The organism is Iodobacter sp. (assembly GCF_025352645.1).
In the GTDB taxonomy this organism is placed as follows: Bacteria; Pseudomonadota; Gammaproteobacteria; order Burkholderiales; family Chitinibacteraceae; genus Iodobacter.
Map to the genome: position 1 here is coordinate 1 of NZ_JANXSO010000126.1, position 57,671 is coordinate 57,671.

At 47.5% G+C, this 57,671-nt stretch carries 52 protein-coding genes (1 of these 52 running past the window's edge); 24 read left to right on the plus strand and 28 right to left on the minus strand.

What is annotated here, in order from left to right; genetic code table 11:
* Positions 1–191: 191 nt before the first annotated feature.
* From Q0R17_RS13910 to Q0R17_RS13920, 3 genes are all read right to left on the minus strand, one after another.
* On the minus strand, positions 192–989 hold the full coding sequence (locus Q0R17_RS13910; protein WP_293935893.1) for a DUF4123 domain-containing protein: 798 nt from the start codon (positions 987–989) through the stop codon (positions 192–194).
* Positions 986–3,631, minus strand: coding sequence for a type VI secretion system Vgr family protein (locus Q0R17_RS13915; protein ID WP_293935894.1), 2,646 nt, complete (start codon positions 3,629–3,631; stop codon positions 986–988). The genes Q0R17_RS13910 and Q0R17_RS13915 overlap by 4 nt, the downstream gene beginning before the upstream one ends.
* Before the next feature lie 185 nt (positions 3,632–3,816).
* Complete coding sequence (locus tag Q0R17_RS13920) at positions 3,817–4,140, minus strand: DUF2325 domain-containing protein (protein WP_046351268.1); 324 nt, start codon at positions 4,138–4,140, stop codon at positions 3,817–3,819.
* Between the two features lie 469 nt (positions 4,141–4,609).
* On the opposite strand from Q0R17_RS13920, the gene Q0R17_RS13925 reads away from it, so the two are divergent.
* The 3 genes from Q0R17_RS13925 (at position 4,610) to Q0R17_RS13935 (ending at position 7,588) form a co-directional block, all read left to right on the plus strand.
* Positions 4,610–5,773 (plus strand): Re/Si-specific NAD(P)(+) transhydrogenase subunit alpha, encoded by a 1,164-nt coding sequence (locus Q0R17_RS13925; protein WP_293935895.1) that lies wholly within the window; start codon positions 4,610–4,612, stop codon positions 5,771–5,773.
* Between the two features lie 97 nt (positions 5,774–5,870).
* The gene (locus tag Q0R17_RS13930; protein ID WP_293935896.1) at positions 5,871–6,221 is read left to right on the plus strand and encodes a proton-translocating transhydrogenase family protein; all 351 of its coding nucleotides are present in this window, start codon (positions 5,871–5,873) and stop codon (positions 6,219–6,221) included.
* Positions 6,221–7,588, plus strand: coding sequence for an NAD(P)(+) transhydrogenase (Re/Si-specific) subunit beta (locus Q0R17_RS13935; RefSeq protein WP_293935897.1), 1,368 nt, complete (start codon positions 6,221–6,223; stop codon positions 7,586–7,588). Before Q0R17_RS13930 ends, Q0R17_RS13935 begins: the two co-directional genes overlap by 1 nt.
* Positions 7,589–7,701: 113 nt before the next feature.
* Here Q0R17_RS13935 and Q0R17_RS13940 read toward each other — a convergent pair whose 3' ends face one another.
* Positions 7,702–9,012 (minus strand): dicarboxylate/amino acid:cation symporter, encoded by a 1,311-nt coding sequence (locus Q0R17_RS13940; protein ID WP_293935898.1) that lies wholly within the window; start codon positions 9,010–9,012, stop codon positions 7,702–7,704.
* Between the two features lie 507 nt (positions 9,013–9,519).
* Positions 9,520–10,791, minus strand: coding sequence for a multidrug efflux MFS transporter MdtH (gene mdtH / locus Q0R17_RS13945; RefSeq protein ID WP_293935899.1), 1,272 nt, complete (start codon positions 10,789–10,791; stop codon positions 9,520–9,522).
* A 31-nt stretch (positions 10,792–10,822) separates the two neighbouring features.
* Here mdtH and Q0R17_RS13950 point away from each other — a divergent pair, with 31 nt between their 5' ends.
* Positions 10,823–11,710, plus strand: a complete 888-nt coding sequence (locus tag Q0R17_RS13950) for a LysR family transcriptional regulator (protein WP_293935900.1) — start codon at positions 10,823–10,825, stop codon at positions 11,708–11,710.
* 102 nt (positions 11,711–11,812) lie between these two features.
* Here Q0R17_RS13950 and murI read toward each other — a convergent pair whose 3' ends face one another.
* From murI to glgB, 16 genes are all read right to left on the minus strand, one after another.
* On the minus strand, positions 11,813–12,625 hold the full coding sequence (gene murI, locus Q0R17_RS13955) for a glutamate racemase (RefSeq protein WP_293935979.1): 813 nt from the start codon (positions 12,623–12,625) through the stop codon (positions 11,813–11,815).
* Positions 12,626–12,872: 247 nt separating this feature from the next.
* Positions 12,873–14,255: a peptide MFS transporter gene (locus tag Q0R17_RS13960; RefSeq protein WP_293935901.1), complete on the minus strand. Its 1,383-nt coding sequence runs from the start codon at positions 14,253–14,255 to the stop codon at positions 12,873–12,875.
* 621 nt (positions 14,256–14,876) lie between these two features.
* Entirely contained in the window at positions 14,877–15,347 is a 471-nt protein-coding gene (locus tag Q0R17_RS13965) for a copper chaperone PCu(A)C (RefSeq protein WP_293935902.1), read from the minus strand.
* Positions 15,348–15,545: 198 nt separating this feature from the next.
* The gene (locus tag Q0R17_RS13970) at positions 15,546–16,673 is read right to left on the minus strand and encodes a hypothetical protein (RefSeq protein ID WP_293935903.1); all 1,128 of its coding nucleotides are present in this window, start codon (positions 16,671–16,673) and stop codon (positions 15,546–15,548) included.
* Positions 16,621–17,763: a methanobactin export MATE transporter MbnM gene (locus tag Q0R17_RS13975; protein WP_293935904.1), complete on the minus strand. Its 1,143-nt coding sequence runs from the start codon at positions 17,761–17,763 to the stop codon at positions 16,621–16,623. The genes Q0R17_RS13970 and Q0R17_RS13975 overlap by 53 nt, the downstream gene beginning before the upstream one ends.
* Complete coding sequence (locus Q0R17_RS13980) at positions 17,760–18,698, minus strand: MbnP family copper-binding protein (RefSeq protein ID WP_293935905.1); 939 nt, start codon at positions 18,696–18,698, stop codon at positions 17,760–17,762. Before Q0R17_RS13980 ends, Q0R17_RS13975 begins: the two co-directional genes overlap by 4 nt.
* A 249-nt stretch (positions 18,699–18,947) precedes the next feature.
* Positions 18,948–19,334, minus strand: coding sequence for a hypothetical protein (locus Q0R17_RS13985; RefSeq protein ID WP_293935906.1), 387 nt, complete (start codon positions 19,332–19,334; stop codon positions 18,948–18,950).
* A 211-nt stretch (positions 19,335–19,545) separates the two neighbouring features.
* Positions 19,546–20,010: a DUF2846 domain-containing protein gene (locus Q0R17_RS13990; RefSeq protein ID WP_293935907.1), complete on the minus strand. Its 465-nt coding sequence runs from the start codon at positions 20,008–20,010 to the stop codon at positions 19,546–19,548.
* A 667-nt stretch (positions 20,011–20,677) separates the two neighbouring features.
* The gene (locus Q0R17_RS13995) at positions 20,678–21,226 is read right to left on the minus strand and encodes an NUDIX domain-containing protein (protein WP_293935908.1); all 549 of its coding nucleotides are present in this window, start codon (positions 21,224–21,226) and stop codon (positions 20,678–20,680) included.
* Positions 21,227–21,323: 97 nt separating this feature from the next.
* Complete coding sequence (locus tag Q0R17_RS14000) at positions 21,324–23,771, minus strand: glycogen/starch/alpha-glucan phosphorylase (RefSeq protein WP_293935909.1); 2,448 nt, start codon at positions 23,769–23,771, stop codon at positions 21,324–21,326.
* 70 nt (positions 23,772–23,841) lie between these two features.
* Positions 23,842–24,504, minus strand: a complete 663-nt coding sequence (locus Q0R17_RS14005) for an HAD family hydrolase (RefSeq protein WP_293935910.1) — start codon at positions 24,502–24,504, stop codon at positions 23,842–23,844.
* 179 nt (positions 24,505–24,683) lie between these two features.
* Complete coding sequence (gene glgA / locus Q0R17_RS14010) at positions 24,684–26,120, minus strand: glycogen synthase GlgA (RefSeq protein WP_293935911.1); 1,437 nt, start codon at positions 26,118–26,120, stop codon at positions 24,684–24,686.
* A 286-nt stretch (positions 26,121–26,406) separates the two neighbouring features.
* Complete coding sequence (gene glgC, locus Q0R17_RS14015) at positions 26,407–27,678, minus strand: glucose-1-phosphate adenylyltransferase (protein WP_293935912.1); 1,272 nt, start codon at positions 27,676–27,678, stop codon at positions 26,407–26,409.
* Positions 27,679–27,871: 193 nt separating this feature from the next.
* Positions 27,872–29,497 carry an alpha-D-glucose phosphate-specific phosphoglucomutase gene (locus tag Q0R17_RS14020; protein WP_293935913.1) on the minus strand — a complete coding sequence of 542 codons (1,626 nt, stop codon included), beginning with the start codon at positions 29,495–29,497 and terminating at the stop codon, positions 27,872–27,874.
* A gap of 120 nt (positions 29,498–29,617) precedes the next feature.
* Complete coding sequence (glgX, locus tag Q0R17_RS14025; RefSeq protein ID WP_293935914.1) at positions 29,618–31,645, minus strand: glycogen debranching protein GlgX; 2,028 nt, start codon at positions 31,643–31,645, stop codon at positions 29,618–29,620.
* A gap of 507 nt (positions 31,646–32,152) precedes the next feature.
* The gene (gene glgB / locus Q0R17_RS14030; RefSeq protein WP_293935915.1) at positions 32,153–34,324 is read right to left on the minus strand and encodes a 1,4-alpha-glucan branching protein GlgB; all 2,172 of its coding nucleotides are present in this window, start codon (positions 34,322–34,324) and stop codon (positions 32,153–32,155) included.
* Between the two features lie 169 nt (positions 34,325–34,493).
* Between glgB and cysE the strand changes: the two genes are divergently transcribed.
* The 9 genes from cysE (at position 34,494) to iscX (ending at position 41,492) form a co-directional block, all read left to right on the plus strand.
* Positions 34,494–35,243 carry a serine O-acetyltransferase gene (gene cysE, locus Q0R17_RS14035; protein WP_293935916.1) on the plus strand — a complete coding sequence of 250 codons (750 nt, stop codon included), beginning with the start codon at positions 34,494–34,496 and terminating at the stop codon, positions 35,241–35,243.
* Between the two features lie 95 nt (positions 35,244–35,338).
* Positions 35,339–35,824, plus strand: a complete 486-nt coding sequence (gene iscR / locus Q0R17_RS14040; protein WP_293935917.1) for a Fe-S cluster assembly transcriptional regulator IscR — start codon at positions 35,339–35,341, stop codon at positions 35,822–35,824.
* Positions 35,821–37,035, plus strand: a complete 1,215-nt coding sequence (locus Q0R17_RS14045) for an IscS subfamily cysteine desulfurase (RefSeq protein WP_293935918.1) — start codon at positions 35,821–35,823, stop codon at positions 37,033–37,035. Before iscR ends, Q0R17_RS14045 begins: the two co-directional genes overlap by 4 nt.
* A 191-nt stretch (positions 37,036–37,226) precedes the next feature.
* Positions 37,227–37,607 carry a Fe-S cluster assembly scaffold IscU gene (iscU, locus tag Q0R17_RS14050; protein ID WP_293935919.1) on the plus strand — a complete coding sequence of 127 codons (381 nt, stop codon included), beginning with the start codon at positions 37,227–37,229 and terminating at the stop codon, positions 37,605–37,607.
* 148 nt (positions 37,608–37,755) lie between these two features.
* Positions 37,756–38,079 carry an iron-sulfur cluster assembly protein IscA gene (gene iscA, locus Q0R17_RS14055; protein WP_293935920.1) on the plus strand — a complete coding sequence of 108 codons (324 nt, stop codon included), beginning with the start codon at positions 37,756–37,758 and terminating at the stop codon, positions 38,077–38,079.
* Positions 38,080–38,272: 193 nt separating this feature from the next.
* Positions 38,273–38,821, plus strand: coding sequence for a Fe-S protein assembly co-chaperone HscB (gene hscB / locus Q0R17_RS14060; protein WP_293935921.1), 549 nt, complete (start codon positions 38,273–38,275; stop codon positions 38,819–38,821).
* 75 nt (positions 38,822–38,896) lie between these two features.
* The gene (hscA, locus tag Q0R17_RS14065; protein ID WP_293935922.1) at positions 38,897–40,759 is read left to right on the plus strand and encodes a Fe-S protein assembly chaperone HscA; all 1,863 of its coding nucleotides are present in this window, start codon (positions 38,897–38,899) and stop codon (positions 40,757–40,759) included.
* Between the two features lie 2 nt (positions 40,760–40,761).
* A complete protein-coding gene (gene fdx, locus Q0R17_RS14070; protein WP_293935923.1) occupies positions 40,762–41,100 on the plus strand; it encodes an ISC system 2Fe-2S type ferredoxin in 339 nt (112 codons plus the stop codon).
* 197 nt (positions 41,101–41,297) lie between these two features.
* Positions 41,298–41,492, plus strand: coding sequence for a Fe-S cluster assembly protein IscX (iscX, locus tag Q0R17_RS14075; protein ID WP_293935924.1), 195 nt, complete (start codon positions 41,298–41,300; stop codon positions 41,490–41,492).
* On the opposite strand, the gene Q0R17_RS14080 is transcribed toward iscX, so the two are convergent.
* A complete protein-coding gene (locus Q0R17_RS14080; protein WP_293935925.1) occupies positions 41,489–43,024 on the minus strand; it encodes a methyl-accepting chemotaxis protein in 1,536 nt (511 codons plus the stop codon). The two genes, iscX and Q0R17_RS14080, sit on opposite strands and share 4 nt — an antisense overlap.
* A 192-nt stretch (positions 43,025–43,216) precedes the next feature.
* Positions 43,217–43,672: a cache domain-containing protein gene (locus Q0R17_RS14085; RefSeq protein ID WP_293935926.1), complete on the minus strand. Its 456-nt coding sequence runs from the start codon at positions 43,670–43,672 to the stop codon at positions 43,217–43,219.
* Between the two features lie 528 nt (positions 43,673–44,200).
* On the opposite strand from Q0R17_RS14085, the gene Q0R17_RS14090 reads away from it, so the two are divergent.
* From Q0R17_RS14090 to Q0R17_RS14105, 4 genes are all read left to right on the plus strand, one after another.
* Positions 44,201–45,172, plus strand: coding sequence for an HD-GYP domain-containing protein (locus Q0R17_RS14090; RefSeq protein ID WP_293935927.1), 972 nt, complete (start codon positions 44,201–44,203; stop codon positions 45,170–45,172).
* Positions 45,173–45,244: 72 nt separating this feature from the next.
* Entirely contained in the window at positions 45,245–46,513 is a 1,269-nt protein-coding gene (locus tag Q0R17_RS14095) for an aspartate carbamoyltransferase (RefSeq protein ID WP_293935928.1), read from the plus strand.
* Between the two features lie 27 nt (positions 46,514–46,540).
* Positions 46,541–46,855 carry a DUF2322 family protein gene (locus tag Q0R17_RS14100; protein WP_293935929.1) on the plus strand — a complete coding sequence of 105 codons (315 nt, stop codon included), beginning with the start codon at positions 46,541–46,543 and terminating at the stop codon, positions 46,853–46,855.
* A gap of 54 nt (positions 46,856–46,909) precedes the next feature.
* Positions 46,910–47,521, plus strand: coding sequence for a lytic transglycosylase domain-containing protein (locus tag Q0R17_RS14105; protein ID WP_293935930.1), 612 nt, complete (start codon positions 46,910–46,912; stop codon positions 47,519–47,521).
* On the opposite strand, the gene Q0R17_RS14110 is transcribed toward Q0R17_RS14105, so the two are convergent.
* Both Q0R17_RS14110 and xth read right to left on the minus strand, forming a co-directional pair.
* Positions 47,522–48,193 carry a Crp/Fnr family transcriptional regulator gene (locus Q0R17_RS14110; RefSeq protein ID WP_293935931.1) on the minus strand — a complete coding sequence of 224 codons (672 nt, stop codon included), beginning with the start codon at positions 48,191–48,193 and terminating at the stop codon, positions 47,522–47,524. It abuts the gene before it with no gap.
* 114 nt (positions 48,194–48,307) lie between these two features.
* Positions 48,308–49,078 carry an exodeoxyribonuclease III gene (xth, locus tag Q0R17_RS14115; RefSeq protein WP_293935980.1) on the minus strand — a complete coding sequence of 257 codons (771 nt, stop codon included), beginning with the start codon at positions 49,076–49,078 and terminating at the stop codon, positions 48,308–48,310.
* 426 nt (positions 49,079–49,504) lie between these two features.
* Here xth and Q0R17_RS14120 point away from each other — a divergent pair, with 426 nt between their 5' ends.
* The gene (locus Q0R17_RS14120) at positions 49,505–49,768 is read left to right on the plus strand and encodes a hypothetical protein (RefSeq protein WP_293935932.1); all 264 of its coding nucleotides are present in this window, start codon (positions 49,505–49,507) and stop codon (positions 49,766–49,768) included.
* A 127-nt stretch (positions 49,769–49,895) separates the two neighbouring features.
* On the opposite strand, the gene Q0R17_RS14125 is transcribed toward Q0R17_RS14120, so the two are convergent.
* The 3 genes from Q0R17_RS14125 to Q0R17_RS14135 form a co-directional block, all read right to left on the minus strand.
* On the minus strand, positions 49,896–50,435 hold the full coding sequence (locus tag Q0R17_RS14125) for a DUF4337 domain-containing protein (RefSeq protein ID WP_293935933.1): 540 nt from the start codon (positions 50,433–50,435) through the stop codon (positions 49,896–49,898).
* A 236-nt stretch (positions 50,436–50,671) separates the two neighbouring features.
* On the minus strand, positions 50,672–51,100 hold the full coding sequence (locus Q0R17_RS14130; protein WP_293935934.1) for a hypothetical protein: 429 nt from the start codon (positions 51,098–51,100) through the stop codon (positions 50,672–50,674).
* 160 nt (positions 51,101–51,260) lie between these two features.
* Positions 51,261–51,716 (minus strand): DUF4124 domain-containing protein, encoded by a 456-nt coding sequence (locus Q0R17_RS14135; RefSeq protein WP_293935935.1) that lies wholly within the window; start codon positions 51,714–51,716, stop codon positions 51,261–51,263.
* Positions 51,717–52,132: 416 nt separating this feature from the next.
* On the opposite strand from Q0R17_RS14135, the gene Q0R17_RS14140 reads away from it, so the two are divergent.
* The 6 genes from Q0R17_RS14140 to Q0R17_RS14165 all read left to right on the plus strand — a co-directional run.
* Positions 52,133–53,128 (plus strand): sugar ABC transporter substrate-binding protein, encoded by a 996-nt coding sequence (locus Q0R17_RS14140; protein ID WP_293935936.1) that lies wholly within the window; start codon positions 52,133–52,135, stop codon positions 53,126–53,128.
* Between the two features lie 94 nt (positions 53,129–53,222).
* Positions 53,223–54,182, plus strand: coding sequence for an ABC transporter permease (locus tag Q0R17_RS14145; protein ID WP_293935937.1), 960 nt, complete (start codon positions 53,223–53,225; stop codon positions 54,180–54,182).
* Complete coding sequence (locus Q0R17_RS14150; protein ID WP_293935938.1) at positions 54,182–54,988, plus strand: ATP-binding cassette domain-containing protein; 807 nt, start codon at positions 54,182–54,184, stop codon at positions 54,986–54,988. The genes Q0R17_RS14145 and Q0R17_RS14150 overlap by 1 nt, the downstream gene beginning before the upstream one ends.
* 23 nt (positions 54,989–55,011) lie before the next feature.
* Entirely contained in the window at positions 55,012–55,467 is a 456-nt protein-coding gene (locus Q0R17_RS14155) for an RbsD/FucU family protein (RefSeq protein WP_293935939.1), read from the plus strand.
* Positions 55,448–56,683 (plus strand): ROK family transcriptional regulator, encoded by a 1,236-nt coding sequence (locus Q0R17_RS14160; protein ID WP_293935940.1) that lies wholly within the window; start codon positions 55,448–55,450, stop codon positions 56,681–56,683. Before Q0R17_RS14155 ends, Q0R17_RS14160 begins: the two co-directional genes overlap by 20 nt.
* A 287-nt stretch (positions 56,684–56,970) precedes the next feature.
* Positions 56,971–57,671 carry the 5' portion of a carbohydrate kinase gene (locus tag Q0R17_RS14165; protein WP_293935941.1) on the plus strand. Its footprint extends 220 nt past the window's final position, so only the first 701 of its 921 coding nucleotides appear in the window; the start codon lies at positions 56,971–56,973; its stop codon lies off the right edge, out of view.

A 57,671-nucleotide genomic window follows, 5' to 3' on the forward strand; every position in this document is an offset into this window, starting at 1 on the left:
ATCATGCGTTTTTCGTAGGGTGCAAAACGCCGTAGGCGTTACGCACCAAAGGCTGGTGCGCAAGAAAGGTACTTGCACACCCTACGAAAATCACCTGTTTTTTCCTTTAAAAATGCGTGATAACTTATGTCGAACTACTTAACGTTCTCTTTTATTTAAAATCGAATAATCAATCATTTAAATGCTGTAATTTATTTCAAGCCCACTTGCTGCTGTAAAAAAGGTTGGCGCTCTGTCTCTGACCATAAACCAGCTTGATCCGCCGCTAATTGAGCCGTCACCAATTTTTTCATCATATTTTCCTGTGAATCTAAACCCAATAACTCTGGATACAGCATATCATTCTGCCGCCAAAGCTCTGCCTGATGCCACGCTGAAAGCAGATCCACCTGCTTTTGCTCCAGCACCATTCCAGGATGCGGCCACACTAGGCTATTTTCTGCATAAAACGGCATGCTATTGTCGAAATACTGAGCATTGCTATCTCTATCTTGCCAATACCAAAATGGTGCCGCACTTAAAAGAAAAGCTTGCGCTTCTGAATTAAGCGCATCTGCAATCACTGCAAACAAACGAGAATCTGAAAATCGTAGAATGCCATTCTGACGCGCATCATCCCACTCCACCAAGGTGCATCGCTGTATATGCTCCGCAATAGATTCAAACGCCAAGCCGCCCAATAAAAATACCGGTTTTGTTTTATTGAAAAGAGTGATTAATGCTTTATTAAGTAATGCCCCTGATGAAGCTAAAGGAAAACGCAACAATCTTGGGCCAATTTCTGCCGAATCAGCATGCTGAGTTCCAGCAAGCACCATAAAATCATTGCTTGCATGATACTGGCGTTTTATTTTTTGTATTTCTCTCTCAGAAAAAAGAGCTTGCTCAAAAAGAACATCAAAATACGCATAGCGATGATTTTCTGCTTGAAGTAAATCTGCCCATTGCGTTGGTGTGGCAGCAGTTAGTATTTGCTCGGCTTTTATCATTTTGCGGTGACCAATGGATTACCTTGTTTAATGGCCGAAGCCAAACATTCTTTACAAACCGAATTAGGAAACTGCGGCAAAGGCGGGTTCATTTGCGCTGGCCCGCTCACATCATGAGTCGCGCCTTTTATCGTGACCGTACCTGGGCAATGAATCTCGATATCGCCGCCCTTTAGCCGGATATAGCCGCCCCCAGCGGTGACCAGAATTTCGTCTTTGGCAACGACGTGGATGCTTTCCTTACAGGCGGTGATTTTTAAATCTTTATCGCCGGTAATTTCAATATCGTCACTTTGCGCTTGCAGCTGGATTTTACCTTTGGCGGCGATCAGTTTTAGCGCAACTTTATCTTTCACCCCCGCAACAAACAGGCTGATGTGTGATCCCACGTTATGAATCCAGCGACGGCCGGAGGTTTGATTGCTGTCGCGCTGGGCGACCAGATCAAGGTTGGTACCGGCAGCAATCGTCTGGCTTTGCGGGCTGGTGATGGCTACGCCGTCTTCCCCGTGCAGTAGGATGATTTTTTGCTGGCCTGCTTGATCTTTGGATTTGCTTTTGCCGTCTTTATCGGTGTTGCTGCCCGCTTCAAAGCTTTTGCTAGCGTGCACATGGTGGTGCAGATGGCCGGTAGCGGCTTTGCTGCCTGCGCTGTTGTCTGGTTTAACCGTTTGATCGTCTTCGCCGGTTTCGATGGTATCGGCAAGTTGATTGGTGGCCGTTTCGCCTAGGCTTTGGGCCAACGCTAAGGCCGATTCTAGCTGGCTTTGCGCGGTGCTGTGATCGAGTTGCTTGCCGCTAGCGCCGCTTTTAACTTCGGTGCTGATCAGCAGGCCATTGGCGCGAATTGCACCTTGCATATCACTGCGCAGCTCGAAACCTTCGCCGCGTGGCTCACCTTTTCCGTCGCTGCGGGGGTGGATCAGATAGCCAAGGTTGAGCTGGGTTTTGCCGTGCTCGCTGGATAATTTGGTGCGGACTTCGCTTTTTGTATCGTCAAACAGCAGCTCGCCGTATTGACCACCTTCATGCTCTTTGGTTTTGATACCGGATAATGTTTTGTTAGCAGGTAGAGCACCTGCGCCGCTGAATGCCGGCACAGGGTGGCTGCCGTTATAGACCACGCCAGTGATAATCGGGCGGTCAATATCGCCTTCGATAAAGCTCACCGTTACTTCTTGGCCGATGCGCGGGATAAATTGATGCCCAAAGCCTGCACCCGCCGATGGATAGGCGACGCGTATCCAGCAGGAGGATTTATCGTCTAGGTTTGCACCAAACTCAGGATGTTCTGCGGGGCGTTGCCAGTGGAACTGCACCTTAATTCGGCCTTGCTCGTCGGTATGCACTTCTGATCCGGCAGGGCCGACCACGGTGGCGGTTTGCAGGCCTCGGCTTTTGGGCCTGCTGTGCTCTGCATGGGCAAAATCGGGGATTATCGGCTGGCCGCGTCTTTGGGCGGTGAAATCGGCTTGATAGGGTTTGGCGGCAGTAGCGGCTAGCAGGCTGGGGGCAACTAGGCCTAGTTGCTGTGTTAAATCTGCTGGCAAATTATTATTGGCGGTGAATTTTAGTTCGGTCACGGCAAATTCGCGCTGCTCGGCAGCATCCCATTCGTGGGCGGGATGCTCTTCTAGCCGAAACCACTGCCCAGCTTGCAAGCTGCGCAATGCCCCAGAGCCAGCGAAGGACTTCTTTCGCCCGTCATGCGCTTGCTGGCGCAATTGTGCGTAGTGGCTTAAGCCCTCTGCATCACTGGCGTAATACAGTGCTTGTGGATCGTAATCTTCAAGGCTGGCTTGCAGCTGTTGCCCGCCATCGCCTTGGTCAATATGACTTTCATCAAAACTTTGGTTAGTTGTGGTGGCTTTGTAATCAAAGCTAGCCAAAGATACCGAGCTGCTGCCCACTTGCCGCTGAGTTGTCCATTCGGTAAGAGAATCTGACTCCTCCGTAGCGTCTTCCCTATGAAAGCGAACTTGCATTTCCTGCGCTTCTGGAAGCGCAAAGGCATCATCAAAGATCACCAGTTGTACTTGCGGGCTATCTCCAGCCAGATGCTCAAATCGCCACGAAAGCCCTTCCTCCGCCAATAAGCGGGTCATAAAATCGAAATCTGATTCTCGGTATTGTAAACAGTAAGATCGAGGCGCGTGCGTGCCAGAGAGTTTGAAATCTAGCGTTTGCACGGCGGCAAACACGGGGTTTTTGGTTTGATGCTCGGCTAAAACTTGTTTGATAATGTCGGAAACAGATAAATCCTGAAAAACACGTGAAGTGCGGCGGTAGCGGAGTAAGGCAAACGGGGATTCTACCGTCAGCGCATATTTAGCAAAGCCCCCATCAGAGCCAAGCAATTGTGCTTGGGAGATAACCCCGCAGCGCTCAATCTCTGCGCCATTGGCATCAGCCACAGATAAAACAATGGGTAAGCCAAGTAAGGATTTAAGCTCTAGAGCGCCATCGGGTGACAGGCAATCTATTTGGTAGCAGTAAGCTTGGTTAATCCCTTCGTGCCCCTCCACTCGCTGTGGCAGCAGCTGCTCTCCCCATACCCCCCCATCGCCAAGTTGCAGGGAAATAAGCCGTTGATTTTGTGAGAAAGCAGCGGCAAAGGAGGCGAGCAAATCTGTAGCGCTCATACGGGGTAATCCACTACTAAACTAAAATGCAACATTACATCAAACTTTACAATATCGCACTACATCATTATTCTCAGGGCATATCACTGCAAGGTAAACTACCTATAGGCCATTTGACTAATCAGCATTGCATTGCTGCACTCAAAATAACTGGCCCAGCACTTCTAGCCCGAACACACACATCGTCAGTGCGTCTTTCTATTTGGGCATGCATCGCACACCTTCGTACACTCTATTTTGTCTAACGATTGGCTCAAGGCACAGACCGAGCGGCGGCAAGCTACAAAGCGTACGTTCTCTTCATGCGCTAAATCGCGATAAGCGCGCATCACATTGTGGCTTAGAAAATCAGTAAATAAGATTAATAGATCTGCGCCTTTTAAGCTGGCAGGCTTGCGCTGGTGCGCTGCATTACGCCCTGAAACATGCTTATGCACCTTAATACCGTAGCTGGATAAAAGATCAGGAATATTGCCCAGTACATCTGCGCCAACCAAATATGCATTCATGCTATTGCCTCGATAGAGTGGATGAATTGATTCTCCTATAAATGATAATGATTATCAATAGCATTTTTATTACAAGCCACATGTAAGCTTTAACTGCCAGCCGTGCAATAAGCAGCCCAATCACCCACAAAAAATAGATCCAAGATAAAAAAATGCAATAAATCATCTAAATACACGGTGTTTTTTTCATACATTCATTTGAAAATAAGCCTACAGCGGCCGCTAAAATCAAGTTACATCGTGCTATTTTCACCCCAGTAATAAGGTAAACACATTATAAAAATAGATGCTCTATGGGGTGGATTCACACGAAATACAACACCTTCAAAGTAATTGAACACTTCACACGGCAAATTAATGTTGCACTGCGATAAGATCAAACTCGGTCTTATTTGACTCAGGCCAATATTCAAACTGACATAAACCTCCATTGTTTGCCCATTGCACTGATAACCATGAGGAAACAGATATGTTGATTGCCATTCCCGCCGAAGTGCTGCCCGGGGAGTTCCGGGTTGCTGCGACGCCGGAGACAATAAAAAAACTGATTAAAGCAGGGCATACGGTCAGAGTAGAGAGTAAGGCTGGCATCCATGCCGCCATCAGCGACGCCGCCTATACCGAGGCAGGTGCTGAAATAGCCAACAATACGGACGCGCTTTATCAGGGCGCGCAACTTATTTTAAAAGTCCGTGCGCCAGAAGCGCATGAACTGGCCCAGCTTCCTTTGCATGCTGCCCTTGTGGCCCTGTTTGATATTCATCGCTACCCCTACTTAGAAGCCCTCAGTAATAAACAAATCAGTGCTTACGCGCTGGAGCTGGTGCCACGGATTACCCGTGCCCAATCGATGGACGTTTTATCTTCGCAAGCCAATATTGCGGGCTATCGTGCAGTATTACTGGCAACGCAATACTATCCCCGCTTTATGCCGATGTTGATGACCGCTGCAGGGACGGTTAAACCAGCAAGGGTGTTGATTCTGGGTGCGGGCGTGGCTGGCTTACAAGCCATCGCTACCGCCAAGCGGCTCGGCGCAATTGTTGAGGTGTTTGACGTGCGCCCCGCCACGCGTGAGCAGGTAGAGTCCTTGGGCGGCAAGTTTATTGAAGTTGCACTTAGCGATGCTGAAAAAGCTGCGGCAGAAACCGCCGGTGGCTATGCACGTGAGATGTCGGATGATTACAAGCTACGCCAAAGCGCATTAATTGATCAACAAGCCCGCCTTGCCGATATTATTATTAGTACGGCACAAATCCCAGGCAAAGCCGCGCCGGTGTTGATCCCTGAGGCCACGATTAAGGCCATGAAAGCAGGCTCGGTGATAATTGATCTAGCGGTAGATAGCGGCGGCAATTGCCCGCTATCCAAAGCCGGTGAAGTGGTGCATAGCAATAATGGCGTGATTATTGTCGGCCATGGCAATTTAGCTAGCCTGCTGGCTGCCGATGCATCCGCGCTTTATGCGCGCAATATGCTGACTTTCTTAAGCCTACTTCAAGATACCGAGGCTAAATACGCCCCGCATTTTGAGGATGAGATCATTAAAGCCACGCTTGTCTGCCATAAGGGCGATGCCTTGTTTGGCAAAAAAACCGAAGCAGCCCCAAGCCGCGCAGCAACCGTTATATAGGGTAATTTTGTGCCCACACGTGGCAAAGCAGCCTATGCCGCGTGGGCACAAAGACGTACCCACCCTACATAACCTCAAAACATATATGGAGTAAGCAATGTCGCTATCTTTAGCCGCCTCTGCCGTGGCAGAAGTCAGCAGCCATACGCTAAGCACGGATCCCTTTATTGGCAGCCTGACTATTTTTATTCTGGCAATTTTTGTTGGCTATCACGTGGTATGGAATGTCACCCCAGCCCTACACACACCACTGATGGCGGTAACTAACGCTATCAGCGGCATCATTATTGTTGGGGCGATGCTGCAAGTCGTGGATATCAACGCACAAGAAATCAGTATCACCAGCGTCTTAGGTGCCGTGGCTATTTTCCTTGCCAGTATTAATATCTTTGGTGGATTTTTAGTCACACAACGCATGTTGGCGATGTTTAAAAGGAAGGCAAAATAATGCAGAACTTTACTTCCATTCTTTATCTGGTTTCTGCCGTGCTGTTTATCTTATCGCTCAAAGGGCTTTCATCGCCTTTATCTGCCAGACGCGGTAATTTCTTTGGCATGATTGGGATGGCGATTGCCATTGCCACTTCGTTTTTTGTTGCCGATAAACCCGTAGTCTGGCTGATTTTAGCCGCCATGAGCGCAGGCGCTGTGGTTGGCGCTTACAGAGCGCGCACCGTAGCAATGACCTCCATGCCCGAGCTGGTTGCCGCCATGCATTCTTTGGTGGGTTTATCAGCAGTGCTGATTGCCATTGCCGCTATTTTTCATACTGGCGTGACCCACGGCAGTATGCAAAAAACCGAGCTATTTATCGGCGCTTTTATTGGTGCAATCACTTTTAGTGCATCGGTCATTGCCTACGGCAAGCTCTCTGGCAAATTTGGCGCAAGAGCCATTAATTTTAGAGGCCAACACGGTTTAAATTTAGTGCTGGCGCTGGCCATGCTGGGCTTTGGCGCTATTTATGTAGTGAGCGATAGCCAATCTTCTTTCTTGATTATGACGGCGATTGCGCTAGCGCTGGGTGTGCTGCTGATTATCCCCATTGGCGGAGCCGATATGCCGGTGGTGGTGTCTATGCTTAACTCTTACTCGGGCTGGGCAGCGGCGGGGATTGGTTTTACGCTGAATAACCCTGTGCTGATTATTGCTGGCGCTTGCGTTGGCGCATCAGGGGCGATTCTTTCCTACATTATGTGCAAAGCCATGAATCGCTCGATTCTTTCGGTGCTGCTCGGTGGCTTTGGGGCTGCAGTTGCCATTGCAGGCCCTGCTGGCTCGGCGCAAAAAAACTACCGTACGGGCAGTGCCGATGATGCAGCGTTTTTGATGGAAAACGCAGAAAGAGTGATTATTGTGCCGGGCTACGGCCTTGCCGTTTCCCGCGCTCAGCACGCACTGCAAGAGCTAAGCGATCTACTCACCGCCCGCGGCGTGGACGTGCGCTACGCCATTCACCCCGTAGCGGGCCGCATGCCAGGGCATATGAATGTGCTACTGGCTGAAGCCGAAGTACCTTACGATAAAGTGGTGGAGATGGAAGAAATCAATAGCGAATTCTCCACCGCCGACGTAGTACTAATTATTGGTGCCAACGACGTGGTCAACCCTGCCGCCAAAAACGACCCTAGCAGCCCCATTTACGGCATGCCAATTTTAGAAGCCTATAAGGCCAAAACCGTGATGGTGGTTAAACGCTCGATGAGTGCAGGTTATGCGGGGCTAGATAATGATTTGTTCTATATGGATAGAACCATGATGGTATTTGGCGACGCTAAAAAGGTGGTGGAGAAGATGTTGCAGGCGGTGCATTAAAATATGTAGGGTGGGCACGCCTTTGTGCCCACGCAGCATAATCAAGCTAATTACCCCAGCAAAAAAATGGCCCAAAAATCATCTGGGCCATTTTTATTACAACCATCAAACCATCAAACGGTCACTGGTTTATCCAAAATTGGCGCGGGCTGCGCCTCTACTTTGGGCTCTAGCTCATCAGGCAACACATCACGCTCTTCGCCCAGCTCGTTTTCCCACTTACAAACCACCCCTGTCGCCACGGCATTGCCAAGTACATTGGTGGCAGAGCGGCCCATATCTAAGAAATGATCCACGCCTAAAATCAGCAATAGCCCTGCTTCTGGAATATTAAACTGCGATAGCGTAGCGGCAATTACCACTAAAGATGCACGTGGTACGCCCGCCATACCTTTTGATGTCAGCATCAAAATCAGCAGCATCATGATTTTTTGCATCAAGGTCAACTCAATGCCGTAAGCCTGCGCAATAAACAAGGTGGCAAATGTGCAATACATCATCGAGCCATCAAGGTTAAACGAGTAACCAATTGGCAATACAAAGCTGGAAATCTTCTTATTGCAGCCAAACTTCTCTAGCTGCTCTAAGGTTTGCGGATAAGCCGCCTCGCTGCTGGCCGTGGTAAAGGCCAGCAATACCGCCCCACGAATCCGGCGCAGCAAAGAAAACACCCGCGTTCTTAAAAATATAAAACCCAGCAAGGTAATCACACACCACAGCATAAAGATGCTGAGATAAAAGCTCGCCACAAACTTGCCATACACCGCCAGTACGTCAATCCCTTCTTTAGCAATCACCGCCGCCATCGCAGCAAACACGGCAACTGGCGCAAAATTCATAATGTAGGTGGTGATTTTCAGCATGACATGGGCCACCATATCAATCACATCCACCAAAGGGGCAACCCGTTTACCCAGCGCCGCACCTGCCACGCCAAAGAAAATCGAAAACACCACAATCTGTAGAATCTCATTCTTAGCCATCGCATCAAAAATGCTACTTGGGAATGCGTGGTGCAAAAAGTCTTTCAGATTCATCGCGGTTTTAACCACACCGCTGTCTGTACCCACGGCGGGTAATGGCAGATTTAAACCCACACCCGGCTCAAGAATGGTCACCATCACCAAGCCCAATACGAGGGACGTGAGCGACATAAACATAAACCAGCCCATGGTTTTAAGACCAATCCGGCCAATTGCGCCGCTATCCCCCATTCTGGCGATCCCTACCACTAAGGTAGAGAAAACCAGCGGTGCAATAATCATTTTGATTAAACGTAAGAAAATATCGCTGAGTAGCGATATATAAGAAGCAAAAGAAGCCAGCGAAGCAGAGTTATCTGCATATTGGTTCACGGCATAGCCACAGATAATACCCAGCACCATAGCTAGGATAATATATAAAGTTAAATTTTTAGACTGCATTACAATTCTCTGTATTCTTACCAAGCAATTCAGTACGGCAATAGAAAAACACAACCACCAAAAAATGCTAGCGAATAAGCTAGATTTAAAGATAAATAAATGATATCTATTTCGACTTAAAACTTACTTAATATTCTATTTTTAATTAATGAAATATTCTTATTCCAAAAACAATAAGCAAGCCAAACGCGGATATTGCTAAGCGGGGACGCAAGCAATACAGCGGTGAGGCCTCACAAACGCAGCCCGCAATGTATCGTTTTTAAATGAAATTCGAATCATCATGCACTCTTACATCACCCTATTACACCGCAAGTCTTACTTGTTCGCATGTGCATTATTTACATCCAAACGAGCAAAGCCTGCCCCAGAGTCTCCAGAGCAGGCAAGGCGTAAGAAAAAAACAATTAACAAACGCTATTTATAAAGGATAAACCAAGTTTTTCAGCAGCTTAGGCTTACAAGGAGGCTGGTGAAATTATTTTCAAAGCCGACACAATACTGTAATCAACCAAACCTCAAATGATACTTAAAACCCTTAAAGTAAGGAAAAAACTGCCTGTGTAAAGCGATAAAAGTAAGGCTACCAATCAGGCCCAGCGTTAACCAAGGCAGGCTTGGCGTATTCAAGCTACGCGCGTTATCGAGTAAAAACCCTCCGCCGGTATAACCAAACAAGCCGCCCAAAGCCAAGCCCATTCGCCCCATTCCCATATAGCTGGCCCTTGCCTCTGGTTGGGCAAAACGGGCCAATAGCGCTTCTCTAGCTGGCTCGGTAATTAATGTGCCCAAATAAAAGAACGTCAGCACCACAAAGGCCGCCACAATCCCACTCACCAAAGCCATCGCGGTCATGCTGATGCTCATTAAAGCAATCCCCGCCAAAACCCGTGTTTCTAAGCTGAAATAACGCTCGCCTAATCTTGCCAAAGGATAAAGTAAGCACAATGCCAGCATGGCATCCAAGCTATACATCCAGCCCACCGCCTGTGCCGTGCCTGCCAATTGTTTTATCACCACAGGCATCAACAGCATGATTTGCACACAGAGCACGTAATAGCCGCTGAGCGTCAGCACAAACACCAAAAAAGGCTTATCAGCCAGCACCGTACGAATTGCTGCCATTGCCGAAGTCCGTTTTGCGGCTACTTTATAAGCAGGCAAGAAAATAGCGTTGACCAAGGCCGTTAATATAAAGGCCGCGCAGCCGCCCATCGCCACCCAATAAAAATCAAAAATCAGCAACCATGAGCCAATCAAAGCCCCCAACATGGCGGCGGCGCTCTCTTGCATCATGAGCAGCGAATAAAAACGATTACGCTCTGCTGGGCGAGTCAGCTTAATAATTAAAGCGCTACGGGGCGGATCAAATAACATGCCACCTAAGCCAGATAGCACGCAGGAAAAAACCAAAATACTGGGGTGACTGGCCCATGCCATCACGGCAAAACCTGCCGCCCGCAGCAGCATCCCAGCCACAATCAAAGGTTTTGCCCCAAAGCGATCCGCCAAAGAGCCACCAATTAAACCCAACCCCTGCTGCGATAACTGCCGCACACCCAAGGCCAAACCCACAGCGGCGGCAGCCCAGCCTAGTTGGTCTACAAAATGCAGACTGATCAGTGGAAACACCAAAAAGAACCCACACACCACCAGCATATTATCCAACATAATAAAACGCCGCCCCAAGCGCCTTGCCCGCTCTGCCCCTGCCATTTTCTTGCCCCTATGAATGATTAATGCATATTCTGGGCCGATGACAGTTATTATAGAAGTCATTAACTGGCAATATTTAATATAGGTTTTTCTTATGTCTCTTAGCCTTGATGATTTGCAATTACTGCTGGATATCGTGGCCTGTGGCAGTTTTAGCCAAGCAGCGGCTAGGCGGGGCTGGTCACAGCCTCAGGTTAGCCAACGCGTCAGCCTGCTAGAGGCCGATTTAGGCGCACAGTTATTTCAGCGCCATCGCCGAGGAGCCATTGCCACGGCAGCTTGCCTCGCCTTTTTACCTTCAGTCAAAGAAGCCTTAGCCGCGCTAGAAACCGGCCGCCAAACGCTACAAGGCGCACCGGCCCTCCCTAGAATGCAGTTAGCCTGTATGCCCTCTTTAGCCTCGGTGATTTTTGGGCCTATTTTGGTGGCGCTCGCCAAAGCACCACTCGAAATCCGCTGCAATAGCGATCATTCGCCCAATATCATGGAGCAGCTATTAAGCGGCAAAGCCCAGCTTGGCTTTATCTTAAAATGTCCGCCCATGGCCGGCATTCAGATGGAGCGCATTTGGCGCTCCCCTATTGTGGCGGTGGTGCACAAACGCCACCCTCTTGCCCGTTCTGGGGTTTTAAGCTTGGCTGAAATTGCCAACCAGCAACTCGCCCCACAATTTTGGGGAGATGGCTGTGACCAGCTCATCAATCAGCTACGCAGTTATCGCACCGCTAGCGGGCCTATTCACGCCATTCAACCCGCCAGCGCAGCCCGCGAAATGGCCATGGAGCATGGCTTTTTAACCTTTATGCCTGAAGTTGCCGTTAAACGAGATTTGCGCGAAGGGCGGCTAATCAAACTAGAGATCAGCGATTTACCTGTTTGGGAATGGGAAGTCATGATGGCGTGGCGCAGCGGCAAGCGCCGCGACAGCAGCAAGCAGCTCGTAATTGATACCGTGAGGGCGATGGCAGCGGACTGGGCTTAAAAAAGTAAGAATGATTCCCAACAAAAAACACGAAGAAACAAGCTTAAGCGCCCGTGTTTTTTCGTGCTTTTTGTGGATTAACCATTTTTAGCCTAAGCGTGATTACAGATTCACCCGCTCAATCTTATTTAAACTGCGCCCCAAAAAGCGCTCGCCCACACTTTGGAATTTAACCGGCACGTCGGTCACGTAAAAGCGGTATTCCGGCGCCTGGTGGCTTGGGTTGGCCATGCCAGAAGACTGCAATAAATCAGCCGCTTGGTCGGCAATGGATAAGGCCGAATCAACTAGTTTCATTCTCCCCCCCACCACGTCTAAAAGCAGCGGCTTAATCAGCGGATAGTGGGTACAGCCCAGAACCAGTGTGTCGATTTTTTCTACAAAGACCGGTTTTAAGTATTCCTGCGCCGTCAGTTTAGTCACCGGATGATCTAGCCAGCCCTCTTCTACCAGCGGCACAAACAGCGGGCAAGCCTGTGAATACACACGATAGCTCGGTTTAATTTGATGAATGGCACGGGCATAGGCGTTAGAGTTGATGGTGGCTGGCGTGCCAATCACGCCAATTCCTCCCGTCCAACTCACCTCTACAGCACTTTTAGCGCCCGCCTCAATCACGTCCAATACCGGCACATTGGCATTGGCTCGCACCAAATCCGCCGCCACCGCCGCCATGGTATTACAGGCAATGATCAGCATTTTTACCTGCTGATTTTGCAAAAACAGGGCAATTTCTTGAGTAAAGTGGGCAATGGTATCCACCGATTTCACCCCGTAAGGCACACGGGCGGTATCACCAAAATAAATAATATTTTCAAACGGCAGTCTGTCCATCAAGGCGCGCACTACGGTTAAACCGCCAACGCCAGAATCAAACACGCCAATAGGATGGGAAGGAAGAGATGGATTTTGCATGGAATGGTATTTTACGCTGGAGTACCGATCTGGGCGAGCTGGATATTTCGGTAATTCGGGCATATAGCGCATATTTTTAGTGATAAAACCGAAAAACCCTTAAACATAATTTTTTTTGCTTAGCGCATATGGGGGTTCAGCCTCCCTAGGATGCTTTGCTCCCAATGAGAGTGCAGAATTGCGCCAATAAAAAATGGCCCGTTCCATTGAAACGGGCCACCACTTAAACATCAGAACTTAAAAGAATTTAAGCCGTTACGCCTTGATGCATCATTTTTTGCAGTTTCTTGGTCGACAAGAGCAAGAGCGCCGCAGCGGCCATCGCCATCCCTACAAATAGCATGAAGAATTCATAGATGCCGTTAATTTGGTAGCCCATAAAGCTTGGGATAGCTTGGCCCGCTTCTGGATAGAAACCCGCCAAGATACCGGCAAACCAGTTGGCCGCCGCGCTGGCGGTAAACCAAACCGCCATCAAAAGCGATGCAAAGCGGGCTGGAGCGAGCTTATTCACCAAGGACAAACCAATCGGAGAAAGACATAACTCACCCATGGTGTGCAGCCAGTACATCGTCACCAACCACATGATCGATACTTTTACGCCTGGCTCGATATGCTTTACTGCCATCGCAATCACGATATAACCAAAACCTAGGAACAGCAGGCCCCAAGCCATCTTGGTTGGTGAGCTTGGCTCTGCGCCGCGCTTAGAAAGAAAAGTCCATACTGACGCCAATACTGGTGCAAAAATCAGCACAAACACTGGGTTTAAAGACTGAAACCATGAAGTTGGCACGGTAAAGCCCAGCACTTCACGATCAAGCGATTCGGCAGCAAAGAAAGTCAGCGAGACGCCCGCTTGCTCAAATGCAGACCAAAAGAAAATCACGAAAAATGACAATACGCCAATCACGATAATGCGTTCGATATCCACTTGAGTCAGCGGTGTATCGCGGATAGCACGCTCTTCTGCACTGATTTTACCTGGTGCCAAGCCGATCAATTTTCCTGCCGGATCAACCAGATACTTGTCACGAAAGCTAATAAAGATCACTAAGGAAATCAGCATACCCACGCCAGCAGTCAAGAATCCCCAACGAAAATCTGCAGGGTTACCCGTATCGCCCAAAGCGCCACAAATCAGTGGTGCCATAAACGAGCCTAAGTTAATCCCCATATAAAAAATGGTATAGGCAGTGTCTTTACGGCTGTCGTTTGGCTCGTAAAGCTGGCCAACCATGGTTGAGATATTGGGTTTAAAAAAGCCATTTCCCGCAATAATAAAACCTAGGCCACTGTAGAACAGCGGGATCGCAATTTTAGCTTCTTGAAACCAAGTACCTGCAAAAAAGAGCAAAAACTGGCCCAAGGCCATCAATAAACCACCCACAACAATAGAGCGGCGATTGCCCCAGAAACGATCGGCGACGTAGCCGCCAACCAGCGGAGCCAGATACACCAAGCCCGTGTATTGCCCATACAGCGCCGAGGTAAAGTGCTTGTCAAAAGACAATGCAGAAATCATAAACAGCGCTAATAAAGCACGGTTACCGTAGTAAGAAAAGCGCTCCCACATTTCAGTGGCGAATAAAAGGTAGAGGCCTTTAGGGTGGCTAGGCTGATTTGCCATCTGGGCATCCTTTGTAAGTATCAAGTGTTGTATTGCTACTATTAATACCTTACAAACGTAGCGGTGCGTTACTTAAAAATCCCACTTTTACAGAGGTAATTTTCACAACTACGGAACTAACAACGCAAAAATTGAACTAAGGCGACGTAAATAGTATTGTTTTTAAACGTGCAAAATGCCCGCTACACCGCGTAAATACTTACTTTCAGCAGAGATCGATTTTCTATATTAAGCAATTTAGGCCAATGCAGAGTTAAAGCAGCCAGAGCATCGCTCTTTATGCCGTAATCGTGCTTGATTTAGCGCATATATTGGCATTTTATGCTGATGACAATAGCATAAAATATTGTGGATTTAGAATAACGGGGAATGGGAGGTGAAAAAATTGCTAATATCATCAGCTTGCTCAAAGCCAAAACAAGCAATCAATTACTTACGAAATAAGAAATGTATCTAGCTTTACGAAAGCCATCTTGCAACACGCAAAGCGCCGCTCACAAAAAGCATAAATGTAGTAAGCACACGACTGGCCGTACCCTAGTTAAATATCAGGCGTAACCAGCCGTGCCCCCTAGCCGCAGAGTGAGTTTGAAGCAAAGTAAGGCTTTTTAAGCGCTGCAATTAATGGAAATGCCCTTCTGCCGCTTTAGCGCCCACTTCACGCTCTTGCACCATTACCGACACCTCAACCGCGCCTGATTTTTTAAACTGTAATTTCAGCGGAAATTTATCCCCCGCCTTTAAGGGTTGCTTTAGGCCAAACATCATGAGGTGATAGCCCATACCCGGCTTCATCTTAATGGTTTCACCCGCCTTCACTTCCAGCTCATTAATCTGGCGCATTTTCATGACGTCCCCTTCCATGCTCATGGTATGCAGCTCAACCCTCTCGGCACGCTCTGTGCTGGCAGTAAGCAGCACATCGGCTTCGCCTTTATTTTCAAGCCCGATATAGGCCGCGCCAACGTCCTTACCAGGCAGTGTTGGCACCGAAAAAGGATGAACCACTCGAATATCACCCGCCTTGTATTCATGGGCAAACGCCGAAACAGACAAAATGGAAGAAGCGAGTAATACGGCGATTTTTTTCATTTTTAGAATCCCTGATTTAATAAAAGTAGAACATGGTTTTAAAAAGTTGCTGCGAAGCAATAAATCAGTCACGTAGGGCGGGTGCAAGCCAATCCTATCAACTTAAGGGCACTGTTGATCGTTAAACCTTAAGCCGATAACCTTTTTCTTCTACAGAAATTGTGCAGATACTTACGCCCAACATGAAATACTTAACCATCAATACACCCGCACACTCATCTGCCATTGCAACATCGCCAAATGATTAGATTCACCACTACGCTGGGTTTGGTAAAGCTCTAACGCCAGCAAATGCGCGGGATGCGCTTGCCATGCTAGGCGTAGCCCAGTTTGGTACGGCTGCTCATCACTATTGGCGATGCCGTTTTTACTGGCGATTTGCGCAGCGTTAAAACCCACTAACTGATGGCTGATCCCCATCCATTCATGGCGCAGCGCCAGCTTGATGGTTTCGGTGATCTTGATCCCACCCTCAAACGCTAAGCTGTTTAGCTCCCCTTTATAAGCAACGCGACCCAGCGTGCTTTCAAGCTGACCGTCCTGCTGCTGCCAGCTCCACGCTGATTGCAGCCAGTATTGATTCCCCTGCCAGCCAGCCTTTGCGCGCAGCAACGTGGATTTGCCAGCCAAGCAATCTGTGAGCCTACCGCAGCCCACCGCCTGCCCAGCATGACTATGCCCGCTATGCGCGTCAGTGACTAAGGAACGATTTACCTCAGATAAATACGCAGCATGGCCTGCCACAAACCAAGGGCCATCCTGCCATACTAAGCCTGCAGTCCACATCGCACTTTCTGCCCCTGGATAGCCGTGGCCATTAAAAACACCCGCGTGCGCCGTCAGATTACCCATGGTATAGCGCAGAGCTAAGCCATCTTCGTGCCAGTGATCATCAGCTAATACCGTATAAAGCCATAAATCAGGTAGCGCCCATGGGCTTAATCCGGCATCGGCAAACACGGGGGACTGCCGCCCCAAGGCCATCTGAGCCGTTGCTACCTGATAACGAATCACCGCATGATCCAGCACCATGCTCTGCTCGTGTTCGTCGTAAGCAGCCACCAATAGCGTATCCACTTCTGGCGTCCAGCGTTGCCGCCATTCCAAGCCAGAGCCCCCATACCACGCGCCGCGCCGGTCATCCCTGTTGCTACCCAATACGGGCAGGGTGCTGGGCCATGCAGAATCGCCGCTCAGATAACGGATATCAGCCAGCAGATTAATTTGCGTATCACCAGCACTTTGATCATGTGGCCCATCGTGAGCGATGGCGTTATTTGCTGCGGCGAGGATCAGCGAAGCGCTGATCATTAATAAATTTTTCATCAGTGAGTGTCTTTAAAAAGGCGACGATATTGGCTTTGTCTTGCTCGTTTAGCTGAATACGAACAATCAAATCGCTTTTAAACGGATTAAGACGGCCATCCCCGCTATGCGGGCCAGTCTTGATTTCACGCCCACCTGCGGCATAAAAATCCAGGGCTTCTTCCAGCGTAGCGATACTGCCATCGTGCATATAGGGTGCGGTGAGCGCCACATTGCGTAAGCTTGGCGCACGAAACATGCCCATATCACCTGCCACACCGCTCAGCTCAAACAAGCCTCGGTTAGGCTCGGGAAAGCCCCCTTTGCCATCGATATTGTAAAGACCGGTGTTATGAAACAGCGTCTCTGCCGTGTTAGAGCCGGCGTGACGTACCTGATCATTAAAATTAAAGCTGCCGTGGCAGTGAAAGCACTCCGCCTGCTCACCAAAAAACAGATCTTTACCACGCAGCTCGGCAGAAGATAGCGTGGCCCTGCCCTGCAAATACTGATCATATTTAGAAGAAGCAGAAATCAGCCCACGCTGAAAAGTGGCAATGGCTTTAATGATCTGGCTAAAGCCGATCGGCTCACTAGGAAAAACCTCTGCAAAGCGCTGCACAGACTCACGATCAGCCTGAAAACGCGCCAGCACCGTGGCTTTATTCTGGTCATTGATGCCCATTTCCACCGGATGCTCGGCAAACAAGGGCACTTCCATTTGGCGCTCTAGCGTAACCAACGCAGGATTAGCCCAAGTGTAAGTGCTGTGCCAAGCCACATTGGCCAGATTCTGCGCATTACGCGGCGTGTGTTCACCGGTAGAGCCTGTCGCCACAGCGCGGCCATCTGTAAACGCTTTGCCCTGCTCATGACAGGAAGCACAGCTTTGCTGGCCGTTACCAGACAGCCTTACGTCATAAAACAAGGCGCGGCCCAGCTGAAACTTGGCCTCGCTCATCGGGTTATCGGCTGGCACCTTGGGGGTGGGAAAATAAAATGGCAGCTCCCATGACCAACTCGCACTCTGGCGAGCCGGATCATCGGTAGCAGTGCCCGACTGCACGCAGCCGCCGAGCACTAACGCTGCCAGCAGGCAGCGTAAAATCATCTCAATTCAACCTTAAATACTTTAGAGAAACTGCCATCGCCCTTAGCTAGGCCCGCATCCTGCTTGCCTGCTGCGGATTCATTCAGATTAAGATCAAGATTATTAAAGATTTGCCCACATTCAGGATCGGTCGGCCCGCTCATGCACCCCATCGCCCCACCGGCATCTTGGCTAATATCTACCCCTTGCAAGAGGCTGGCTAAATCTAACACCACCCGCTGCTTGGCCACATCAAAGCTGGCAAAGCGCAGTGGCAAAATATTAGGGTTGCTACAGCTAAATAGATTGGCATTCACCGCATCCGCCTTGCAGCCAGTTGCGCCTAAGTGAAAAAACCAATTCACTATTTTGCCATTCACCGCGGGCACATCCGGATTAAGCTCTAGCTGCACAAAGCGACGCCCCGCCTGCCAGCTCCAACCCAGCGCCATATTATTTAATGGCGAAGGTACGGCCATCGTGTCGCTGTGATTCAGAATCACCTCTTTGCCCGCCGCATCTTTGGCGGTATCAGGCACACCCACTTTAAAACTAAGCCCTACATACTGGCCGCCTGGCGCAGTACCCGTCACCTGCTGGTTTAGCTCTGAGCTACCAACGCAATTACCGGTTTTGTTTTCAAAATCCAGCATCGCCACATTCAGGTATTGCGAGGCATTTTGCGTTAGCGCCAGCGGTACTTCCTGCCCTAGGGCATTAATCAGTTTGATATCGTGCACATAAAGACGAGCATCGCGCAGCTTGGCCGGTGTGGCGCGGCTGCCCAACGCTGGCAGTGTGGTATTACATTCCGCCGTTTGCCCTCCGGCTTTCAGTGCAAACTGCACGGCAAGCGCCTGATCAGGTAAAGGGCTAAGCGGCGTGGCCGTGGCGTTATCACCACTAGAATTGCAGGCAGACAAAATAAGACAAGCAAGAATTGCATATAAACGCATGGTTTTCTCCAAACAGCATAAAAAAGCACGCCAGATAAGCTAGGTGCAAAAAGGCTGAACAGATCCATGAATGACGCGCGAGTATTTAAGCAAAAAGACTGAAAAACCTCAGATCTGTAAGCGCAGAGATTGGTGAGAACACAAAACACACAGACAAGCCTTAGATTTTCTCCGTGTGCTCTGTGTTCTCATTTGACTCTGTGTCTACAGAACTTAGCTTTTTAGCAAAACGCGCATATCAAGAATCTGTTAGGAAAAAACAGGAGGGGCGTGGCCAGGGGGAGGGAGGGATAAATTGCGGTGCAGGCGCAATGGTGGCGCTGCTGGCATGCCAAAACTATGCGGCAACATAGCCACCGCCGCTACCATCACCGGTATATCTAAGACCGGAGCCTGAGTCTGATCGGCATGAGCGCAAAGCACGCAGGCAGGAGCAGCCTTCGCTAATAACGATTCAGGCTTACTACCTGGAAGTTGGCTGAGCTGATATTCAACAATCGGCGTCATCGTGCCGCAAAAAACGCTGCTTCTTAAAGCAGACTGCGGCAAAGTCGCGTGCAGCAAGGGCATCAGGACGTGCAGCATGATCGCCAAGAAGGCAATACGTAGGCTGAGCTGATAGCGGCGTGCTGTCATAAACCAGAAAGTGCGGGGAAAGATCAGATTATATTGGCATAGGCCACTGGCATCCAAGCAAAATCAGCAACACACACAAAATAACTAGCTAAGCGTAAAAGCACAGGCTTGATCTAACTCCCCAGCCGTCAGCAAAATGGTGGATAGCCAGAGCAGTTCTGCACTTCTACGCATAAGGGTTAAAAATCCCTTATTTGGCGGGTATTGCTGATTATTTTGCTGCGCTGCACTTACCCGATTTTGCCAGACTGAGCTTAGCAACATCATTTTTGCCTTGCTCTTCAGGTACTTGCTCTACACCAGCACCACCTACAAACACACCCATCTTAATATATTGACGAATGAAGTGATTTTTACCTTCTTCAAGCATCACTTCTAAAGTGTTTGGAGAGAATTCAGATTCGGTATCAATCTTATGGGTTTTTCCGCCTTCAACTTCTGTAAAGAAAAACACATCTGGAGCGCTTTCGCCGACACACTTGCCATCCACCCAAATATCTTTCTTGAGGGCTTTACCAACAAAGCTATTACGATAAACATAAACACCAGCCTTGCCTTGCCTTGGTGCATTAAATTCTTTTGCTTTTGCAGAATCAGCTTTAGAAGCCATATCGACAGATGCACAACCGGAAATGAACAGCGTTGCAGCTAGGGTAATAACGGAAAAAATCTTCATTAATGGTAAACCTATTGAGAATGCTAAATTAAGCAAAAGTTTATATACCCACACGATGCTTTTTTGCCAACAGTTAAGATGGTGGTGAGCACTTAGTGATGATAAGAGCCTCGAAAAACCAATATAAAAACAGAGCCATTATGCAGTTGACCTATAACGATATTTTTTAATCCACATCGCAATACAATGACGAAAAATGGTTTCTCTAACCATATCAACAGTATGGGATAAGTGTTAATTAATCTATTTAGTACATCGTTAATTGCCACAATTAACTTAAAAACCATCAGCTAGTAGCAATACAATTAACAAAAATGCCATAAGCATATATGGAAAATAAAGCAATAACAAGTGAAATTTAATTCATTATCAGGTACGAGTTCCATTCGGTTGAATCGAAGATAAGCCGAGAATAACAAGTTTTGATGCTTGAATTTTAAGTAGGGAACAGAATATCATCCTCGAATTTTTATCGATGATCCGACAGCGTAGCGGAGCTCCGAGAATGACACTGCTGATTTTCCTAATATCCAATCAAAGGTATTTGAAAATTAATTCTAAGTTATTAATATTTCTAGAACTTTTTGTTTATTTTAATAACACTACGTCATAAATATTTAACATAAAACATGTAATTAGCAAAGAATCAATCCCATTTAGAGAACTTCTATCTACTCAGTATTTTTTCTGCCCAAAAGATCCCCGCTACGGTTTTGCCATCGGTTATCGAGCCATCTAGCACGCCTGCAATCAGATCATCTAGGCTCACCGCCAGGCATTCCACAAACTCACCTTCATCCAGCTGAGCCTTGCCTGCAGTTAGGTTTTGCGCCAAGTAAAAATGGATTTCTTCATTGGTGTAGCTAATAATCGGGTGATGAACGCCTAGTTTTTGCCACTCTAGTGCGGTGTAGCCGGTTTCCTCCAGCAGCTCACGCTTGCCACAAGTCAGAGCATCTTCACCAGCATCCAGCTTGCCTGCGGGAAACTCCAAATACACGCGGTGCATAGGGTAGCGATACTGCCGCTCCATCAGCAGCCTGCCATCGGGCAAGATGGGGATAATCATCACCGCACCGGGGTGCAGCACATATTCCCGCGTGGCTTCACTCCCATCAGGCAGGCGCACAATATCGCGATTAATATGTAATAAAGCCCCATCAAATACCCGCTCGCTACTGATTTTTTCTTCAATTAAGTGCTGATCTTTTTGCATTATTTTCCACTATAAAAATATACTTTCAGTATTAAACACGAGGCAGATGACATTAAACCACTGAGCTTATTTCAGCACGAGCATCATCAACCTTGGCCTATAATTTAACACTGCTGCTATGCCATATTTTACGCGCATATTCGCTAATACTGCGATCTGAAGAAAAACGCCCCATCCCGGCCACATTCAGCAACGCTTTTTTATGCCATTCCAATGGTTTTAAATACAGGGCATCGACTTTCCCTTGCACTTTGACATAATCAGCAAAATCTGCCAGCAATTGATAATGGTCCCCCCAATTGACCAATAAATCAAATAACACCCGATACCGCTCCGGCTCATCTGGGCTAAATAATCCCGATGCAATGCTATTTAATACCTCGTGCAAAATCGGGTCAGCCTCATAAATCGCCCGTGGGTTATAGGATTCTTGCCGCAGCCGCTGCACCTCCTCACTATTATTGCCAAAGATAAAGATGTTTTCTGCTCCTACCGCTTGGCCAATTTCAATATTGGCACCATCTAAAGTGCCAATCGTTAATGCCCCATTTAATGCAAATTTCATATTCCCTGTACCCGATGCCTCGGTGCCCGCCGTGGATATTTGCTCAGATAGATCTGCGGCGGGGATAATGATTTCTGCCAAGCTCACGCTATAATTGGGAATAAACACCACTTTAAGCTTATCACCGACCCTAGGGTCATGATTTATCTTTGTTCCGACATCATTAATTAAATGAATTAATAATTTAGCTGTTTTATATGCCGATGCTGCCTTACCTGAAAAAATCACCACCCTGGGTACAATGACGGCATCTGGATTTTTTAAAATATACTGATAACGCGCAACCACATGCAATACATTTAATAACTGGCGCTTATATTCATGGATACGTTTTACTTGCACATCAAATAGTGCATCAGGGGATACCACCCCACCCAAATGCGTAGCAATATAACGAACCAAACGTTCTTTATTTTGCCGTTTAGCCACCATAAAACGATTTATAAAATCTTCATCCTCGGCCCAAGGTTTTAACTCGGCCAATTCATCTAAATTCACTCGCCAAGTTTTGCCAATTTTATCGTCTATCAACGCAGCCAGCGGCCGATTCGCCTGTGCTAACCAGCGCCTAGGGGTAATACCATTAGTTACATTGGTAAAGCGTTCTGGATAAATACGGGCGAAATCGGCAAAGATGGTTGATTTCATCAATTGCGAGTGTAGCGTCGAAACGCCATTAACCTTATGGCTAGCCACTACGGCAATATAGGCCATTCTGATTTTACGCTCACCTGATTCATCCACTAATGAAACACGGCTAATTAAGGCATCATCACCAGCAAAACGCTGTTTCACCTCAGCTAAAAACCGCTCATTAATATCAAAAATTATTTTTAAATGCCGGGGCAATAAATGAGCAAACATCTCTACCGGCCATGTTTCTAGCGCTTCGCTCATCAGGGTGTGATTGGTATAAGAAAAAATCTTTTGCGTGTATCCCCAAGCAGTATCCCAATCCAGATGAAAATCATCCATTAATAAGCGCATTAATTCTGGAACAGCCAATACTGGATGTGTGTCATTTAAGTGAATAGCTGTTTTATCACTTAATTGATTAAAATCTTCGTGGGTGAAGAGATAGCGATGCAAAATATCTTGTAAAGAGGCCGAAACAAAAAAGTATTCTTGCCGCAGCCGCAGTTCTTTACCGTGCAGCGTTGAATCATCAGGATATAAAACGCGGGATACGTTTTCACTATGGTTTTTTTCTTCTACCGCAGCTAAATAATCACCCTGATTAAATTTAGATAAATTAATCCCGCGTGAGGCTTTAGCCGACCAAAGTCTTAAAGTATTTGTGGCCGTGGTTTGATAGCCTGGAATAATATAATCATAAGCCATCGCCAATACATTTTGCGTATCTAGCCAATGCACGGTAGCGCCTTCAGTTTCTATTCGCCCCCCAAATTGCACCACATATTGAATTTCATCACGGGGGAACTCCCATACATTTAAAGCAGATAGCCACGTATCGGGTGCTTCTATTTGCTGGCCATCAATAATGCGTTGTTTAAACATTCCAAAATCATAGCGAATCCCATAAGCAAAGCCAGGCACGCCCATGGTAGCCATTGAATCTAAAAAACAAGCAGCTAAGCGCCCCAAGCCCCCATTACCTAAGGCGGCATCAGGCTCGTAATCTAGAATCTCATTTAGATCCACCCCCATTTCATCTAGCGCGGCTTTAACCGGCTCAAATAATTCTAATGCTAATAAGGCATTAGATAGGGCACGGCCAATTAAAAACTCCATCGATAAATAATAAACCCGCTTTAAATCCTGAGAATACTGCGCCCTTGTGGTGCGCATCCAGCGCTCTACCAATCTATCCCGCACCGCCAGAAAAGTGGCATTCAACCAGTCTTTAGGCTGCGCCACGATAGGATCTTTACCAATAAAAAATACCAGCTTATTCGCAATAGCATGCTTTAAAGCCTCGGTATCATTACCAGGGGAATCATATTCAAAAGATACCGTCATCGGGTGCTCCTTTTTATTACAATTTAAAGCGCTGCGTAGGCCAGTCACAGCAGATAAGCCAGAAAATTAATTAGCAATTAACTAAGCCGTAACTCTCTAGTGCAGCGACTAAATTTTTACTCGTGCTATAGGGCTCCACATGAAAGGTATGCATACCCAAGGCGTGCGCGGGTTGAATATCCCGAATCATGCAATCGCCAATCATTAAGGTCTGCTCGGCGGCCACGCCAAGCTGAGCTAAGGCATATTTAAAAATGCCATACGCAGGTTTAAAGCATCCGCAATCAATAGGCGTAATAACGATCTGAATATGCGCATCTAAACCCATAGCGGTGATTTTTTGTAACTGCTGTTCCCTATCTCCATTGCTAATAATGGCTTTGGGAATATCTTTGCTTAGCACTAAAAAATCGGCCACTTCTGGCAAGACTTGCCATGACGCTTGATAGACTTTTAAATAAGCAGAAATAATGGCATCCGCCGCTGAATCAGCTAATGGCTCTGCTAAAAAAGCCCTTAGCCGCTGGCGACGCATATTTTGAAACGAGATTTCACCCTGCTCGAATTGCAACCAGTATTTTTGCGATAATGTTCGCCATTGATTAAATAGATCTTGTTGATCTTGCGCCGCAAAGCGTGAACTATTTTCAGCAATAAAGGATAAAAAGGCTTGCCGTGAAGCATTTTTTTCATCAATTAAGGTATCGTCTAAATCCAACAAAATAGCCTGCATATTCTTCCAATTTAAATTTATGCCAATTGCTTACGATTATATATTGAGCTGCATAACTTAATTTGAATATGGACATCTCTTGTAGGTTGGCGCTGAGCATGCGAAGCCCAACATTCTTAATCGCATTGTTGGGCATGAGCACTTATATTGGTTTTATCTTTCATACGCATACTTAATTTTTATCCAAGCAACATTTTTTGATATAGCGCCGCATACTGCCCCGCTGCGGCTGCCCAGCCAAAATCAACCTGCATGGCGGTGCGTCTTACTGTTTTCCAATCTTTAGTACGCTGCCACAGAATAAAAGCACGGCGTAGGCCTTGGGATAGCCCTGCAACGCTAAAGTCATCAAACACAAAGCCCGTAGCGCTTTCGTCGGCCAAGTTTTCTAAGCTGCAATCAACAACCGTATCGGCTAGCCCTCCCACTCTGCGTACTAGCGGCAGTACGCCGTATTTTAAGGCATACAGCTGGGTGAGGCCGCATGGCTCAAAACGGCTGGGCACCAGTAAGACATCAGCAGCGGCCATTAAGCGGTGCGAGCACGCTTCGTCATAACCAATTTGCACCGCAATTTGCTCAGGATTTACGGCGGCGGCAGCTTTAAAAGCGTCTTCAAGCTGGGTGTCGCCCCCACCCAGCAGCACAAACTGCCCTCCCCGAGACGTGATTTCATCTAAAGCTGCCAGCACCAGATGCAGGCCTTTTTGTTCGGTGAGGCGGCTCACCACGGCGAATAAAGGCTGATCAGTAACTTGCGCCAGCCCCATGCGCAGCTGCACATCCTGCTTACATTTAGCTTTGCCTTGGGTTTTATCTACGCTGTAATGGGCGGCGATCAAAGGATCAGTATGCGGGTGCCACACTTGCTCATCCACACCATTCAAAATGCCGCTTAAATCAGCAGAACGGGTGCGTAGCAAGCCGTCTAGGCCGCAGCCCTGCTCATCATGGGTAATTTCTTGCGCGTAGCGTGGTGAAACGGTGCTGATTTGATCGCAAAAATACAACCCCGCCTTCATAAAAGAAATCTTGCCGTGAAACTCTAGCCCCTCCACTGAGAAATATTCTGGCGGCAGCGCTAGGCTGGCAAAAGCCGCAAGGGGAAACAAGCCTTGATAGGCAAGATTATGCACGGTAAATACACTTTTAGCTGGCCGGCCCGCCGCCACTAAATACGCCGGAACCAAGCCCGCATGCCAATCGTGCGCATGCACCAGCTCGGCCTGCCAAAAAGGATCTGCGCCACTGGCTAGCTGTGCGGCCACCCAGCCCAATAATGCAAATCGCAGATGATTATCGCTGTAAGGCTGCTGCCCAACATCCAAATAAGGGCTACCTGGCCGATCAAAGCAGTGCGGGGAATCGATCACATAGGCGGCAATACCGGTGGAAGTGTGGCCAAACAAGAGTTTGATTGGCCCTGCCATGCTATTGAGCGTGGCCACTTCGCCCTGAATATCTAAGCCATTCAAAATAGCAGGGAACCCCGGCAAGAGCACACGCACGTCGCACCCCTGCTGCGCCAAAGCCAGCGGCAAAGCCCCAGTGACATCCGCCAAGCCACCGGTTTTTAGCAAAGGAAATAGCTCGGCACAAACGTGTAAAACGCGCATAGATTGCTACCATTGGGTTTGAAAAATTGATCGGCAAAAACACGCCGCAAGATCAAAAAATACGTCATCCACGAAAAACACATCAAGCACGAACAAATAAGATTGGGTATCTCCACCATTTTATTTACATATCGATCAAAATCAATCTCTTATAAAAAACATAACAATGAGTGCAAGCTCAATCAAACCAATCTGTATTCTTGGCTTTTTTCGTGTATTTAGTATTTTTCGTGGGCGAAAACCTTAGCGCGTCACATCCCCTCTGTGGTTCAATATTTGGGTTAAATCATAACTTCGCCAACATTTCTCTGGTCACCAGCACCACGCCGCCTTCTGAGCAGTAAAAGCGGCGCTCGTCTTCGCTGCGGTCTTCGCCGATCACCGTGCCCTCTGGGATTTGGCAGCCGCGATCAATCACGCAGCGGCGCAGGCGGCTAGACCTACCTACCGTGACCGATGGCAAAATCACCGCAGAATCAATGGCGCAAAATGAGTGCAAGCGCACTTTAGAAAATAGCACCGAGTTATTTACAAACGAGCCAGAAACAATGCAGCCGCCCGATACCAATGAATTAAGCGTCATACCGTGGCTGCCATTAATATCTTGCACAAATTTAGCAGGAGAAAGCTGCTCTTGATGTGTCCAAATCGGCCAATCTTTATCGTAAATATCTAAATCAGGCAGCACCGAGGCCAAATCTAAATTGGCCTCCCAATATGCATCCACCGTCCCCACATCACGCCAATAGGGCGGCGCATTCGTATCACTAGAGACGCAAGAGGCTGAAAACGGATGCGCCAATGCACGGCCCTCCGCCACAATGCGCGGAATAATGTCTTTGCCAAAATCATGGCTGGAGGCATCGTCGGCTAAATCTTCGGCCAACATACGGTTAATATAATCAGCGTTAAAAACGTACACGCCCATTGATGCTAGGGCCTTATCATTTTTATTGGGCATAGCGGGCGGATCGAGTGGTTTTTCAATAAAGGCGGTTATTTTTCTATTTTCATCCACCGCCATTACCCCAAAAGCCGAGGCGGCCGTTTTATCGACTTCAATACAGGCAATAGTACACGCCGCATTATTTTCGACGTGATCGAGTAGCATGCGGGAGTAATCCATTTTATAAATATGATCCCCCGCCAATATCACTACATATTGCGCTTTGTAGCTACGGATAATATCTAGGTTTTGAAATACCGCATCGGCGGTACCCCGATACCAATGTTCCTCGTCCACTCTTTGCTGGGCGGGGAGTAAATCGACAAATTCATTCATTTCATTACGCAAAAACGACCAGCCGCGCTGCAAATGCCTGAGCAAGCTATGCGACTTATATTGCGTAATCACACCGATGCGACGAATCCCTGAATTAAGGCAATTTGATAAGGCAAAATCAATAATTCGATATTTACCTCCAAAATGCACCGCAGGCTTAGCACGGTGATTGGTTAAATCCTTTAAACGCGAGCCACGCCCACCCGCTAAAACCAAAGCCACCGCCTGATTAGGTAGTTGCCGTGCCAACACCAGTTTATCAATCGCTTCCATCATATCGCTCCCTGCATCAGATCATATTAAGCAAAGCTGGCGTGTATTTCCGGAAAATAATGAAAGAGCTAGCTATTTAATGCAAAAAAAATAGCGGCTGCCATTCTATGCATCCGCCATTTAAAATAAAAAATATGCAGCTCTATTTAAGCTTTTTATTTTCTACCCATAAAAATATATTTAAACCAACTCACCCTTAAGTCACCACGGTTGGCGCAACCATCCCAGTAAATTCTTCGATCTGAGCCAATTCTCGGGATATTTTAATTAAATCAGCTAAAGCGGCCTGTGTTTCCACGCCATGTTGGGCGATATTTGGCTGATATTTTTCTAGATAAACCCGCAGCGTAGCGCCTACCGTGCCGGTGCCGGATAGGCGATAAATGATTCTATCGCCACTGGCAAAAATAATCCGTACACCCTGCTTAGCGCTATGCGAGCCGTCAACCAGATCATCGTAGGCAAAATCATCGGTCAGTTGAATGTCTTGCCCACCCAGCGCTTGCCCAGCCAACTCTGGCAAACGTGAGCGTAATACGGCCATTAACTGCTCGGCGGCATCACTGGCAATCTCTTCAAAATCGTGGCGGGAATAAATATGCCGGCCAAAGCGCGCCCAATGCGCACTAATGATTTCTTCTACCGATTTACCGGTTACAGCCAGCAAATTCAGCCAAAATAGCACCGCCCAAACGCCATCTTTTTCGCGCACATGATCGGAGCCAGTGCCGTAGCTTTCTTCACCGCAAAGCGTAACCTTGCCCGCATCCAGCAGATTGCCAAAAAACTTCCAGCCGGTTGGGGTTTCATAGCAGGCAATGCCTAGGGCTTTGGCTACCACATCCACCGCTGCAGATGTAGGCATCGATCTGGCCACACCGGCTAGACCCTTGCGATAACCTGGCACCAGCGTGGCATTCGCCGCCAATACCGCCAAGCTATCCGATGGCGTAACCACAAAGTTGCGGCCCAGCACCATATTGCGATCGGCATCGCCATCGCTGGCCGCGCCCAAAGCAGGCGCATCGCTGGCGGCCATGGCGGCAATTAAATCGGTGGCATGGGCAGGATTTGGGTCGGGATGATGGCCACCAAAGTCTTCTAGCGGCACGCCATTCACCACAGTGCCGCGCGGCGCGCCAAGTAGGCCTTCGATAATCTCCACGGCATAAGGGCCGGCCACAGCCGACATGGCATCAAACTGCATGCGATTACCCGCAGCAAACCATGCGCGAATCGCGTCAAAATCAAATAAGTCTTGCATCAGCAGCGCGTAATCGGCCACCGGATCAATCAGCTCAACCACCATACTTTCCAGCGTAAAATGGCCAAGCTGGTCTAAATCTAGATCGCCTATGGCGCTGATCAAATACTGATTAAGGCTGGTGGTGCGCTGGTAAATGGCTTCAGTGATTTTTTCTGCGGCGGGGCCGCCGTTATCGGTATTGTATTTAATGCCAAAATCGCCATCTGGCCCACCAGGGTTATGTGAGGCCGATAAGATTACCCCGCCAGTGGCGGCATATTTGCGAATCACACAGCTGGCAGCGGGGGTAGATAAAATCCCGCCACGGCCAACAATCACTTTGGCCACGCCATTGGCCGCAGCCATTTTTAAAATCAGCTGCACTGCCACCCGATTATAAAAACGCCCGTCACCGCCTAAAACCAGCGTTCCCCCTTTAAGCTCCGGCACCACATCAAAAATAGCCTGCACAAAGTTTTCTAAATAATGCTGCTGCTGAAATACGGTGACTTTCTTGCGTAAGCCCGAAGTACCCGGGCGCTGACCAGCAATAGGCTGGCTTGGGATGATGGTCATTAAGGCTACCTGATGGATGTTTTTTTATGAGTAAAGAGATGGCTACGGTGTTTTATAAAATGGCTGCGCCCGCGTCATATGGCATCTTGCCCACCCTATATGAATTACACATTTTTCAAATCAACTACTTTCTAAAATCGTCACACTTCTTGCTGCCACGCGGCAATCGTGAGGATTGATTTCTGATTCGGCATCCCCCGTGCTGGCAAGTCTCAGGCTCCACATCCCTGCGGGCAAGCGAAAATGCACTTGGTGAGCAGATGCATTAAGCATGATGAGCAAACGCCCCCCCAACTGGACCATCATCGCCCGCCCGCCTGCATCCTGCCAGTCGTGTGAATGCAGCGGTGCGCCAGAGGGATTGAGCCACTCCACATCGGCCCTACCCCATTCATCATGGATGCCCGTCCACCAGCGGCCAGAGATCAGCACCGCACAGGATTTACGAATCGCAATCAGCTCGCCCACGTAATCTGCAAGGCCAGGCTCGGCGGCTTCCCAATTCAGCCAATTAATTTCATTATCTTGGCAATAGGCATTGTTATTGCCCTGCTGAGTATGCCCCAGCTCATCTCCGGCCAAAAACATCGGCGTACCTTGCGCCAGCAAAACGGTTGCTAGCATAGCTTTCATACAGCGTAATCGCAAGATATTAACCCCAGCATCACGGCTAGGCCCTTCTTCGCCGCAATTCCAGCTGAGGTTATGGTTATGCCCATCCCGATTGTGTTCTTTATTCGCCTGATTATGCTTATGATTATACGAAACCATGTCACGCAGATTAAAACCATCGTGTGCACAAATAAAATTCACCACCGAAACCGGCCGCCGCCCCTGCCGATGGAATGAATCGCTGGATGCCGCAAAGCGCTGGGCAAATAGTGCTCGGTGTACGCCATCATGCAGCCAGAATTTACGCATCACATCGCGAAACTGATCCGACCACTCTACCCAGCCATTGGGAAAATGCCCCAGTTGATAGCCACCATTGCCAATATCCCAAGGCTCGGCAATCAGTTTTACACCGGATAATAGTGGGTCTTGCTGAATGGCAATAAAGAACGGCGCTTGGGCGCTAAAATGATGATCAACCCGCCCTAGAATGGGGGCTAAATCAAATCTAAAACCATCCACATGACATTGACTTACCCAATAGCGCAGGCTATCCATCACCATTTGCAATACGCGAGGGTGGCTTAAATTAAGTACATTGCCGCAGCCTGTCCAATTTTCATATTGATCTAATTGGCCGGTTCTTAATACATAGTAATTAGCGTTATCTATGCCACGCCAAGATAAAGTGGGGCCCATATCGCTGGATTCGGCGGTGTGGTTAAATACCACATCGAGTAAGACTTCAATGCCAACACTGTGGAGTGACTTAACCATATCTCTGAATTCAGATAATGGCGTCGTGCCTTCCCGCCCCGACCAATAATGTGTTTCCGGTGCAAAAAATCCTAGGCTGTTATAGCCCCAGTAATTACTTAATCCTTGCCTTAATAAATGTGATTCATCAATAAAGAAATGCACCGGCAATAATTCAATAGCAGTAATGCCTAGCTTTTGTAAATGCGCCAATACCGCAGGATGAGCCAGCCCTGCATAGCTACCCCGAATATCCTCTGGCACATCAGGGTGCAGCATGGTCATGCCGCGCACATGCGCCTCGTAAACCACCGTTTCTACCCAAGGAATACGCGGCGCTTTTTCACTGCCCCAGTCATAAGGCTCGGCAACCACCTTGGCTTTTAGCGCAATCGCCGCATTATCGATTGGGTCTGGCAAACTAGGTTGGTCTTCTTGATAGCCAAAGCTGCGCGAATCATTAGCAAACTCACCCACAATGGCACGGGCGTATGGGTCTAGCAATACTTTATGGGGATTAAAACGGTGGCCCTGCTGCGGTGCGTAAGGCCCATGCACGCGGTAGCCATACACTAGCCCCGTTGGTGCATCCGGCAGATAGCCGTGCCAGATACTGTTGCTGCATTCGCTTAGCTCAAAACGCGCCGCCTCATTAATGCCCGAGGCATCAAACAGGCACAACTCAACACGCGTGGCATGCTCTGAAAACAAAGCAAAATTAACACCATCACCATCAAAGGTTGCCCCCAGCGGATACGGCGTTCCTTCTTCCAGCTTCATAGCGTGTGACCCCTGTTTAATCTTGCAATTTTCTAATTAGCAGCAGAGCTTTATTAAGTAGAACTCAAAATCTTGAACCACAGAGAACACAGAGCAAACGGGGCAACACGACGTTTTTCATCTACATGAAAAAGTTTTATAAACACATAAGTACTGAATCATTCGTTTTCAATACAGCCTAAAATCAGCATCGTCATTCCCGCGCAGGCGGGAATCCAGCTACGCTGCTGGATCCCCGACAAAAACATTCGGGGATGACGCTTGTTGAATCTGTTTAAAAATCATGAAAACTTGTTAAGTAGATAGGCAAAAGTTTTCTTGCATCGTTGTCTTGCCTTGTCGTACTAACTGTACTGCCTGCGGCTTCGACGCCTTGCCATAAAACTTTTGCACAAGTACTTATTCGCTACTTACTCGGCTAAAAAATTAAAGCCTTCTCTGTGAAACTCTGTGCTCTTCGTGTTCTCTGTAGTTCAAGGTATGGCACTCTTAATTAACTATTTATTTTTATTCACCCAGCCACTTTAAATATAGGGTTGCTAATGGCGGAATGGTAATAGATATGGATTGGGGATATTGATGGCTGACAATGGCATCTGTTTGACATTCGCCATTCCCCACATTGCTGCCCTGATAATAAGTTGAATCAGTATTGATGATTTCAATATAGCGCCCCGCCAGCGGAACGCCTGTGCGATATGCGTGGCGCACTTCTGGGGTGAAATTACTGATGACCAATACAAAATCATTTGAGTCCGCTGCATGGCGGGTAAAAACAAACACCGAATTCAGCGCGTCATCGCCAACAATCCACTTAAAGCCACTCGGGCTAGCATCCATTTCATATAAAGCGGGCTGGCTCTGATAGTTATGATTTAAATCGCGCACCAACGCTTGCACCCCGCGATGCCAAGCAGATTCTAATAAATGCCAGTCCAAACTATGCTGATGCGACCATTCCCTTATTTGCGCCCATTCTGAGCCCATAAATAATAATTTTTTGCCAGGATGCGCCCACATAAAGGCGTAATAGGCGCGCAAGCTAGCAAACTGCTGCCAAGTATCACCATGCATTCGGCTCAGTATCGAGCCCTTACCGTGCACCACTTCATCATGCGATAGCGGCAATACAAACTGCTCGTCAAAGGCATACATCAGGCTAAAGGTCATCTGATTATGGTGATGCTGACGATAAATCGGGTCGAGATGCATATAGCCAAGGCTATCGTGCATCCAGCCCATATTCCATTTGTAGTTAAAGCCTAATCCACCTTGCTTGGCCGCCCGCGTCACGCCAGGAAAAGAGGTAGATTCCTCGGCAAACGTCACCGCATGCGGGCATTCACTGGCCAGAACCTCGCTCATTTCTCGCAAGAACGCGATCGCCTGAAGGTTTTCTCTGCCACCAAACTCATTAGGCAACCACTGCCCCGCTGGGCGTGAATAATCGCGGTAAAGCATGGAGGCCACCGCATCTACCCGCAGCCCATCCACCCCAAAGCGCTCTATCCAATAGAGGGCATTGCCGATTAAATAGTTTTTAACTTCATTGCGCCCATAGTTATAAATCAGCGTTTTCCAATCATGATGAAAGCCTTCACGCGGATCGCTGTGCTCAAACAAGGGCGTGCCATCAAATAGCGCTAAACCAAAGCTATCACTCGGAAAATGCCCTGGCACCCAATCAAGCAGCACCCCCAGATCCATGGCATGCGCGGCCTGCACAAAATAGCTAAAGTCTGCCGCCGTGCCAAAACGTGCCGTCGGCGCATAAAGGCCCAGCGGTTGATACCCCCATGAGCCGTCAAAAGGAAACTCACTAATCGGCAACAGCTCTAGATGGGTAAAGCCCAGATCTTTTACATAGGGCAGCAGCTGCGCGGCCAACTCATGCCAGTTTAAGCAGCGTTGATCCTCTTCTGGTACACAGCGCCAAGAAGCCAAATGCACTTCATAAATAGCGATGGGTGCGTTATTCATGGCCTCGCGGCCCGTAAATTCCGCCACTTTGTTAGGGCAACGGGCCACCACAGACGCCGTACCGGGGCGCAGCTCAGCGGCAAAGGCGTAAGGATCGGCTTTTAGATTACGCCCACCATCCATGCTCAGAATTTCAAATTTATAACGAGCGCCCAGTGGCACAGCAGGCAAAAAAATCTCCCATACCCCGCACTCTTGACGTAGACGCATGCCGTGGCGGCGGCCATCCCAGCCGTTAAAATCGCCCACCACGGCCACCCGCTGGGCATTCGGCGCCCAAACGGCAAAAGCCACGCCATCAATACCGTCGATTTGCTGCGGATGCGCGCCCAGCTTTTCAAACGGACGATGATGCGTGCCCTCCGCCAGCAGCCATACATCCATTTCGCCCAAGATAGGCGCAAAACGATAGGGATCATCCAGCAGCACCTCCTGCTCGCCCCAACTCACGGCCAGCTGGTAAGTAAATGGCTTTTTGCGCCGAGGGATGGTTCCGGCAAACAAGCCGCGAGCATCAATCATGGTTAAGGCCGCTAGGCGGCGGCCCGAAGCCTGCTCTATCACTACACAAGCGGTGGCATCGGGCAAAAAAGCCCTCACACTGAGTGCGCCATCTGCGTGCATTCCTAGCACCGCAAAAGAATTGCCATAGCAAGCGGTGCAAATGGCTTCAATTATCCCGATATCTGGCAAGTTCATGGGGGCCTGCTTATTTAAATACAACGTATTTATAAAATACTTTCATTAAAAATAAGCCACTGCTTGCGGTTTCGCTGTTTTTTGTCAAGCTTAGCCACGGATGTAAGCATTCCCCTTCTGCCGCAAAGTCGAGTAAAATACTCAACTTTGCTAACTTAGCTGCCCTCCTATGCTTGCTCGTCTGCGTGAAAATATCGCTGTGGTCTTCGACCGCGACCCTGCCGCCCGAAACATCTGGGAAGTGGTCTGCTGTTACCCGGGTTTTCATGCACTCTCCCTGCATTTGGTGGCCAATGGCCTGTGGCGGCGTGATTGCAAGCTACTTGCTCGCATGGTTTCGCACTTTTCGCGTTTTATTACCGGCATCGAAATCCACCCTGGCGCAACCATAGGCCGCCGTGTATTTATCGATCATGGCATGGGCATTGTGATTGGTGAAACAGCGGAGATTGGCGACGATTGCACGCTTTACCACGGCGTAACGCTGGGCGGCACGTCTTGGAATAAAGGCAAGCGCCACCCTACTTTAGAGCGCGGGGTGATTGTTGGGGCAGGGGCAAAAATACTTGGCCCGATAACCGTGCATGAAGGCGGCAAGGTCGGCTCTAATGCGGTGCTGGTTAAAGACGTGCCTGCCAACGCCACCGCGGTAGGCATCCCCGCCAGAATCATTGAGGAAGTGGATAAAACCCGCAAGGCCAAGGCTGAGCAAATGGGCTTTTCTGCCTATGGCATTTCTGCCGACATGAACGATCCTATCGTCAAAGCCATTCACGGCATGCTCGATCACTCTGTAACCACAGATAAGCGCATCGAAGCTATTCTTGCCAAGCTTGAACAGCTGGGTATGAACTGCGATCTAGAGCGCGCCAGTGGTGATCAATTTGACCCTAATTATTTAAACCGGATTGTGGATTAGGCTTTCTGCAGAGGGCGCGTGTCGTGCCCCTACCTCATAATACTTGACTAAATCACTCTGGTATTTTACGATTGGGCTGTAATGAGAGGAAAATCATGCGACTGACCACTAAAGGCCGTTTTGCTGTAACGGCAATGCTAGACCTTGCACTGCGAGAATCCGCAGGGCCAGTAACGCTATCGGGCATTAGCGATCGCCAGCATATTTCGCTGTCTTATTTAGAGCAGCTATTTGGCAAGCTACGCCGTCGTGAGCTGGTAGACAGCGTGCGCGGGCCAGGCGGCGGCTATTGCTTAGCCAAAAACGCCAGCCTGATTACGGTGGCAGATATTATCTTAGCGGTGGACGAGCCACTAGACGCCACCCAATGTGGCGGCAAAGAAAATTGCCATGATGAGGGTCGATGTATGACGCACGACCTCTGGGCAAGCCTCAACAGCACGATCTTTGACTACTTGGCCTCCATTACTTTGGCGCAATTAATAGACAAACATCAGACCAAGCAAAAACGCTGCACTGACAGCATTTTACTCGGCAGCATCAAGCCTTCTCGTATTGAATCTGGAGTCACCGCAAAATGAGCGCAAACAAACCTATCTATCTTGACTACTCTGCCACCACACCGGTTGATCCACGCGTTGCGGCCAAGATGATTCCCTGTTTAACCGAGCACTTCGGCAACCCAGCTTCACGCTCACACGCCTTTGGCTGGGAAGCAGAAGCTGCGGTAGAAGAAGCGCGTGAACAAATTGCCGCGCTGGTGAATTGCGATCCAAAAGAAATCGTCTGGACTTCCGGAGCAACCGAATCAAACAACTTAGCCCTAAAAGGTGCAGCGCACTTTTATCAGGCTAAGGGTAAGCATTTAATTACCGTAAAAACTGAACACAAAGCCATTCTGGACACCATGCGCGAGCTGGAACGCGAAGGCTTTGACGTCACTTATCTAGATGTAAAAGACGACGGCTTACTGGATTTAGACGTACTGAAAGCAGCGATTCGCCCAGATACCATTCTGATCTCAGTGATGTTTGTTAATAACGAAATCGGCGTGATTCAAGACATCCCTGTCATTGGCGAATTGTGCCGCGAAAAAGGCATTATTTTCCACGTAGATGCTGCGCAAGCTACCGGCAAAGTAGCGATTGATTTGGCAGTGCTTAAAGTTGATTTAATGAGCTTTTCTGCGCATAAAACTTACGGCCCTAAGGGCATCGGGGCGCTGTATGTACGCCGCAAACCACGGATTCGCTTAGAAGCACAGATGCACGGCGGTGGCCATGAAAGAGGGTTTCGCTCCGGCACGCTAGCGACCCACCAGATCGTGGGTATGGGTGAAGCGTTCCGCATTGCCAAAGAAGACATGGGCATCGAGCTGGAACGCATGCGTATGCTGCGTGATCGCCTGTGGGCAGGTTTATCTGATATCGAAGAAGTCCACCTTAACGGCGATATGGAGCAACGCGTTCCGCATAATCTGAACGTTAGCTTTAACTACGTTGAAGGTGAATCACTGGTGATGGCATTAAAAGAGCTGGCTGTATCTAGTGGCTCTGCGTGTACATCGGCGTCCCTTGAGCCGTCTTATGTATTACGCGCCCTTGGCCGCTCGGATGAGCTGGCTCACTCGTCGATCCGCTTTACCATCGGCCGCTTTAATACCGTGGAAGAGATCGACTTTGCGATTGCTTTAATTCGCAGCAAAATCGGCAAACTGCGCGAGCTGTCGCCGCTTTGGGATATGTACAAAGAGGGGATCGATATCTCCACCATCGAATGGGCAGCCCACTAAATTTAGCGTGCCTCGCAGCCCTGTGCGGCGTTGCAAAGCCTCTCGTTTACACAAGTAAACGTCGTGACTTTGCGCCTTGCCCAGAACTGCGATCCACACTAAATGCAGCCTTATAGATAAGTTTAAAGCATGACGTAGGTTGGTTGGGTTACATACCTACGAACCACAGAAACAGTAAAGAGGCACACAAAATGGCATACAGCGAACAAGTTCTGGATCACTATGAAAACCCACGTAATGTTGGCGCATTTGAAAAAGGCGACGACACTGTAGGTACTGGCATGGTGGGCGCTCCGGCCTGTGGCGACGTGATGAAGCTGCAAATCAAGGTAGGCGCAGACGGCATCATCGAAGATGCCAAGTTTAAAACCTACGGCTGTGGTTCGGCGATTGCATCGTCGTCCTTGGTTACCGAATGGGTAAAGGGCAAAACGCTAGAGCAAGCTTTAAGCATTAAAAATACGCACATTGCTGAAGAGCTGGCACTGCCACCCGTAAAAATTCACTGCTCCATCTTGGCAGAAGACGCGATTAAAGCGGCAGTAGCAGATTACAAGACTAAGCACGGTTAAATTGATCCAGGCTGGGTTTTAGCTCCATCCTATCAACTTAAAAATGAAACCAATTTAGGGTGGGCAAAGGCTGTATATCTTGCCCACGCGGATGTACTAGGCAAATAAAATGCCCCTCCCCCACCCTAAAAATGCAACGAGACAAAAAATGGCTCTGACATTAAGCGAAAGTGCAGCAACCCATATCTCTAACTTTCTGGCAAAACGCGGCAAGGGCCTTGGCGTGCGCTTGGCAGTGAAGACTTCGGGCTGTTCCGGCATGGCGTATAAGCTTGAATTTGTCGACATTGCTAACGAGACAGACTTAGCGTTTGAAAGCTTCGGGGTAAAAATATTTACCGACAGCAAATCCTTGGCCTACTTAGACGGCACCGAGCTGGATTTCACCAAAGAAGGCCTGAATGAAGGGTTTAAGTTTAATAACCCAAATGTGAAGAACGAATGTGGCTGTGGTGAGAGCTTTAACGTTTAAGCACGAGATTCAAGCTATGCGAAAAAAACCCAAACCTTAAACTGCAGAGAAAAAAGAGGACACGGAGTCTCACAAAGAAAACCATCTTTTAGATTCGTTCTCTAAGTTTTTTACGTTTTCTCTGTGTAACTCCGTGGCTCAAGATTTGGGTTTTAAAGCCGTATTTCACTCCCTTCCCCCCGCTAGAAACGCCATGAACTTCGACTTTACTCAATTTGACTTTGCCCAAAGCCACTTCCAGCTTTTCAGCCTACCCGCTCAGTTTGCTCTGGATCAGCCCAAGCTAGATAGCCATTATCGGGCGCTGCTGGCCCAGTACCATCCTGACCGCTTTGCCAGCGAAAGTGATGCGGTGCGCCGCATCAGTTTGCAAATTGCCACGCAAGTGAATGAAGCGTATCAGACCTTAAAATCACCGATTGCGCGTGGCCGCTATTTATTAAAGCTGGCAGGGGTAGATACTCAAGAAGAAAGCAATACCGCCATGCCCATCGATTTTTTAATGAATCAGATGGAGTGGCGCGAAGCTATTTCTGAAGCAAAATCCACACAAAATATTGATCGCCTCGAAAGCATAGGTCGCGAGCTAGCACTTGAAACCAGCGCGCTGGAGCAACATCTAGCCAGCTTACTTGATGAAACCCATGATTTAAGCACAGCCAGCGTGGCGGTGCGTAAATTACGCTTTATGGAAAAACTAGAGCAGGAAATTGGCGACGCGATAGAAACATTGCTGTTTTGACCGGCATAGGTACGGCATGCCGTGCCCCTACTTTGTTATAAAAAGCATCGCCCAACGCTCTCTTACGGATAAAACATGGCCTTACTACAAATTTCTGAGCCTGGACTATTTGCCGAGCCACATCAACACCGCCTTGCCGTCGGCATTGATCTTGGCACGACCAACTCCTTAGTGGCTTCGGTCAAAAGCGGCAGCCCAGCCTGTTTGCCTGATGAACAAGGTCGCACGCTGTTGGCCTCAGTGGTGAACTATGGCAAGGATGGCGTCATTCGTGTTGGCAGCAGCGCCATTGCCCGCCAAAACGACGATCCAAGCAACACCATCAGCTCAGTCAAGCGTTTTATGGGCCGCGGCATCAATGATGTTGCGGATTTAGCGACGCCTTACCGTTTTGTTGACGAGCCTGGCATGCTCAAAATATCCACACGTGCGGGAATAAAAAGCCCAGTTGAAGTTTCGGCCGATATTCTGCGTGCACTCAAAACCCGCGCGGAGCAAAGCTTAGGCGGCGATTTAGTCGGAGCCGTGATTACCGTACCCGCCTATTTTGATGATGCACAGCGCCAAGCCACCAAAGACGCCGCACGCATCGCGGGCCTCAATGTGCTGCGTTTACTGAACGAGCCCACCGCAGCTGCCATTGCCTATGGCCTTGATAATGGCAGCGAGGGCACTTACGTTATTTACGATTTAGGTGGGGGCACCTTTGATGTGTCTATCCTAGAGCTGACCCGTGGCTTATTTGAAGTACGTGCAACCTCTGGCGATTCAAAGCTGGGTGGTGATGATTTCGATCACCGTATTTACTGTTGGATTTTAGAACAGGCAGAGCTTTCCGCACTAAACGCCCAGGATGCCCGCGTACTGCTCACGCGTGCGCGCGAAGCCAAAGAAGCCCTGTCTGATCACCCAAGCACCCGTATTACTGCGGTGCTCAGAGAAGGCGTGGTGGTTGATGTGGAGCTTAGCGTTGAAACCTTTCATGAAATCACCTGCACTCTGGTTAGCAATACCATCACACCGGTACGCAAAGCCTTACGTGATGCCAAGCTGCAAGTGAGCGACATCAAGGGTGTAGTCATGGTGGGCGGCGCCACTCGCATGCCGCAAATCCGCCATGCCGTAGCCGATTTTTTTAAGCAAGAACCCCTTACCAACCTAGACCCCGATAAAGTAGTCGCCATTGGCGCGGCCATCCAAGCCAATGTATTGGCGGGCAATAAAGGGGACGATGAGTGGCTGCTATTGGATGTGATTCCGCTCTCGCTGGGCCTAGAAACCATGGGCAATCTGGTTGAAAAAATCATCCCAAGAAATAGCACCATCCCTACTGCCCGCGCTCAGGAATTCACCACCTTTAAAGATGGCCAAACAGCGATGGCGATTCATGTATTGCAAGGTGAGCGTGAGTTAGTCAGCGATTGCCGCAGCCTAGCGCGTTTTGAATTACGCGGCATCCCCCCCATGGTGGCAGGTGCGGCGCGGATTCGCGTCAGCTTTCAAGTAGATGCCGATGGTTTATTATCGGTTTCTGCCAAAGAGCTCTCATCCGGTGTAGAAGCCAGCATTATGGTGAAGCCGTCTTACGGCCTATCTGACGATGAAATCAGCAACATGCTGAGCGATTCCATGAAAAATGCCAACGCTGATGTGCAGGCACGTAAGCTCGCTGAAGCGCTAGTTGATGCCAGCTCAATTGTAAACGCCACCCAAGCCGCACTAGCCAGTGACGCTCATTTGCTCAACACCCAAGAGCTCAGCCACATTGAAAATAGCTTAGCCACACTACAATCGAGCATGCAAGCATTAGATGCCAACGCCATTCATGCCGCTACTGAAAAACTGAATGAAATCACCGGTGATTTTGCAGCAAAGCGGATGGATGCAGCAGTAAAATGCGGGCTAGCTGGCCAGAATATTGCAGACTTTAAGGATTAATCATGGTTCAAATTGTTGTTCTACCTCACCCCCAGCTCTGCCCTGAAGGCGCCGTGCTTGAAGCCGAAGCGGGCATCTCGATTTGTGATGTACTGCTACAAAACGATATCGAAATCGAACACGCTTGCGAAAAATCCTGTGCCTGCACCACCTGCCATGTGATTATCCGCGAAGGTTTTAACTCCTTAGCGCCATCGGACGAGCTAGAAGACGATATGCTGGATAAAGCATGGGGCTTAGAATCTGAATCGCGCCTTTCTTGCCAATCCATTGTTGAAGACACTGATTTAGTGGTAGAGATTCCCAAATACACGGTTAATCATGCACGTGAGCATCATTAATAATTGATATTAATAAATTAAAATTAAACAGTAGGCGATTGCAAAGCGCCATTTATTCGTGTTTTATGGTTTTTTCGTGGACAACCCAATTTTTAATCTTACTGCGTAACGTCCGTTAATAAAAAACCAAACTGTGCCAAATAAACACCTATTATTTTATTTCAGCCGATGTTTAATACAGATTAAGGTACCGCAAAATGAAATGGACAGACTCGCGTGAAATTGCTATCGCTTTAGCCGATAAATACCCAGACCAAAACCCAGAAAACATACGCTTTACTGATTTAATGCAATGGGTACTAGAGCTGGAAGATTTTAATGACGATGCCAAGCATTGTGGTGAAAAGATATTAGAAGCCATCCAACTAATGTGGATCGATGAAGCAGACTAACGAACTGAAAAGCGCCCAATTGCTTTTAACAAAGGCTCGGTGCTTTGTTTTAGATTTTTAGCAAATTCAGATGTAGACAGCGTACTTTGCTGAGTAAACTGCGTTTGCTCAGCAAAGACACTCATATTATCCGCAATATTACTGACCGCCGACATTTGCTGGCTCATAGCCTGATTTAGTTTAATTAAATTCGATTGAAAATGCTCAGCTTCATTATTAATTTGTTTAATAACCTGATCTATCGCCCCATTTTTTTCACTCTGGTCAGCAAGTGATCCCCCATCGGCTATGGTGCTTAAATCATCATAAATCAATCTGCTAATATCAAGGGTAGCATCTGCAGTCTGCTCTGCTAGTTTTCTAATTTCCGCCGCTACAATAGCAAACCCCTTGCCCTTTTCCCCTGCTCTAGCAGCCTCAATTGCAGCATTCAGTGCCAGCATATTTGTTTGCGCCGCAATTTTTTCAATCAGTTTTACAATTTGCTTAATTGCAATTGAGCGATCCAACTGCTTACCTGCTGTATTTAGAATATCTAAAGTTCTTTGATGCGTTTCATTAAAAATACGCTCTGTATCTTCACCAATTCGGCATACCAAACCTGCGGTATTAGTCAACTCGCGCAAGGTGGCCGTATTAGTATCCATCATATTTGATTGCTGCTTTGCATGAGATAAAGTGTTATCACAGCTTTGATGAATTTGCTGCACGGAGCTACCTACTAAGCTAGCCTGCTCTTGAATAGCTTGAATTAAATGAATTAAGCTTAAGCGCATATATTCAAAGGATTCTTCTGCTGCACCAATCTCATCCTCGCTTTGTTTGCTCAGTGGTTGATGTAAGTCACCTTGAGCGCAATAACGGATATTTTGCGAAAACTGAATAATCATGCGAGAAATATTACCACCCAAGCGCCATGCAATTACGGAGGAAAGGCATAATGAAATTACTGAGAAAAGGATAAAGCCTTGGCTAAACTTCTCTAAATCGGCTAAGTTATTGACTTGCTCTTCTTTTACCCTATCACGTTGTAATTTAAGCTGCTGGCTTAACAAATAATTAAATGCAGAAAAACTCGTATCTGCCGATAAAACCAACATCACAGATAAATTATCATCGGCACCTAACATATCCATTGCATTACCTATCATTACCCGATATTTTTTAAGACCCTCTTGTAATTGCACCACACTATTTACGCTTACGCCTTTGAATTTTAACAAACCAATTTCGTTATATAACGCATCAGTTCTAATCAATAATGTACCCGCAATGCGTTTATTTTTTTCTGGATCTCTGTTTATTTTCATATTAGCCAAAAGTTGATAAACATCCCCTCTTAGCATATACACCTCACTTTCAATTCTATTGAGTCCATCAGCATACTCAAAGTCTTTTTGATATAAATCACCAATAGAAACCACCTGTTTATTCACCCAATAATAAGCCACCAGTGCCATACATAGTATTAAACATGTAGATAGCAAGGCGGGCAGCATTATTTTATATCTGATAGATATTTTGCTAAGCACTTAACCCCCTTTCATACATTTAATGATTAATAAATTTTTATGCATAACTAAATTTAATATTAAAACAAATAACAGCTTGATACTTATTTTATAAACCCTGATATTCTTTACAATATTATTTTTTTCTTCGCTTAGCACAAAAGCACCTCTATTTATTCTGCAAAAACCTTAGCATTAACTTTGTCAGTAATTTCAATTTTCATGATAGACACCAGCGCAAATAATTAAATCTTGATAGTTTGTGCAAAATGTATCTTTATTCAGCACTTGCTTTGTTAGTGGATCGGTAAATTTATAGCTATGCCAAAATTCGTTTTTTTCACCTGATAATTTAACTCTCTCTTTCATATATTCCTTACCTGAAACATCAACAATACTTATAAAATTTTTCCCTACCATTTTTTCAGTCTGCCCATGGGCATAGCAATTCCCCTTGCGATCATACGCAACAACATAAATATCTCTGTCTATGAACTCAGTACTGGGTGCAGTAAACGCTTTAAAGCTTTTTTCCCTGCCATTTTTCTGTAAATAATTAATCGATTTTTTTACTAAATTTTCTGCATCCGTCTTACTGCCTCGACCTTCAGCAAAACAAATAGGCAAGATAAACAGCCCCATTAACATCAACAAACATAGCATTCTCATTATTATTTTCCTTTACCCCAGCAAATACTTACAAGTAGACTATTTGTTGTAACAAATCCAATAAAATAACAACGCCAATCCCAAGCTATTAATTTATAGCGAATGTGTAGCGTTTAATCCACCGCAAAGAGGGGTGAACGTTGTTTTGATCTCATCACGCCAGCGTGCTGTATATTCAAATTTCATTAGATCGCAATGTTTAAAGATGTTTTACTTGGTAAAATGCCAACAGTAGCTAAGGATAGAATCAAGTCTCCAGCCATTTTGTAAACAAAAGGAGCCCTATTAATGCTTTGCCTTCATATAAGATCTGCAAAAATTGCTTAAGCAATCCTATTAAAATTTTTGTAAGTTTATACTTGGCATATTTAAATCCTTAAATTCAACATCCGCACTGACAGCGTGTTTTTCTAATCAAGAAGTGCTTGGTCTATTTTTTGGCTAAAAATGAATGAATTATCACCACACCACACCACGTCGCCTTGCCGTTTATTCAGCTAAAATGACAGAGATAACATGGAGTTTTGCATGGCCTCATCCCCTCAACCCAGTGAATCTAAAACTTCTCGACCTGCATCAGCCCCCCGATTCATCTTTGAATCACGTGCTGCGCTTGATCGAATTTTAAGTAAATCAGATACTTACTCTGGGGTGTTTCCTAGCCATATCAGCAGCATTGTTGGCCATCTTAGTCATGCCTGCGATATCAATCGCAATGTCGTAATTGGCATGATTATGCTGCGCCAAGATGGCACATATGCCATTCGGCACGCCATTAATGTGGCCTGCGTGGTGGAGCTAGCCTTACGTGATTTAGGCCGATCCGCAGTTGAGCGCAAACCTGTAGTTGCCGCCGCCCTCACCATGAATATTGGCATGTATGCCATCCAAGAAAAGCTATCTAGCCAATCTGGCCCCCTATCCGATGAACAACGCCATCTGATGCAAGCGCATCCGATTGAAGGTCGAGATCTATTACGCAAATTAGGCGTAACCGATCCACTCTGGCTTGATTATGTACTGCAACATCACGAGATCCCTGATGGCAGCGGCTATCCACAGCGCCTAGCGGGTGATGATATTCATTTTGAGGCGCGCTTAATTGGGATTGCCGATCGCTACTGCGCCATGCTGACCCGCAATGCTTGGCGGCGTGGGCAATTATCTGACTTAGCCCTGCTCACATCCTTAACCGGCTCGCAAAATAGTATCGATGTAAAACTGGGCCGCCTGTTTACCCAAACCATGGGTCTTTATCCGCCTGGCGCGGTTGTACAGTTATTAAATGGCGAAATTGGCATCGTAAAACGCCCTGGCCGTGGTGAACAAACGCCGGTCGTTGCGGCATTATTCAATAAGCAGTGGCAGCCACTCTTAAATATTGTTGAAAGGGATAGCGACGATATTGACTTCAGCATTATTGCCGTAATCGAAAGCCAACGCGTTGCGGGTCTAGTGCCTATGGAAGACGTATGGGGTGGCGACGCCACGGGTGCTTAATACGCGCAAAGTGTATACACAACATAAAATTACCCTGTAAACTGCACGCACTGTGTAGATAAGGGTGATGATATGCAAAACGCGCAACAAAACACACTCCGCGATGCCATGCGCATTCTCAACTTAACCCGTGATGCCATAACAGAGCGATTAGGCGTAAGCCGGCGAGCTTTAGATAGCTGGCTACTCCCCGATCATTCCAACGAACACCGCAGCATGCCCACCATTGTTGAGCGTTTTTTAGCTGAAATTCTAAGCCAAGCCCCCAAAAACCTCGCAACACAAAATATCGATTCCGCCTCTGCCCATTGGGCTCCCCATTTATTATCTGTTGAGCAATTTAGCCGCGAATCGGTTGAAGAGCTGTTTCGCATCGCCGACATTATGCAGCCTGTTGCCCGCAGGCAAAAAACCTGCCGCGTGCTAGAAGGCGCGGTGCTGGCCAATCTGTTTTTTGAAGCCAGTACTCGTACTCGGATTAGCTTTGGGGCGGCGTTTTGCCGGCTGGGTGGCTCGGTGTGTGATACCACAGGCTTTACCTTCTCCTCCATGGCTAAGGGTGAATCAATCTATGACACCAGCCGTGTAGTCAGCGGCTACGCCGATGTGATTGTAGTGCGCCACCCTGAGCAAGGCGCGGTGGCTGAATTTGCCCAAGCTAGCAACATCCCTATCATTAACGGTGGTGATGGGCCTGGCGAGCATCCAACCCAAGCGCTGCTGGATCTTTACACGATGGAGCGCGAATTCTCCCGCCTGAATAAACTAATAGATGGCAGCCATATTGCTCTAGTAGGTGATTTAAAACATGGTCGTGCTGCGCACTCCTTAGCCAAGCTACTGGGTTTATATCGTGGGCTCAAAATCACCCTACTTGCCCCAACTGGCCTAGAAATGCCAGCGAGTATCATTGATGCTGCCAGCCGCAATGGCAACATTGTGCAGTGCACCGATAATCTAGCCACTGGGCTAGCAGATGCCGACGTGATTTACGCTACCCGCGTTCAAAAAGAGCGTATGCAAGGTGAGGTAATGGAAGGTTATGGTGAAAACTTTCAAATCAACTTGCGGGCCGTAAATAGTTTTTGCAAGCCAGATGTCATTGTGATGCACCCATTGCCTAGAGATAGCCGCAGCGGAGCCAATGATCTCTCTACCGATTTAAATCAAGACCCAAGACTAGCTATCTTTCGCCAAACTGATAATGGCGTGCCGATCCGCATGGCGATTTTTGCTAAACTACTGGGCGTAGATCAGCAGATTAGCCATAGTCTGCGCGATATTAGCTGGGTTCACCCACAGAAACTGGGCCCTAACGATGCGTCTTTTGACGAGTTGTAATCGATCAGCCAACACCAAGGATTTCCAATGCTTTTTAACGATGTATTAGCCAGCCTGCCCACGATTGATCATTTATCCGCGCTTGAGCTACTTGATGGCGAAAAGATTGTGGCACGGATTGAAAACAAGCCCGGCCAAGCTGGCAGTGTGCGGGTTTATCATGCCTTATACCAAGAATTTGGTGCCATTAACGCCGTTGCAGCTGCCAAGGGTGTGCGGCTGTATGCGGAGCACAGCGCAGATGCAATTGCGTTTCCAAATAAGCATCCAAATATTGATCGCCTACTGGCTTTAGCCGCAGCAGGCCAGCCATTAGCCGTTAGATTGATTACGGCTGGTTGACCAATATCCACATAGAAGCTACATTCCAAGCTAATCTCAATACAAATAAAGCCTATGTTTAAGCATTACTTTTTATTAATTAGCTTGGTTTGTTGTGGCCTAGCCCATGCTGGTGCCCAAAAAGAAGAGCAGCTTTCTTCTGCAGTACAAACCTCAATGCAAAGATCCATCAATGATGGGCAGTCGGCCAGATTGGTTTTTGCCAATCCAAATGACGGCGAAGCTTGGCTTGCAGCAATGTCGGCCCGTTTGGCTAAGCGCATCCCCGATGAATTTATCCGCCGCACCCTTCTTACTGCCATTCATTACGAGGCCAGCCGCGCAGGCTTAGATCCACAATTAGTTTTGGGCCTCATTCACGTAGAAAGCGGTTTTAACCGCTATGCTTTTTCTGTAGTTGGGGCGCGAGGGTTAATGCAAGTTATGCCATTTTGGCAAAGATCAATTGGCAGCAGCGGGCACAATTTATTCGATATGAATACCAATTTGCGCTATGGCTGCACCATTTTGCGCCACTATTTAAATATAGAAAACGGTGATTACTTTAGGGCACTCGGCCGTTATAACGGCAGCTTAGGCCGTGCCGAATACCCTAATCTTGTGTATGGCGCATGGAAAAACTATTACGCTTATACCGGTGAAAACACCAAATTGGCAGAAAAATAACTATCCCGGCAATTTATCCGCTTGCAATAAGCGGATAAAGCCAAGCTCCATATTGACCCAGCCGTGCTCTCCCCAAACACTAAGCTGTTTATTCACGCTTTCACGGCTAGCGCCCACCATATTAGCTAACTCTTGCTGAGTAAGTTTTAAATCAATAGTAACGCCATCCGCATCTTTAATTCCATGCTGGTTAGCGAGTTGCCTGAGCATTTTACCTAGGCGCTGTGGCAAATTTAGAAACAGCGTATCTTGTAATAAATCATCGACATAACGTAAACGTAGGCATAAAGCCGCCAACATTTGCCGCATCACCTTAGGGTGGCGATCTAAATACTGCATCACGTTTTCTCGCCGTAAAACCAGCAGCTCACAAGCTTCTATCGTTTCAACGCTGGCTGTACGAGCGCCTCCATCAAGCATCGCAATCTCGCCAAACATCTCCCCTGCTTCCAATATGCAAATTGTGGCTTCTTTCCCCTCAGCGCTGCTTCTAACTACTTTTAAACGCCCGTGCAATATGGCATACATTTCATCGCCCAAAGAGCCCTGAACCACAACCAATTGCTTGGCCCGCAAGCTACGCCATTCGGTTTGACTAGCAAGATCCGCTAATTCCGCATTACTTAAATCACAAAACAGGCTACTGCCTGATAATAATTTAGCTTTATCCATATGGCACTCTTTAAATTTGATACTAGCAAACAGCCAGATATAACAAAAAACAGACTTAATATGGACTAATTCCACTGCTATCGCAGTTGCTCAGTCCCTACAACCTTAGAACGCTTAAATCGACAAGCTAGCAATCACTGGCGTATGGTCTGATGGGCGTTCATTTTTTCTTGGCTCTTTATCAATCACACATGCACTGCATAAAGGGACTAATTCTTCAGTTAATAAAATATGATCAATGCGCATACCAGCGTTTTTTCTAAACCCAAAACCACGATAATCCCACCAAGAAAATGATTTCTCTGGCTGATCAAATAGGCGATAAGAATCGGTTAATCCTAAATCTAATAAGGCCTGAAATGCAGCACGCTCCGGCGCTGAAACCAAGACCTGACCCTCCCACTTTTTAGGATCATGCACATCTATATCATGTGGAGCGATATTGTAATCGCCCAGCAGTGCCAGCTTAGAATGCACAGCCATTTCTGTTTTTAACCAAGCAGTTAAAGCCGCCAGCCAAGATAATTTATATGGGTATTTTTCTGAATCTAATGCTTGCCCATTTGGAATATACGCACAAACCAAGCGCACACCCTGCATCGTGGCCGCAATTAATCTCACCTGATGATCAATAAAACCAGGGATATTAATCACCACATCGCTTAAAGCTTCACGCGCAATAATCGCCACGCCGTTATAGGTTTTTTGCCCTGCAAACACCACATGAAACCCTGCCGCCTCAATTTCCGCCTGTGGAAACACCACGTCTTCCATTTTAGTTTCTTGCAAGCAAAGCGCCGTGACATCTGGATTAGCCGCCAGCCATTCCAATACCTGTGGCAAACGCACTTTCAGACTATTCACATTCCAGGTCACAATTTTTATCACGACGTGTTTCCTATCTATTCAGGTTTATATTTCTCTGCGAGCAATACAGAATCATCTTATCCGCATATTTTCACATGAATTGGCTGCGGCATGGCACATTAAAGAGTGTAAAAATGGGGAAAACAAGTTCATAAAAAATATATGCGCAAACTAATCACGACTTTATTGACAAAAATAAGCAAACCATGAACTTTACATGTAGCAATCTGCATGGAAGCATGCAAGCTAATAACTTAGTATTTTGGCATGGTGTTGCACGGCTCTTGCCCGTGTAATTTATGCTGCATATACACCAAGTAAATAAGTAGTTGCTAATAAAGAATAGCCAGCAACCAATTTTATCTATCCAGCCCAATTAAGCGTAATATTTGCCAATTAAATATTTATTAAACATTGATAGACTGTTTAAAAAAGACAATCACCATGCTTGCACTCCCATCCATATGGAATATATTAATATCCAGCATAGTATTTTTCATTGCTGTTTGGTATCTACGCCGCTATTTAGATGAGCAAGGCCTGCCGAAGGGAATAACGCGCAGCCTGCTGGTGTTTATGCTGGCATCTTTAGCATCCTGTGGCACAGGCACCTTTATAGACAAAATTGCAGGTAAAAAAGCTGATCCTGCTGCTCCTACGGTGCTTAAACAACTTTTAAATGCTGCTAAGCAAAGTGCACAGGAATAGACTATCCCTTATGGGCTAAGCGAATCTATACATTCATTTTGTACAAAATATTCCGTAGTGCCGCATAGAATGAATGGACCACGGCTTGCCACACCTTGCTCAAAGAGGTGCAGCAAGTCACCTTTATTTACATAAATAGAAAAAATCCATCTGCAAAATAAATAGCGCCGATAATCCCCATTGGCCAGGCTGCATACCAAACGGGTTTGCGTTTAAATAAGCCGGCAATAGAGCTAAGCAAAATAGCAATTTGTAAAAAAATAACCGCCAGACCAAAAGGTTTAGAATGACGCTGAGCTTGATCACGCTCGCTTTCTAGTTGTTTGGCTTTTTGCTGTATTTGTGTTTTTTCTTGCTCATACTTAGCCACTTTACTGCCGTAATCCTGTAAAGCTTGCTCAAAGTGCCGTTTAAGCTCTGGTGATGAATGAGCAGGTAAGGCCCATAAATCTAAAGCCAATTTCTCTTTTTGTAATTGATACAAATTAGCTTTAACACTTTTTGCCTGAAAAAAAGCCCATTGATCAGAGGCTTGAGTTTGGCTAATAATACTACGGGTGGAATAACCACCACCTTTAAAAGTTGATAAGGTAGCACATACAGCCAGAATAACCGTGCTAAGCGCTAAGTAATTGAGCCAAGGGTCTTTTTTTTCTTCGGACATCATTCAATTCTTTAATGTTAAATAAACAAGTACTTTGGGCCTAAAAAAACTAGTCCATTATTTTATTAGAATACATCCAGTGGCATTTCGTATTAAATCATCACGCTCCTTTATTGCAACAATGCAATGAGTTTGGGCCCTTATATCTGAAAGCAAAAAAAATAAAACACCCCATGCGATTATCTCGAATGGGGTGTAGATCGGCAAAATTAGCAGCCTTATATTATTACCTTGGCATTTTACCCAGCAGAGGCTGCAGATGCATGCTTTTTAACTGGCGCCTTGTGCACTGCAGAGGCAGCCGATGCCGCTGAGGCATGTTTTTTAGCCTGTGCTTTTTGTACGCTAGAAGCAGTAGACGCCGCTGAGGCGTGTTTCTTAGCCTGTGCTTTTTGTACGCTAGAAGCAGCAGACGCCGCCGAGGCGTGTTTCTTAGCCTGCGCTTTTTGCACGCTAGAAGCAGCAGACGCCGCTGAGGCGTGTTTCTTAGCCTGTGCTTTTTGTACCGCAGATGCGGCAGAGGCTTTCTTATCTACATGCTTAGTAGCTGTTGTTTTTACAGAATGCGTTTGTACTTTAACCGGTGTCGATGCCGCTTCTGCCGCCATACCGAAAGCAGTCGTTGCAACAAATACAGTAGCGGCAAGAGTTGTCAGCAGTTTGTTCATGATCTGGTTTCCTGAATTTCGCTCGGTGTTGAGCGGGTAAATTCAGTATCTACTCTCTTGCTTTAGAGTTCGATATAACGTTAGTAGCGATGTGTAACCGACTGTTTAAGTTAAAAAGCGGCCATGATAGGCCGCTGTATTAAACCCATTATCAAGCCTGCTATTTAATCGCAGGCATGTTTTTCTTTTCTACCGGCGGAAAGCCCGCCTTACTTAAACTGGCGCCCCAAATCAATTTATCCCAAGGGCTCAGCACTTGCTTGCCGATCAATAGCACCGGCGTGCGTACGGAAAGGCTGCCTACTAAATTGATAAACTCAATCATTTGCTGCTCGGTTCGATTTGGATTTTTTAACTCATAACTGATATTGCGGCTATCTAACAACGCCACTGCATCCGCACAGGGCTGACCGCATTCTGGCGTTACAAATAAAATCATGCTGGCTTGGGCTTGGCTCGCATTATTGCTTGGTACGCGAATCGGTCTTTCCCGCACATTTTGCCCTACTGCAGGCTGATCGGAATAATAAACATGGCCATCTGCATCACGCCATTGATAAACCTTGGCCGCAAAGCTAGGGGAGCTGAACAATAAAGCCAATAAAAAATATTTCATACTTAAACTCTTAGCAATCTACCTATTACAGATCAAGCATTATAGACCGCGCCCCTTTATTACTCTTATTTCAATATAAGAAAAAACTTAAACAGCGTTTCTCTTTAAGAAAGATAGCTGCCTGCATGGTTTAGCACCTGCAGCTACCGCTTATCTGTAAGCCATCGAATCTAGCCCAAGTCATATTGCCTCTGCTAAGCCTGCTATCCCCCAGCCAAGCCGCAGCCAGCCTCAACATCTAGATCAATCATCCAACAAAAAACCCCATTCAAACGATTGTTTTATAAGGGTTTTCATATAAATAAACCCTATTGATTTATTAACTTATTACGCATAGCATTGATTAAATCAAACGGATTGATTTATAGAAAATCAATGGCTTGATGCCTTTAGGCTAAACCCCTTGGAGAAAAGAAATGTTGCAGACCCGTATCTCGATAGCCCTTGCCTCACTGACTTTGGCCCTACCCGTGTTTGCTAACGAACCTGTGATTGGCTTGGTTACCAAAACTGAAACCAATCCATTTTTTGTAAAGATGAAAGAAGGCGCGGTTGTCGAGGCTAAAGCCAAGGGTGCAAAACTGCTTTCGGCCGCTGGTAAAGCCGATGGCGATAACGCAGGCCAAGTCACTGCCATTGAAAACATGATTGCGGCAGGTGCAAAAACAATTTTAATTGCTCCAAATGATTCCAAAGCTATTGTGCCAACCATTAAAAAAGCCCGCGAAAAAGGCATTTTAATTATCGCCTTAGATAGCCCAACAGACCCAACCGATGCAACGGATGCCCTATTTGCCACCGATAACTTTAAGGCAGGTGTCTTGATCGGCGAATACGCCAAAGCAACTTTTGCAGGCAAACCAGCCAAAATTGCCACCTTAGATCTCTTTCCTGGCCACCCCGTAGGTGCGCAGCGCCACAATGGTTTTTTGCAAGGTTTTGGCCTGCAATCTTTTGATGCAAAAAACAATGAATTAGCCAAACCAAGTAATGTGGTCTGTATGGCAGATAGCTTTGGCGATCAAGCCAAGGGCCAAACGGCTATGGAAAACTGCCTGCAAAAAAATCCTGATATCAATTTGGTTTACACCATCAATGAGCCAGCAGCAGCGGGTGCATTTAATGCGCTTAAAAAAGCCGGTAAAGAAAAAAGTGTGCTGATTGTTTCCGTAGATGGCGGCTGCCAAGGGATTAAAGATTTAAAGAATGGAAAAATCGCCGCCACCTCGCAGCAATACCCATTAAAAATGGCCGCAATGGGCGTGGCTGCGGGCATTGAATACGCCAAGACTGGCAAAAAACCGGCTGGCTACACCGATACCGGCGTGATGCTGATTGCGGCCAAGCCTGTGGCTGGCATTGAAAGCAAAGATAGTAAAACCGGCATGGATCTGTGCTGGGGCAATAAATAATCCTGCCTTAATCATAAGAACCGAGCGTTGTAGATATTCTCTATAGCGCTCGGCTTTAGCTAATCCAATTATAAAAAACACTGAGGAGCGTTATATGCCGAGTTGGAAAGAAAACATCCCTTCAATCGGCACCCTAGGGCCATTTTTGGCGCTATTACTCGCCTGCACTTTTTTCTCATTCCAAAGCGAGCAGTTTTTAACGGGAGCCAATTTTTCGCTGATTTTGCAGCAGATTATGGTGGTTGGGCTAATTGCAATTGGCCAAACCTTAATTATTCTTACCGCTGGGATCGATCTATCCTGCGGCATGGTAATGGCGCTAGGTGGCGTGGTCATGACCAAAGTAGCGCATGATTTTGGCCTGCACCCCAGCTTAGCCATCGGTCTTGGTTTAGCAGTAACTGCTGGCTTTGGCCTGATTAATGGCTTACTGGTTACTCGGATTAAGCTACCACCGTTTATTGTGACCTTAGGCACGATGAATATTGCATTTGCAATTACCCAGCTCTATTCAGGATCGCAAACCATTACCGATCTCCCCGCCAGCATGACTTTTTTGGGTAACACTTTTAATCTGGGCCAAACCCAAGTGGCCTATGGCACGGTGCTGATGCTGATTTGCTATGCATTAAGCTGGATCTGGCTGCGAGAAACCGCGGCAGGCCGGCATATCTACGCCGTTGGCAATAATCCTGAAGCTACCCGCCTAACCGGCATCCCCACTCATAGAGTGATTTTAATGGTGTACGTGCTGGCGGGGCTTTGCTACGGCGTGGCGTCGCTTTTATCTGTGGCGCGTACTGGTGTGGGCGACCCTAATGCAGGGCAAACCGAAAACCTAGATGCAATTACCGCCGTGGTACTGGGTGGCGCCAGCTTATTTGGTGGCCGTGGCGTGGTACTTGGCTCCTTAATCGGCGCAATGATTGTCGGTGTGTTTCGTAATGGCCTCACCCTGATGGGGGTCTCATCGGTTTATCAAATTCTGATTACCGGCATTTTGGTTATTCTTGCCGTTGCTACCGATCAACTCTCCAGAAAAGGTGGCCGCTAATGAGCCCGCATCCAGAACACAATGCCCGGCCTTTGGTGATTCAAGCCAAAGGTTTAGTGAAACGCTACGGCCAAGTCACGGCCTTAGATGGCGCTGATTTCGAACTACGTGCAGGGGAAATTCTTGCGGTTATTGGGGATAATGGCGCGGGCAAATCCTCCCTGATTAAGGCTTTATCAGGCGCCATTACGCCCGATAGCGGCGATATTTTTTTGGATGGGCAAAGCGTTTGCTTTAAAAGCCCAATCGAAGCCCGCCGTGCAGGCATCGAAACCGTTTACCAAGATCTCGCCGTTGCCCCCGCCATGACCATCGCAGAAAACTTATTTATGGGCAGAGAAATCCGCCGCGCTGGTTTGTTGGGCAGCCTGGGGTTTTTAGATAAAAAGCGCATGTTAAATGACAGCATCGCCTATATGCAGGAGCTAAAAATTGGCATCCGCTCCATGACTCAGGCGGTAGAAACGTTATCTGGCGGCCAGCGTCAAGGGGTGGCGGTGGCACGCGCTGCCGCCTTTGCCCGTCATGTGGTCATTATGGATGAGCCCACCGCAGCACTGGGGGTAAAAGAAGGCAATATGGTGCTAGAGCTGATCCGCAATGTGCGCGATCGAGGCTTACCCGTAGTGCTAATCAGCCACAATATGCCGCATGTGTTTGAAATAGCCGATCGCATCCACGTTGCCCGTTTAGGGCGCAGAGCCGCTGTACTCAACCCTAAGGCCATCACCATGAGTGATGCCGTAGCGGTGATGACCGGCGCCATGAAGCCAGAGGATATCCCCACAGAGTGGCTAGCACACTAGGCCAGTAGCACAGGAGAAGCAGTATGCTAAAAGGAATAGACCCGCTACTCACACCAGAGTTACTTAAGGTGTTAGCAGAGATGGGGCATGGCAATGAAATTGTGATTGCAGATGCTAACTTTACCGCCGCCTCACTGGCCGTAGGCAAGCCATTGATTTATCTTTCTGGTGTGGGGGTTGCCCGTGCAGTAAACGCAATTATCAGCCTACTGCCCCTAGATCAAGACGTAAGCCATCCCATTGCCTATATGCAAGTCAGCCACCAAGCCACAGGCTGGTGCAGTGCATTACAAAAACAGGTCATTACCGAGCTAAACTATGCAGGCCATGCGCTAGCAGGGCAATACGAGGCATTAGAGCGATTTGCTTTCTATGAGCGCGTCAAGCAAGCTTACGCCATTGTGTTAACTGCCGAATTACAGCCTTACAGCAACTTCATCTTAAAAAAAGGAGTGATTGGTGAGCCTCTCGCCGGATAACAGCAGCGCCTCTACAAACAAGCTCAAACCCAGAGGCTCTTCACAAGGGGGAATGCGCCAGTACAACGAGCGCGTTGTATTGCAAGCCATTCGCTTGAATGGCCAGATCTCTGGGGCAGAAATCGCCAGATTAACCCACTTAACTGCGCAAGCTATTTCTCTGATCACCAAGCGTTTAATCGATGACGAGCTGCTAATCAAAGAAACCCCGCAGCGCGGTAAAGTGGGCCAGCCATCGGTGCCGCTTGCGCTCAACCCCAATGGGGCGTTTGCAATTGGGGTAAAAGTGGGGCGGCGCAGCTTAGATATTTTGCTGGTGGATTTTAGCGGCGCGGTGCGCGAGCGCTGGAACTTAAGCTATGACTTTGCCGATCCTAGCCAAATCTTGGGCCATATCAGCGAGTGCCTAGCCAAAATCAAACACACGCTAGGTGCAAAGCTGTGGGAGCGCATACAGGGCATAGGCATTGCTGCACCACTACATATGGGCGGCTGGCAACAACTACTCGGCCTTGATGCCGAGGTGGTGGCACGCTGGGAGCGCTTTCAACTCAAAGAAGAAATTGCCACGCTAACCGGCTTACCGGTGCAAACGCTTAAAGACACCACCGCCGCCTGTGTGGCCGAATTAGTAGCAGGGCGTGGGCGCGATATGTGTAACTTTGTTTACGTGTTTGTAGATACCTTTATTGGCGGCGGCCTAGTGCTAGATAGCCATTTACATCTGGGTAAGCATGGTAATGCCGGTGCATTAGGCTCTTTGCCACTGGGGCTAAACGGTAGCGGAAAACACAGCCCGCAGTTATTGAATGTGGCATCGTTATTTAAACTAGAAAGCCGGTTTATTGCCGCAGGCTTAGATGGCCGCGCCACTAGCGATGAGCGGGCCGTTAGCCCAGAATACTGGCCACATACCGAAGCATGGATTGCAGAAACAGCCCCACCTATTGCCTTTGCCATGCTCAATAGCACTTGCCTGCTCGATTTAGAAGGCGTGATTGTTGACGGCTGCTTTTGTAGCGCAGTAAAAGAAGCACTGATCGCTGCCGTTGAAGCGGCTATGCAAGATTTTAACTGGGAAGGTATTGTTGCACCGCAAGTATTCGCGGGCACGATAGGCTCGGACGCCAGAGCACTAGGCGGAGCTTTGCTGCCGCTCTACGCCAACTTCGCCCCCGACCGAGATCTATTTTTAAAACTAGACGATGCCCTGTAAGGCCACGACTTAAGCTATTTAACTCATATTACACACCAAGACTCTTTGTCCACGAAAAACACTAAATACACAAAAAAACGGATCAAACAGCAGTAATCTCCCGCTGCTTTTATCATGATGCGTAGATCAGTTACTTCATAACGATTTGATATTAAATATATTTATCTAAATCAATCAAAAATCAATAGTCATGCTGCATCTGTTCGTACTTTTTGTGTTTTTAGTGGGCGGCATATTGTTTGACCTTACTGCGTAACATCATCCATTTAAAACTCACAAAGAGCATCATGAATCAGCCCAACTCCTCCCCCCTGCCCCGCTTTATTGCTGCTGGGGAAGCGCTCACCGATATGATTAAAACCGAAGGCAACCATTGGCAAAGTAAAGTTGGCGGCTCTACTTGGAATGTCAGCCGTGTACTCGCCAGCTTAGGCGTAGCCAGTGCTTTTGCTGGGGCTATCAGTAAGGATTGTTTTGGCCAAGATTTATACCAAGCATCTAGCGAAGCGGGTTTAGATTTGCGCTTTTTACAGCAGCTAGATAAATCCCCCTTGCTGGCGATTGTGCCTGCCGCTCACCCACCACAATATTTTTTTATTGGAGACAACTCAGCAGATTTATATTTTGCCCCAGAAGCTCTACCGGCTGGTTGGCAAAACGCGGTAAGTTGGGTGCATTTTGGTGGCATCAGCTTAGCCCGCCAGCCGCTAGGCAAACGCTTACTCGCCTTAGCGGTGGAGCTTAAGCAGCTTGGCGTTAAAATCAGCTATGACCCCAATTTTAGAGTTTTGATGGATCAAGACTACGACGCCACATTCAAAGCCATGAGCCAGCTAGCCAATGTGATCAAGGTATCTGATGAAGACTTAATAGGCTTATTTCGTAGCAATGACATCGATAACGCATTAAAAACGCTCATCAGTTGGAACCCACAAGCCAGCATTCTGTATACCCGTGGCGCAGACGGAGCATCTTTAATCACGCCCGA

Coding starts and splice junctions, on each gene's coding strand:
- Q0R17_RS13980 (WP_293935905.1), bottom strand. CDS start 18,698: ATGCGTTTATATGCAATTCTTGCTTGTCTTATTTTGTCTGCCTGCAAT.
- hscB (WP_293935921.1), top strand. CDS start 38,273: ATGAACTTCGACTTTACTCAATTTGACTTTGCCCAAAGCCACTTCCAG.
- Q0R17_RS13960 (WP_293935901.1), bottom strand. CDS start 14,255: ATGGCAAATCAGCCTAGCCACCCTAAAGGCCTCTACCTTTTATTCGCC.
- iscU (WP_293935919.1), top strand. CDS start 37,227: ATGGCATACAGCGAACAAGTTCTGGATCACTATGAAAACCCACGTAAT.
- iscX (WP_293935924.1), top strand. CDS start 41,298: ATGAAATGGACAGACTCGCGTGAAATTGCTATCGCTTTAGCCGATAAA.
- Q0R17_RS13950 (WP_293935900.1), top strand. CDS start 10,823: ATGTCTCTTAGCCTTGATGATTTGCAATTACTGCTGGATATCGTGGCC.
- Q0R17_RS13990 (WP_293935907.1), bottom strand. CDS start 20,010: ATGAAGATTTTTTCCGTTATTACCCTAGCTGCAACGCTGTTCATTTCC.
- Q0R17_RS14125 (WP_293935933.1), bottom strand. CDS start 50,435: ATGATGTCCGAAGAAAAAAAAGACCCTTGGCTCAATTACTTAGCGCTT.
- Q0R17_RS14045 (WP_293935918.1), top strand. CDS start 35,821: ATGAGCGCAAACAAACCTATCTATCTTGACTACTCTGCCACCACACCG.
- glgC (WP_293935912.1), bottom strand. CDS start 27,678: ATGATGGAAGCGATTGATAAACTGGTGTTGGCACGGCAACTACCTAAT.
- Q0R17_RS14150 (WP_293935938.1), top strand. CDS start 54,182: ATGAGCCCGCATCCAGAACACAATGCCCGGCCTTTGGTGATTCAAGCC.
- fdx (WP_293935923.1), top strand. CDS start 40,762: ATGGTTCAAATTGTTGTTCTACCTCACCCCCAGCTCTGCCCTGAAGGC.
- Q0R17_RS14090 (WP_293935927.1), top strand. CDS start 44,201: ATGGCCTCATCCCCTCAACCCAGTGAATCTAAAACTTCTCGACCTGCA.
- murI (WP_293935979.1), bottom strand. CDS start 12,625: ATGCAAAATCCATCTCTTCCTTCCCATCCTATTGGCGTGTTTGATTCT.
- Q0R17_RS14100 (WP_293935929.1), top strand. CDS start 46,541: ATGCTTTTTAACGATGTATTAGCCAGCCTGCCCACGATTGATCATTTA.
- Q0R17_RS14130 (WP_293935934.1), bottom strand. CDS start 51,100: ATGAACAAACTGCTGACAACTCTTGCCGCTACTGTATTTGTTGCAACG.
- Q0R17_RS14155 (WP_293935939.1), top strand. CDS start 55,012: ATGCTAAAAGGAATAGACCCGCTACTCACACCAGAGTTACTTAAGGTG.
- Q0R17_RS14085 (WP_293935926.1), bottom strand. CDS start 43,672: ATGAGAATGCTATGTTTGTTGATGTTAATGGGGCTGTTTATCTTGCCT.
- Q0R17_RS13970 (WP_293935903.1), bottom strand. CDS start 16,673: ATGAAAAATTTATTAATGATCAGCGCTTCGCTGATCCTCGCCGCAGCA.
- Q0R17_RS14095 (WP_293935928.1), top strand. CDS start 45,245: ATGCAAAACGCGCAACAAAACACACTCCGCGATGCCATGCGCATTCTC.
- cysE (WP_293935916.1), top strand. CDS start 34,494: ATGCTTGCTCGTCTGCGTGAAAATATCGCTGTGGTCTTCGACCGCGAC.
- Q0R17_RS14120 (WP_293935932.1), top strand. CDS start 49,505: ATGCTTGCACTCCCATCCATATGGAATATATTAATATCCAGCATAGTA.
- Q0R17_RS13975 (WP_293935904.1), bottom strand. CDS start 17,763: ATGATTTTACGCTGCCTGCTGGCAGCGTTAGTGCTCGGCGGCTGCGTG.
- Q0R17_RS14140 (WP_293935936.1), top strand. CDS start 52,133: ATGTTGCAGACCCGTATCTCGATAGCCCTTGCCTCACTGACTTTGGCC.
- Q0R17_RS14020 (WP_293935913.1), bottom strand. CDS start 29,497: ATGACCATCATCCCAAGCCAGCCTATTGCTGGTCAGCGCCCGGGTACT.
- Q0R17_RS13935 (WP_293935897.1), top strand. CDS start 6,221: ATGCAGAACTTTACTTCCATTCTTTATCTGGTTTCTGCCGTGCTGTTT.
- Q0R17_RS13930 (WP_293935896.1), top strand. CDS start 5,871: ATGTCGCTATCTTTAGCCGCCTCTGCCGTGGCAGAAGTCAGCAGCCAT.
- Q0R17_RS13995 (WP_293935908.1), bottom strand. CDS start 21,226: ATGCAAAAAGATCAGCACTTAATTGAAGAAAAAATCAGTAGCGAGCGG.
- Q0R17_RS14000 (WP_293935909.1), bottom strand. CDS start 23,771: ATGACGGTATCTTTTGAATATGATTCCCCTGGTAATGATACCGAGGCT.
- Q0R17_RS13920 (WP_046351268.1), bottom strand. CDS start 4,140: ATGAATGCATATTTGGTTGGCGCAGATGTACTGGGCAATATTCCTGAT.
- Q0R17_RS13910 (WP_293935893.1), bottom strand. CDS start 989: ATGATAAAAGCCGAGCAAATACTAACTGCTGCCACACCAACGCAATGG.
- Q0R17_RS13965 (WP_293935902.1), bottom strand. CDS start 15,347: ATGAAAAAAATCGCCGTATTACTCGCTTCTTCCATTTTGTCTGTTTCG.
- Q0R17_RS14145 (WP_293935937.1), top strand. CDS start 53,223: ATGCCGAGTTGGAAAGAAAACATCCCTTCAATCGGCACCCTAGGGCCA.
- hscA (WP_293935922.1), top strand. CDS start 38,897: ATGGCCTTACTACAAATTTCTGAGCCTGGACTATTTGCCGAGCCACAT.
- Q0R17_RS14105 (WP_293935930.1), top strand. CDS start 46,910: ATGTTTAAGCATTACTTTTTATTAATTAGCTTGGTTTGTTGTGGCCTA.
- mdtH (WP_293935899.1), bottom strand. CDS start 10,791: ATGACTTCTATAATAACTGTCATCGGCCCAGAATATGCATTAATCATT.
- Q0R17_RS14005 (WP_293935910.1), bottom strand. CDS start 24,504: ATGCAGGCTATTTTGTTGGATTTAGACGATACCTTAATTGATGAAAAA.
- Q0R17_RS13985 (WP_293935906.1), bottom strand. CDS start 19,334: ATGACAGCACGCCGCTATCAGCTCAGCCTACGTATTGCCTTCTTGGCG.
- Q0R17_RS14135 (WP_293935935.1), bottom strand. CDS start 51,716: ATGAAATATTTTTTATTGGCTTTATTGTTCAGCTCCCCTAGCTTTGCG.
- glgB (WP_293935915.1), bottom strand. CDS start 34,324: ATGAACTTGCCAGATATCGGGATAATTGAAGCCATTTGCACCGCTTGC.
- Q0R17_RS13940 (WP_293935898.1), bottom strand. CDS start 9,012: ATGCAGTCTAAAAATTTAACTTTATATATTATCCTAGCTATGGTGCTG.
- iscA (WP_293935920.1), top strand. CDS start 37,756: ATGGCTCTGACATTAAGCGAAAGTGCAGCAACCCATATCTCTAACTTT.
- glgA (WP_293935911.1), bottom strand. CDS start 26,120: ATGCGCGTTTTACACGTTTGTGCCGAGCTATTTCCTTTGCTAAAAACC.
- Q0R17_RS14110 (WP_293935931.1), bottom strand. CDS start 48,193: ATGGATAAAGCTAAATTATTATCAGGCAGTAGCCTGTTTTGTGATTTA.
- iscR (WP_293935917.1), top strand. CDS start 35,339: ATGCGACTGACCACTAAAGGCCGTTTTGCTGTAACGGCAATGCTAGAC.
- glgX (WP_293935914.1), bottom strand. CDS start 31,645: ATGAAGCTGGAAGAAGGAACGCCGTATCCGCTGGGGGCAACCTTTGAT.
- Q0R17_RS13925 (WP_293935895.1), top strand. CDS start 4,610: ATGTTGATTGCCATTCCCGCCGAAGTGCTGCCCGGGGAGTTCCGGGTT.
- Q0R17_RS13915 (WP_293935894.1), bottom strand. CDS start 3,631: ATGAGCGCTACAGATTTGCTCGCCTCCTTTGCCGCTGCTTTCTCACAA.